The organism is Plantactinospora sp. B5E13 (assembly GCF_039871775.1).
Lineage (GTDB): Bacteria > Actinomycetota > Actinomycetes > Mycobacteriales > Micromonosporaceae > Plantactinospora.
This window is the reverse complement of the sequence record NZ_JBDPLT010000064.1, coordinates 1-42,755: the sequence shown is the minus strand read 5'-3', so window position 1 is coordinate 42,755 and position 42,755 is coordinate 1. Positions and strand designations below refer to the sequence as shown.

Genomic DNA, 42,755 nt, shown 5'->3' with positions numbered 1-42,755 from the left:
CAGGCGAGGCTCCCGGTCGGGGCATCGGATCTTGGTCGACTGCTGTCTTACCTGGAGCCTCGCCCTCATCGATCTCCGGGCCCGCCGCACCCACCCTGAGCTGCAAGATCAGCTTGGAAAAGACTCAGTGATCTGGAGGGGTAACTGGCCGCTCGACGACGATCCCACTGACGTGGGAGCGGCTGCTTTCCTGGCGGAGCTTGCCGACCACATGCGGGCGGCGGTCGCCGAGGTGGAGGCCGCCCGACGACGGTGAGGCCGCCGGGCGACACGTTACGTCGTACCCCTCAAGGAGGTGCCTGACGACGGCCCTGACCAGACGACCAGGCCGTCAGCCGCCCACCCGCTCGACGAGCGGGCGCCGGATCAGGAACTTGCCCGGCTCCCGTACCTGCTCGAACGCCGCGTTGTTGAGCAGGACGCAGCTTCCGGACGGGCTCGTCACCGTGACCGTGACGGTCTTGTTGTTGTCCAGGTTCGTGACCCTCAGTCGGGTGCCGATCGGGAACGTGCCGCTGGACGCGGCAGGCCCGGCTTCCTCGTTGAACAGGGTGACCGTCGAGCCCTTGCAGACGACTGCGCCGGCCCCGTCCGAGCCGCTGTCGTCGTTCGAATCGCCGCCGTTCGCGCCCTCGTCGGCCGACTCGGAGGGCGGGTCGGACGGTGCCTTCGGCGGCTGCGCGCCCGGACCGGACGCCGGCGCGGCGGGCGCGTCCGCCCGTACGTCGGCGGTGCAGCCGGCGACGGCCCGGCGCTGCTGGATGAGGTCGACCACGGCCCGTCGGTTGGCGATCCGCTCCTCGGAGAGCACGTCCGGGTTGGCCTGCTGGTCGGCGATGAAGTTCAGGTTGTTCCGGAGCGCGGTGTCCAGGCCGTTGCAGTTCTCACCCGCGTTGCCGAGCCCGGTCCCGACCACCAACGCGCCGCCGAGCAGGGCTGTCGCGGCCACGCCGAGGAAGATCTTCCGAGTCCGGCTGGTCGTCCTGCCTCGCCTGTACATAAACACTGCTCCCTCGGGTCGTCTGCTGCCTGTTGCGGCCGCCGATGGATACGTGGGTGAACTCCGGGCAGATTTGTGTAAATCCCTAAATGTTCCTTAACTGCCGTCTGTCCTCGAACCCTCTCCACCCAGCTTCCGGATGTGCCGACCTGCGACGGGGCCGCCGTCGCCGAGCGATCTACCACCAGAGCCACTGCGCGCACTGCCGGTGTTGTCGGGTTGTCGGGATCGACTCGACTGCGCCGCTGCTAGGCGATACGACAAACCGGCTGCGCCGAGGAGGTCCCGGCACTCCACCGGTCCGTCCGGGGCCCGGCCGCATCGGCGAGGGTCTGCTCGACGTGACCGGGCCTGCTACGTTGCCGAACGTGGATGCTGCCAAACAGGCGCCGACGTGGACGATCGCAGGAGTCGTGCTGCTGCTGACAGCGGCGACTGGTGGGTGTTCGTTCCCGTCGATCGAACCGGTGGACCCCATCAGCACCTCCACGTCGAGGCCGCCGGTCGACCTCAAGTCCTTCGACCCGCCGACCCGCTTCGATGCCGCGGCCGTCACGCCGCTGGAGGTCTCCACGGACGCGGCCGAGGTGCTGCTACACGGCACCACGGCGGTCGTTCCGATCCACGGCAGCAAACCGACGGCGTCCTCCGGAGAGGAGATCCGCCTGGTCGACCTCCGTACCAACACGGTTCGGGAGGTGATCAAGCCGACCCACCCGCTGCCGAAGATCGGTACGGTGATCGCGTCGCCGGCACTGACGTCCGTCGGAGGCCGGCCAACCGTGCTCGCGCCGTTCGTCGGCGAGTCACCGGGACAGGGCACGACGCCGGGCCGTCCGCTGGTCGAGGTCGTGGCGATCGACCCGGAGAGCGGAAAGGCTGACTGGCGCGCCGAGATACCGATCGAGGGGTGGCCCGAGAACGGCAGCTCGAACGGCGTTGAGGTCTCGTTCGTGGGTGTGGCCGACGGGGTGGGGATCGTTCGCATCGCGGACTCGTCACTGTCGGCGCGCGGCGGCGACACGTACGCGCTGGATCTGGGCAGCCGCAAGGTGCTGTGGAGCATGCGTGGGTTCGCGGGGCGGGCCGTGGCGGCCGGAGTGGTCGCGGGGCAGCAACCCGGCGCCGGGCAGACGCCGAAGGTCCAGGTCCGCGGGATCGACGCGCGGACCGGCCGGCAGCGATGGGCGTCGCCGCGTGTCGCGTTCTCGGTCGACGTATTCGCGGCGGGTCCGTCCAAGGCGGTGGTCCGGGGACGCGCCGACCAGGACGGGAAGCGCTACGTCGAGGTTGTGGAAATCGCGACGGGACGGGTGGTGACCGTCACCGAGGACAAGCCCGATGCGCGAGCCCCCAGCCCGTTGGACTGTGTGTACGACGAGCAGGCCATCGCGGTCTGTTCCGGCGGCGACTGGGTGGGCGCGCTTGACGCGCAGACCGGCTCCTGGCTGTGGTCGATCACGACGGGCGGCGGGCGTCTCGTTCCCATCGTGACCGGAACCTGGCACGGCGTCGTCTACGGAAGGACCGACAACGGACCCGTCGTCCTCGATGGCAGGACCGGTACGGACCGGGAGACCCAGCCGGGAGTCGCGCCGTCGGTGGTGAACGACTCCGTGGCGATCGGCCCGTGGCCCGGCGGCGCCCTGGGGTCGAGCAGCTACCCGGTGATCGGGTGACAGGCGTTCGGTAGAGCGGGTCCGGCCCCGCTCACCGGCTGCCCACCGCAGGCCGGGGTGGCGCTGCGACGAGGTGGCCGGGTCAGCGCCGCAGCTGCTGGACGATCGTGGGATCGGTGATCTGGGTGTCCTTCGCCAGCATGAGTGCCTTGCTGAGGATGACGGCGAGCACCCGGTCGCCCTCGAACGGAAGGAAGATCTCCCCGGTCGAGGCGCCGGCCGACTGCTTCGGCACGATGCAGAGGTACTGGTCGTTCGGGCTCATCAGGATGTTGCTCGAACCTAGATGGATCTTGTAGGTGCGGAGCTCGCCTCGGACGACGAGGAACCGGCCCTCGACCGTGGCCCGGTCGGCGATGGCCAGCCGGGGGACGAGACGTTCGAGCATCTCCTTGCGGGTCTGCGCGGTACCGCTGAGTTCGCCGAAACTGTACGACGCCCAGTACTCGCGGAACCGTCCGCCGGGACCGCCGTCCTGCCAGGTCGGGTCGTTGCCGACGCTGGCGACGCCGACGAACAGGTCGACGTCCCGGAGGACCTCGCTGAGCACCAGCGGTGGGATCTCGGCCAGCGGCAGCGGGTCGGTCGGCCGGGCATCCTGGTGCACCCACTGCTCGTAGCCGCCGCCACCGGCGTGCGCGTAGTTGTCGGGTGCCGTGATCGGATAGAACCGGACCTGGTCGGTGGCGATCCGCAGATACGCTCCCGACTCGGTGGCGTCGGCCTCCCAGTCGTCGCCGACACCCTCGATCCAGAACTCCGCCCGCAGCCCCCACTGCGTCAGCACGCGGGTGGCCGGCTCGTACTCGTCGTCGACCATCAGCCGCAGCTTGTTGCGCCAGCCCCGGACCGCCGCCAGCGCGTGGAACTGGTGCTGACGCAGAATGTGCGCCGCGTACCGGTTGGAATAGGTCCCGGTGTTCTCCTCGGCGGCGGTCAGCAGATAGACCTCGCGGTGCGCCTGCTTGAACGGCTGCGTCACGCGTCTGGCTTCCAGCCACGCACGCCAGGCAAGCACCTCGTCCACCGGACGGTCGATCGGGTGCCACAGCCGTACGGTCCCGCCGGTGACGATCTCCTTGTCCTCGCTGGTACGCAGAACGCCGTCCCCGTACGCGCACGGCACGTCGTCGACCAGCCAGATCAACCGGCGGGCCAGCGTGCCGACCAGGGGGTGGTCGAGGTAGCGGGTGCGCCAGGCCTCGAACGGCCAGACCCGTCGGGCGAGGAACTGGCGGTCGAGACGTTCCGCCTGGGCCGACAGCATCTTCTCGATGTCCTTGACGGCGGCTCTGAACTCGGCGAGCTGCTCGGCGAATCCGGACCGCACCGAGGCGGGAACCGACTTGACGATCTTCCCGGCGCCGTTGCGCCAGGTAACCGTAACCGTGCCCGAGGTGACGTCCAGGGTTGCCGAGGCCTCGCCGAAGTGGTCGACACGCCGGCCGACCTCGGTCAGCCCGTACGCCGGGACGGCCAGTTCCTCGATCTCGTCCCGGGTCAGGTGCAGCGCCGCCGCGCGGGCGTCGAGGGCCGCGTTCAGCTCCTTCAGGGTGCCCTTGAAGGTGACCCGGGCGGCGAGCCGGGCGATCTGGGCGAGCGCCTCCTCGGCCGGGATGCGCGACAGCGCGTACACGCCGGCGTTCGCGACCTTCGGGTTGCGCGGGCCGAGCCCGGCGATCTTGCGCAGCGACGTCTCGACAAGCGCCCCGAGCACCCGCGGGGTCTCGGGGTGGTCGGGCAGGAACGAGGTGAGCCAGACGAGTCCCCGCAGCGTCGTCGCGTTGTACTGGTCGTACGCCTCGTTGACGTCGTGTTCCCACTGGGTGCGGTTGAGGGTGACGGTGCGCGGACGCCCGACCAGGGCGAGCCAGGTCCGCAGCCGGTCGCCGGGATCGGTCAGCTCGTCGAGTAGTTTCCGGCCGGTCGTCTCCCACTTCCGCGACGGCTTGGCGCTCGTCGCGGTCGCCGCGTGCCGGAACAGCTCGTGCCATCGGCCGGCCTCGGCAGGGTCGAGCGACGCGGCGTCGGCCAGGGCACGGTCGGCCCACGCCTCGCCGGGGTTGAGCACCGGTACGTCGAGCTTGTCCAGCAACGGGGCGAGCGCATCCGCCGAGCCCCAGTAGCCGTGCGCGACGGTGCGGCGCATCATGGCGACAACCTCCAACGGCACCGGCCGGCCGGCGCCGAGCAGGAGTTCGACCATCCGCCGCAGCTCGTCGCCACCGAAATAGGTGGTGTGCCGGGCGGCGAAGGCGAGCGCCACCGCGGCCGAGTCCGGTGTCCTGATCTTGCTGTACGGCTGGACCAGGATCTGCAGCAGATCGTTGGTGACCCGGCGCTGCTCGGCGTCGGTGACCCGGCACGAGCGTTCGAGGATCGCCATCAGCAGTTCGGGCTTGCGCTCGGGCGCGACGAGCCGGAGGGCCTCGGTCACGTCCCGGCTCTCGTGGCGCCACTGTCCGGTATAGACGGACGTGTACGCCAGCACCTCGTCGGCGAGGGCCTCGACGTCGCCGACACGGGCGAGCGCCGCCATCCGCTCGGCGCGCTCGCGCTCAGGAGAGAGCGTAGGCATCATCGACCAACCAGCGGCACGAGCGTACGGACAGTGACCGGCGTGACCTCCGGAAGGACGCGGCGACGGACTGTCCCGCACCGCGGCGGCCGCTGCCCGAAGCTTTCCGCTGCCACGCCGCCGCACCGGGCCCACAGGTCGTCTCATCGACAAAGCTCGCCATCACCATGACGCCGCAGTCTAGGGCGGCCCCCCGACAGCGCATCGGCACCGAAGAACGCAGGGCAGTGCAACCACCTGGATCGGTCGGCGCGCTCCTCGGCGAGGTACCGTACCAGGAGCCCGTCCAGCGCCGCGGTGGCGAGGCGGTCGGCCTCGGCCCCGGTCAACGACTGGTGCCGGGTCGACAGCCGAAAGACGAGCGGGCCGGACAGTACGTCGGTCGCGGTCTCCGCGTCCACGCCCGGCCGGGCCTCGCCCCGTTCGACCGCCCCGCAGCCACAGGAGGGCGATCGCCGGTTCCGCCCGATCAGGCCGCGCCGGCGAGGGTGTCGAACTCGGCGTCGGTGAGGTCGATACCGGCCGCACCGACGTTCTCCTCCAGGTGGGCGACGGTGGACGTACCGGGAATCGGCAGCATCACCGGCGACCGTCGCAGCAGCCAGGCGAGCGCGAGCTGGGCGGCGGTGGCGTGGTGGGCGGCGGCGATCCGCTCCAGCGGTCCCCCCTCGCGGGCGAGTGGCCCACTGCCCAGCGGACCCCACGGGATGAAGGCGATGCCGTGCTGTTCGCTGTGGTCCAGCAGCGTGTCGTCGTCGCGTTCGGTCACGTTGTACCGGTTCTGCACCGACACGATCGGGGTGATCGTCGCAGCGGCCTGCACCTCGGCGACCGACACCTGGCTCAGACCGACGTGCCGGATCTTGCCCTCGTCCTGGAGGGCGCGCAGCTCGCCGAGCTGGTCCTCCAGCGGCACCTTCGGGTCGATCCGGTGGAGTTGGAGCAGGTCGATCCGGTCCAGCCCGAGGTGCCGCAGGTTGAGCTCGACCTGCTGGCGCAGGTACTCCGGCCGGCCCACCGGGGTCCAGACCCCGGGCCCCTGCCGGGTGAACCCGACCTTGGTGGCGATGACCAGCTCGGACGGGTACGGGTGCAGCGCCTTGTGGATCAACAGGTCGGCGGTGAACGGCCCGTACGCGTCGGCGGTGTCGATGAAGTTGACGCCGAGTTCCACGGCCCGGCGCAGGACCCGTACCGCCTCGTCTGAATCACGTGGGTCGCCCCAGATCCCCTCGCCGGTGAGGCGCATGGCACCGAATCCGAGCCGGGTCACCGGCAGGTCCCCGCCGAGCTGGAATGTGCCGCTGGGGGTTGCGGATACGTCTGCCATATCGTCTCCTGCGCAGGTGAACCGAACGATCAGTTCACACTATCGCCGGGACCAGCCATCCGGCCCGCGTTGGCCGACAGGCTAACGCGACCTCGGGCTGGGCGAGGAGGTCAGGCATGACCGAGCGGGCACCTACCCGGGTGGCGTTGTACACGTCCGCCCGGCGCAGGAGTCGGCGGGTGGCCGAGTTTCGCTGGCAGCCGGGCCAGGCGGTGTCGCTGGATATCCACGACCCGGAGTGGGGAACACTGGCGCGGGACTTCTACGACAACGGCGTTCCGGTCGGCTCGGGACGGGTACCGCCGCAGGCCGGCCCGGATTTCATGCGTGCCCTGCTGCAGCGCTTCCGGATGAGCTACTACAGGTTCGTGGACGAGAGCGACTGAGCTCGCAGGACCCGTCGGCGCGACCGCGCTGCCCCCGCCGGCGGTTGCCCTGGCTGGTTGACGGCCGCGCCCGCTTCTGGCGCCCGACGCCGCCTGGCCAGGGGGACGTGCCGGCGTTCGCACCGCCTGGTGGGCGGCGGTACTCAGGCGGCTGAGCCGCCGTGCTGGTCGAGTTCGTCGTGGAGGCCGTGCGGAGAGAACGAGGAGGTGGTACCCGTGACCGTATCGACATGGGTGCTCCCCTCTGGGGTCACGGTCGGGCGGTAGGTCGTCCGGGAGCGCCGTTCACGAGCACTCCCGAAAGGCACGACCATGCGATTCACCACCGAACAGCGCCTCGACGACGGCGTCCTCGAGCGTGGATTCACCCTCGGCGAGATTCCCGGCATCCTGTGGACGCCCGGCCTCGCATCCACACCGGCTCCGCTGATCCTGCTCGGCCACCCCGGCGGACTGCACAGGATGTACCCCCGACTGGTGGCCCGGGCCCGGCACTCCGCGGCGGAGGGCTTCGCCGTGGCCACAATCGAACTTCCCGGCAGCGGCGAACGGCCCCGTTCCGCCGTCGCCGAGCAGGCCCGCGCCGACCTGCACCGGGCGCTGGAGGCCGGCGATCCGGTTGACGACAGTGGGACGACGAGGGAAACGACCGGCAGATGGCTCTGGACCTGTTCGACGCCTTCGGCTCCAAGGAGAAGACGTTGCACGCGAACATGGGCGGGCACACCGGGGTCCCGCTGTTCGAGGGGGACGCCGGGAACCGGTTCTTCGCCCGGCACCTGAGGTGAGCCCGGGCGGCCAGGCCGGCAACAGACGGTAGATGCGGTCGGCCAGGAGGTCGCTCGCTCGTCCAGGGCAGGTTCCGGCCATCCTCGGCAAGGAGGGCCAGCGGATACACAGCCGCCCCGACCGTACCGGCCGGTCGGGGCGCGCTCGGCCACCAGCGCCTCCACCAGTCGCGCCCACGCTGTGCGGGGCTCGGCACCCACCTTTCCCGATCGCCGTTCTCCGGCGGCTGTTCATCTCTTCTGACGTCCAGAGCGGGTCCTCACGTGTTGAGGACACGCCCAACATCCGGAGGAGTTGTCCCAGAAGGCGACGTTTGCTACGTGAGTATCAGCTGTCCGAGTTCCTGGGTGCATCGGGTGAGCGCGACGTAGAGGCGGTTCCAGCCGCGCGGTTCGGCGGCGATGCCCTGGGGGTCGATGAGAAGCGTCGCGTCCCATTCCAGTCCCTTGGCCTGGGTCGCGGTGAGCACCGACACATCGTCCAGTACGGCTTGGAGTTCGGCGATGCGGCCGGCGGGGGCGATGACGCCGACGGTGCCACCCTGCCACCGTTGCTGCAGCTGTCGCACGGTTCGGGCGACGGTGTCGGCAAGCTCGACGGGCGTGACCGTGAGCTCCCAGGGGGCGATGGTGGAGGAGCGTACCGCCCGTGGCGGCGTGTTGTGGCTGCCAGCCGTTTTCAGGACGGGTCCGGTGAGGTCCATGACCTCACGCGGGGTCCGGTAGCAGATGGTGAGTTCCGCGGCGGTCCAGCGGTCTCCGAAAGCGGCCTGCACCGCCTGTGCCCAACTGGCGTGCCGGTGTGCCGCCTCCGCCTGGTCGATGTCGCCGACGGCCGTGATGGAGCGACTGGGACAGCGCCGTAGGACCATGTGCCACTGCATCTCGGACAACTCTTGCGCTTCGTCGATGACGACGTGGCCGTACACCCAGCCGCGTTGCCGGCGAGCGTGGTCGGCGACGAACTCGCCCTGTGGTTGCGGGGCGTCGACCTCGCCCAGTAGGTCGGCGAGGGCGTCGAGCAGCGGTATGTCGCTCGATGCCCACAGCGCGGGTTCGGCCGAGACGGCGGTGATCTCCTGCGGGGACAGCCGCGGGGCGAACCGGCCCAGCAGGGCGCGGTCGGTCAGGAGGTCACGCAGTACGGTTTCGGCGTCGAGGGTGGGCCACCATGCCTCGACGAACCGGGCGATGGTGGCGTTCCCGGCGATACGGTGACGAAGGTCTTCCACCTCCTCCTCGGAGAGCAATCCGTCGACGTCGATGCCGATGGGTGCCCTGTCAGGGTGGTGGTCTTGCCGCATGCTCCGGTCGACGCGGGCGAGGATGTCCTCGAAGCCCTCCTCCATCTCGTTCATCAGCGCCTCACGCTGCTCGACGACGGCCTCGGCAAGGAGGTGGTGCAGCTGCTCGGCGAACGCCGCGCGGGCGCGGTGGTACGGGCGTCCCTGCACCGCCGAGGCGAGAGCCTGTGCCACTGATGCGGCCGTGATGACGTAGAACTCGCCCTCCCAGCGCAGCTTCAGCGCGCGGGGCCGGGGGAGCAGCGACGTGACATAGTTTTCGAGCGCGGGTTGCCAGAGTGCACGGCCCTTGATTTCGGCGAGAACCCGGCTCTCGTCGCGGCCCACGCGGATCCCGGGCAGCAGGGTGTCGCAGGTCGCCGAGACGACGGCGGTCTCGCCGAGGGCGGGCAGCACCTGGGCGATGTACCGGAGGAACCGCGGCGAGGGGCCGAGGACCAGGACCGCCTGCTCGGCCATCTTCGGGTGGGCGAACAGCAGGTAGGCGACGCGGTGCAGGGCAACCACCGTCTTGCCGGTGCCGGGGCCGCCCTGAACGATCAGCGGGCCGGTCGCCTCGGCCCGGATGATGTCGTCCTGCTCGCGCTGCAGCGTGGAGATCGCCGTCGACATGTGGCCGGTGCGCCGCTGGTCGAGGGCGGCCAGCAAAGCGCCTTCACCGACCAGGTCCGTCGTCATGGTCCCGTCCAGTGGTTCGTCGTCCACGCCGACGACAGCCGATCCTGTCGTGCGTATGTGACGCCGCCGTGCCTGGCCTTGTGGGTCGACAGCCGTCGCGGTGTAGAACGGCCGGGCTGCGGGAGCGCGCCAGTCCACCAGCAGTGGCTCACTGTCCTCGCCCTCGTTGCGGAGACCGACACGGCCTATGTGTCGCACGGTGCCATCAAGGCCGTCGAGGCGGCCGAAGACCAGCCCCTCCCGTGCGCGCCGTAGCTCTTCGTACTGCTGGCGGAGCATGCGCTGCCGGGCCCGTTCCAACGCGTTCAGGGCGTCTGACGAAAGCTCGGCCTGAAGGTGGTCGGCAAGCCGGTCGCGCCGAGCCGTGGCCAGGTCGAGAAAGCCCTGTTCCTCGGCGACCGCGGATCGGTGTGCGACGTCCTCCGTGGTACGGGTTGGCGGTTCGCCGTTTCGTGTTACTTGGTCGATGCCGGCAGTGCCGTTGTTCAGAGCAGAATCCCGGCGCATCCGCAATTCCTTGTATTGGTGCTTTCCCCCGGCCCGGATGAGCCGCAGGTATTCGGTGGCAAGCATAGAGTTGGTTTCTCCCCGTCGGCCAGGAACTTCGCCTGCCGAGATGGGAGTCTCAATGCCTTGCAGATTTGGGTCGCTTGTGGCCTCACTAAACCTGGATTCGCCTATTGACGGTCGGCCCTCATCTGATCTGAATGCTGACGGTGGCACTGCTCGGCGGCGGACTCGATCACCGTCCTGGAGTGGCTGTCCCAGGCGTGCGCTGCCGCGAGACCCGTCACCCTGCTGCGCCGGCCGCCCCGGGGCGTACTGCCGGCTTCCTGGCCGCCCGCCGACGGGACCTGACCGGCGACTGGTCGTCGGCCGGGTCGGAGGACCGGGCCGAGGTGCTGGCCGCGTTGAAGCCCTTGGTGTCGGCGAGGTCCACCCACGCACCATGCGGCCCCGCGTCCAGACCTTGCTTGATAGAGGAACACGGGCAGCATGTCCGGCTGATCGTGCTCGCGGGCCGCTGCCACACCGGCCAGTTGATAGACGACGTGCGTAGCGACGCCCAGTTGTGACGTGACGATGAGGGACGGCCGGGCAAGACGTCGCTGTCGGCTCGGCCGGCTTCAGCTCATGGCGCGAGAAGTTGTCGGCTCCGCCTGAAAAGCTGGATCTGGCACACATTCTCGTCCCAGGTGCCGCAGCACGAAGGTGACATGGCCGCACAGCTGTCGCTGAGCACCGACAACCTGGCGGGCGTGCTTGCCGCGGTCGGTATTCCCCAGGCGAACCTCGTCCGGCTCAACGTCTACACCACCGACGTCGACGGGCTGCTCCCGCACTACGGCCTGCTCGTGTCGGTCGACCCCGGCACGAGCAGCAGGGAGAGGGGCGCACATGCGGACATCGCAAACCCGACCTCGAACAAGTTCTACACCAGGATCAGGGCGAGGGTGCCCACCGTGGCCATGAGTAGGCACGTACCGGGGTGCATGCCGATCGACACCCGAAGGTCCTGCTTGCGCCAGACGAGCCAGACCGCCGGGAACAAGAAGATGATCTTCGACAGTACGCTCCACGGCGACCAGAAGTGGTACACGGAGAACAGGACAGTGTTGAGCACGGGCGCCCCCCAGCGCAGGTGGGCAATTCGGGGCAGCAGAAACCCGCGGAAGTAGTACTCCTCGATCAGCGGCAGGGTGAACCCGGTCAGCGGAAGGCAGATCAGCATCGTGGTGACCAGCATCGGCCGGGGGTACCCGTCGATGTAGGTGGTGGCGCTGCCGCCCGCGCCCTCGAAGGGGATCCAGGTGAAGAAGTTGTCGAAGATGAGACTGTCCAGCGGGGTGAGCGACAGGGACACCACCGTCATCCAAACGATCAGCCCGGCGATGAGGGCAATGATCTTCCCGCGGGAGATCGGCCTGTCCAGGTAGGCCAGGACTCCGCGCAGTGATAGGCGGCCGGTGCGCTTTCGGCCCAGCCACAACAGGCCGAACTGTATCGGCACGAGCACGACGACCAAGGCGATCGCCCATGCCAGGAAGATCGGGTAGCCGATCGCCTTGACGAACGGTTCGGCCAGGAGCGCGTAAGCGCCGACGATCAGTGCTCCGGGCGCGAGGTGCAACGCGACGGACAGCGGAAGCGAGTGACGGTCGGCGACCAGGAGTTCGACGAAGCGGTTCGGTCGGACACGTTCCGGCGCGGCGGTGAGGGTCGACATGCTCTGCATGGCCAGAGAATTGCCGCGCCTCCTGTCACCGCCCTGTCCTGCCGCTGACACGGCGACGCGACGATCCTGCCAGGTCACCCGGCGCAGGTGAAGGGCCACGGACGGTCCGTGGCAGGATCTGCCAGGTGCAGATCAGGATGTTGGGACCGTTCGAGGTACGCGTGAACGGTGACGTCCCGGTCAATGTGACGGGTGCGCGGTTGCGTGGATTGTTGGTCGCGCTCGCGCTCAGCCCGGGTCGCGTGGTTTCCAAGGCGGCGCTCGTCGACTGGGTCTGGGGTGAGCAGCCACCCTCTGACGCGGCGAACGCCCTGCAACGTCTGGTTTCCCGGCTGCGGAAGGTGCTGCCGGAGGGGTTGATCGAGGGGCAGCCGGACGGCTACCGGTTGACCGTTGAGCCGGACGCCGTCGACGCCGTACGGTTCGAACGCCTCCTCAACCGGGCCCACGACGGCGAGGATCCGCAGTCGGTTGGACGGCTGCGTGAGGCGCTCGCCCTGTGGCGCGGTGCGGCCATGCAGGACGTCGGGTTGACCGACAGCGCGGCGTTCGATGCGGCGGTCACCCGGCTCGACCGGCTACGCCTGGCCGCCTTGGAGGACCGGTTCGACCTGGAGGTCAGCCTCGGCCACGGCGCGGAGGTGGTTACCGAGCTGACCGACCTGGTGGCCGCGAACCCGGTGCGGGAACGCCTGGTCGCCGCGCTGATGCGTGCCCTCGCCGGGACGGGTCGTGACACCGAGGCGCTGCTGGTCTACGAGCGCGCGAGAGAGGCATTGGCGGACGCCTTGGGCGTCGATCCCGCACCGGAGCTCTCGACACTGCACGTCGCCGTGCTCCGGGGTGAGGTGGTTCGGCGCGAGGAACGGAAGACCAATCTGCGGGCCGAGCTGACCAGCTTCATCGGCCAGGACGAAGCTGTCGCGGCGGTCGGCGCACTCGCCGGCGAACACCGGCTCACCACCCTGATCGGGCCGGGCGGATCGGGGAAGACCAGGCTAGCCACGGAAACCGCGCGCCGGCTGCTGGACGACCTACCGGACGGCGCCTGGCTGGTGGACCTCGCCGCCGTCGGCGCCGACGGTGACGTGGCCCAGGCGACCCTCGCGGCGCTCGGCCTCCGGGACGCCTTGCTCGGCGAGGCACCGAACACGGAACTGACCGACCGGCTCGTCACGGCGATCCGGAGCCGGGCGATGTTGCTGATCCTGGACAACTGCGAGCACATGATCGAGTCGGCGGCGACGTTCGCCCACCGGCTGCTCGGGGAGTGCCGGCGGTTGCGGATCCTGGCGACAAGCAGGGAACCGCTCGGCATCATCGGCGAGGCGCTGTGGCCGGTCGCGCCGCTGGCCCTGCCGGCCCGGGAGGCCAGCCCCACCGAAATCGAGTCCTCTCCCGCCGTGCGGTTGCTGCGCGAGCGGGCGAACGCGGTGCGCAGAGATCTCGCGGTCGACGCCCACACGTCGTCGACGTTGGCGCGCGTCTGCCGTGCGCTGGACGGGATGCCGCTGGCGATCGAACTGGCCGCGGCCAGGTTGCGCACCATGTCCGTCGACCAGCTCGCCAGCCGGCTCGACGACCGGTTCCGGCTGCTGACCGGCGGCAGCCGTACCGCGTTGCCCCGGCACCGAACGCTGCGCGCGATGGTCGACTGGAGCTGGGAACTGCTGACCGACGCCGAACGGACGGTCCTGCGCAGGCTGTCGGTGTTCGCCGGCGGGGCGAGCCTGGAAGCCGCGGAACGGGTCTGCGCGGACGACACGATCCAGCAGGAGGAGGTGCTCGAAATACTCACGGCATTGACCGAGAGGTCACTGCTGATCGCGGACGGTGACAGCGCGTTGCGCTACCGCCTGCTCGCCACGATCAAGGAGTACGCCGGGCACCGGCTTGCCGAGGCGGGGGAATCGGACCTGGCGCGTCACGCGCATCTGGCCTACTTCACCGACCTCGCCGAGACTGCCGAGCCGCAGCTTCGCCGAGCCGACCAGTTGGCTTGGCTCGCCAGGCTCGACGCCGAGCACGACAACATCGCCGCCGCGATGCGCGGTGCGCTCGCGGCGGGTGAGGCGCATGCGGCGATGCGGCTGGCCGCCGGCGCCGGCTGGTACTGGTGGCTCGGCGGTTACCGGACCGAGGGCATGGAGCTGATGACGGCGGCCATCGAAACGCCCGGCGAGGTGCCCGACGGCATCCGGGCCACGGTGTACGCGCTCGTGGTGCTGTTCGTAAACTCCGGGCTGGGCGACGAACACCACGCCGCCGAGTGGATCCACAAGGCATACCGGTTCAGCCGGCACGGTCGACGCGGCCACCCGTGCCTGTCGCTCGTCGTTCCGCTGGAACGAATGTTGCGGGCGCCGGACGCGATCCTGGCGGCATGGGAACCGCTGCTGGACGACGAGGACCCCTGGGTACGCGCGTTGGCCCGGCTTCAGTTGGGCAAGATGCGGATCATGCTCGGCCAGGACGGGCCGGATGTGGTCGGGTATCTCGAGCAGGCACTCGCCGAGTTTCGGGCCCTCGGTGAACGGTTCGGCATCTCGTTCGCCCTGACCGAGCTGGCGGAGCTACTCGCCGTGCGCGGCGATATCGCCACCGCGTGCGCGTACTACGAACAGGCAATCGCGGTCGTCACCGAGGTCGGCACCGCCGAGGAGATCATCCGGGTCCGATCCCGACAGGCTCGGCTCTACTGGTTGCTGGGCGACGAGGCTTCCAGCGCGGCGGCAATAGCCGAGTCACAACGGCTCGCCCAACGGGTCACGTGGCCGGGCGCGCTCGCCGAACTGGCGCTGTCGAAAGCGGAGCTGGCGCGCTGGGGCGGCCACGCCGAGGAGGCGTACGAGCAGCTCGGAGTCATGACGGCGCTGCTTGGCGACGAGGCGCAGCAGGCGGGTGTCCGGGCAGGAACCCACGACCTGCTGGGCTACCTGGCCACCGACGTCGGCGAGGCCCGTACGCATCGCGCGGCGGCGTGTGAGGCGGCGCTCGAGGTTGGCTACGCATCGACGATCGCACAGGTGCTCGTCGGGGTCGCGGATCTGGCGCTGCGTCGCGACCAACCCGAGCAGGCCGCGCGGCTGCTCGGGGCAAGTGCCGCCGTGCGTGGTCAGCCGGATCGTTCCCACCCCGACGCGGCCCGGATCGAGCGGACGGTGCGAAGCCTCCTCGGCGAAGCGACGTTCGCCGAGGAGGCTCGAAAGGGCTCTGAGACGGATTGGAGCCAATTGGCCGCGGTCACGCTCGCTTCGTGAACGTGGACCGCGCCCACAGGTATCCGACGAGGGCGATGCCGACACACCAGGCGATGGCGGTGATCGCCGTGCCGGTGGACGGTGCGCCGTTGAGGAGGCCGCGCAGGGTTTCGATGATCGGGGTGAAGGGCTGGTACTCCGCGAACTGCCGGAGTCCGACTCCCATCTTCTCCGCGGGGACGATCGCGCTGCTGAAGAACGGCAGCATGATCAGCGGTACGGCGGCCAGGCCCGCCGTTTCCGGAGATTTCGCCGACAGCCCGAGGGCGACGGTGAGCCAGCTCGCCGCGAAGCTGAGCAGCAGAATGACGCCGATCGCGCCGAGCCAGTCGAGGAGACCCGCCGACGGGTTGAAGCCGAGCAGGAAGGCCACCCCGAGGAGGGCCGCGATGGCGACCATGTTGGTCAGCACAGTGGCGACGACATGGCCGGTCAGCACGGCATCACGAGAGACGTGCATGACCTTGAACCGGTTGATGATGCCCTTCGTCATGTCGGAGTTCACTGCGGTCGCGGTCGTCCCCAGCCCATAGCAGACGGCCAGCAGCATGAGCCCCGGTGTCGCGTAGTCGATGTAGTCGACACCGACGCTGAACGCGTCTCCGAACATGTAGACGAACATCAGCATGAGCACGATCGGCATCAGGACCGCGTTGAACACCGACGTCGGATTCCGGGCGATGTGCAGGAAGTTGCGACGCAACATGACGATCGAGTGGGATTTGCTGCTCACTGCGCGGCCACCTCCGTGGTACGGCCCGTCAGGGCAAGGAAGACGTCATCGAGGTCGGGGGTCTGTACGGAGAGCTCTTCGGCGCTGATCGCGTACTCGTCGAGCCGGTCCAGCAGAGCCCGCAGCGACTTCGTCCCGCCGTCGCCGGGAACCCGCAAGGCCAGTGCCTCGTCGTCCCGCGTGGAGTCGCTGAGGACGCGCGCGGCAGCGTCGAGTTCGGCGACGGTGGCGAACCGGAGCCGGACGTGCGTCCCGGGGATCTGGCGCTTGAGGTCGTCGGGGGTGCCCTGGGCGACCAGCCGGCCCTGATCGAGTACCGCGATCCGGTCGGCGAGCTGATCGGCTTCCTCGAGGTACTGGGTGGTGAGGAAGATGGTCACACCATCCGCCACCAGGTCACGGATGATCGACCACATCGTGCGGCGGCTGCGCGGGTCCAGCCCCGTCGTCGGCTCGTCGAGGAAGATGATCCGCGGGTCGCCGACGAGCGTCATCGCCAGATCCAGCTTCCGGCGCATGCCTCCCGAGTAGGTCGACGCCGGCTTGTCCGCCGACTCGGTCAGTTCGAACCGCCCCAGCAGTTGACCGATGACCTGTTTGCCGTCCTTCGTGCGCAGACCGCTGAGGTCCACCATCAGCTGCAGGTTCTCCCGCCCGGTCAGCAACTCGTCCACCGCCGCGAACTGACCGGTGACCCCGATCGCCGACCGCACCGCCTTCGCCTCGGTCGCGACGTCGTGCCCGGCGACGCGCACCGAGCCACCGTCGGCCCGCACCAACGTGGTCAACACGTTCACCGTCGTCGTCTTGCCCGCCCCGTTCGGACCCAGCAGGGAGAAGATGGTGCCCGCGCGGACGTCCAGGTCGATGCCGTCGAGCACGACCTTGTCCTTGTACGCCTTCCGCAGCCCGGAGGCCGCGATCGCTGAACTTGTCATGCGACCACCATGGGCAGCTGGCCTGTCACCCCCCTGACACTGCCCTGACACGGCCACCGACACGGCGTTCCACCGGCACGCGGCCAACCACCGGTGACGTACCCGAATTCGTATGCTGCTGGTCCTGGGCTGGGCGAACAGGGGTACGGGCGACGTGGGTGACCGCGGGTCAGTTCCTGCGGCCCAGGGAATCCCAGGTCGCGAGGCTGCGCCCCCTCGCGCCCTCGTGGCTCAGGGGATAGGGCACCGGTCCCGGTCCCAGCCCTGGTCTGGGCAGGGCAGGGCAGCGTACCCGGACCCGGTGGGTGCGCGGATCGGGCGTGGGTCAGGACGGATCGGCCAGGCCGGCCTGGTAACCGGCGACCGCGTCGTCAGGGTGGAGTACCGGTCCGATCGCCATGAGGATCGGTTCGGTGGCACTTCGCCAATAGTCGGGCGAAGCTCGGCAACTGGGTTTCGGCGAACCGGCAACTGGACGTGACGAACGTCGTCAACCCGATCGACCAGCAGTCGGTGGCGCTACTTCAGGACCCGGGGGCGGTGTTCCGGTTCGACGCGTCCGACCTCATGCCGTCGGAGGTTGGCGCGGGAACGTTCTGGAGCGGCATGACGGCGTGGATCAACGGACAGGACACCGGAACGACCCTGGCCGACATCGAGGCATCATGGCCGACCAGTTGATGGACCGTCAACCCGCCCGGCGGCTTGGCGGCGGATCGAGGCTGGTCTCCGTTGCCGGAAACCAGCCCGTTCCGCGTTCTGGTGCGGGACTGTAAAAACAACGGCCCTGTCTCACTTTCGGTGGTGACGGAGGGTGCTGTTATCCGAGGAGGATGCGGTGGCGGAGCAGGGTGAAGCCTGCTCGTCCGTGCATTTGACGTGCGATTCGTTTGGTCTTGGTGTTGACGCCTTCGGTGGGGCCGTTGCTGTAGGGGAGCGTGAGCGCGGCGTTCACGGCGTTGCGGTCGCGTTCCAGACCGCGGGTGAAGGCGTGCAGGTGAGGTAGATCGCCCGCGCGGACCTGCAGGATCCAGTGCGAAAGCCGGTCCGTGTTTCCGGGCTGAGGCGTCAGGAGCTCGGCGAAGCGTCCGACAGCGGCGGCGAGTTGGGTCATCTCTGGGCAGGCTGCGGTGAGCCGTGCCAGTAGATCTTGGTGCTCGGTCTGAGGTTGTCGGGTCTGGTGAGGATCATCCGGGCGAGGCGGCGTGGGGAGATGTGGCTGCGGTCGGCGTCCGCGCGGCCTTGGTTGATGTACTTGTGCAGGAGGTTGAGGCAGCCGGTGAAGCCGAGGGTCTTGATCTCTTCGAAGAGGTGCTTGACGCCGACGCCGGGGTCCTCGGCTCGACGTTTGCGTAGGTGTTCGCGATAGGGGTCGACGAGGCTGGCACGGTATTTGGGGACGCGGAGCATCCGCTCGGGCCGGTCGGCTCGCGCGTAGCGCTTGACGGTGTTCAGGGCCAACTGCAGGCGGCGGGCGCACTCCAGCAGGCCCACGCCTTGGTCGAGCAGGTCATGGACCTGGTGCCAGCGTTGCTGGGTCGTCTGCGCGCGGGGGCCGTCGTAGATGGGTGCGTCCAGGACAGGGGCCCAACAGGTGCTGTGCGCCTTCACCTCGCTGAGGGCGGCTTCACAGAGGTTGTGCCATAGGTGCCACCGGTCTGCGACCTGCACCGCGTCGGGCAGGGCACGGCGGATGGCCTCGGCGTAGGTCGTCGAGCCGTCGCGGCATACGACCCCGACGCCCCGATGTGCGCGCAACCACGCTTCGAGGGTGTCGGCAGTGCGGTCGGGTAGCACGTCGATCCGCTCATGGGTCTCGGCGTCGATCACCACGGTGGCGTAGCGGTGCCGCCGGCGCAGAGCGAAATCGTCTACGCCGATCACCCGAGGCGTCCGCTCATTGGGCAGCGGAATGCGGGGGGTGGAGTACGGGTCCGATCGCCATGAGGATCGGTTCGTTGGCGCGCCAGTCCACGCCGAGTTCGACCTTGGAAGCCCGCACACCGTCGGTGACGGCCAGCCGGGCGAAGGTGTCGTACTGGCGCTCGGTTTCGACGGTCAGGCCGTCGTCTCGGTAGGCGTTCACGACGGCGGCGATCGCGGCGGTGAACTCTTGGCGGCGGTCCCAGGCGGTGAACAGGTCAACGTCCTCGCTGGGTCGTTCGACAAGTCCGGCGGCCTGAACCGCGTAGCCGCCGGCCAGTGCGAAGCCGTATCGGTCGGCCGCCGCGAGCCCGTTACGGGCGAGGCGTTCGTGGAAGGGGTCCACCGCTATGCCGCGTCGCTGCGGGTGGCGGCGAGTTCGGGGAAGGCTTCCTCCCAGTGCTGGCGGAGTTGGGGTGGCAGCCAGAGGGTGGGCCAGAGTCGCCGGAGGAGGTCAGCGTCGAGCCAGGTGTTCAGGTCCTCGGCCGTGCTGGCTTCGGTGAGTACCACCTTGTACATGCTGGCCAGGCGTGCGGGCCGGTTCAGGTCGTACTCGGCATGCCCGGACCAGTCGAGATGACGCGGAAGCGTCACCGTGCCGTCAGTCGGGCCGTGCAGCGCGGCAAGGGTTTCGGCCACCACGTAGGGCTTCCGGTCACCGTAGGGTCGGTAGTCCGCCGGCGGTTGGGGGGATGTGCGGCGCCGGCTGAGGTTTGTCGCGCGCCGGACCTCCGGTCGCAGTGCCTGGCGGATCGTCTCCCGGCTGTATCCGGTGACCCGTTGCAGATCGACCGGTCGCCAGCCGGCGGCGTGAAACGCCCGTAGCTGCTCGTCCCGTTCGGTCAACGCCTGCGCCCGCGTCGCCTCGTACCGGGAGATGACCGCCTGCAGCTCATCCTCGGAGAACCGACTCATGCCCGTCAGCTTACAACGCTAGGCCAAGCGTGCTTGGCTTCGCTGTCGTCCGGATGCGGGTCATCACCGCGACGGCTGCCTTGATGGCAAGCAGCAGTTCCGGAGCGAGTCGAACCTCGTCGATGACCGGTCAACTCAACAAGTGCCAGTGCACGTTCGATCTGCGAGGAGGCGCCCTTTCAATTTGCGGCGACACCCGTGTTCGATACGCGGGCCTGCGGCGTTCGACCTACGGCATCCAGCAAGTTGGTCAACTCCTGCCAGCCGTTACCCGGCTCCGGTCACGCGTAGGTCGGCGATCAGCAGGTCGAGCAGCCGTTCCTCCATCACCGCTCGGCCCGTGCGCCGCATCGCCTCGCCCAGCGACTCGTCCCACGGCGTCCGGGTGGGCGTGCCGAGCAGGGCCGTGCCGGTGCCCGCCGCCGGCAGGTAGTCAGCCGCGGTCATCCGCCACGGGACCGCGCCCGGATACAGCTGGAGAGCCGCCGCCGTCAGTCGTACGCCGGTCCAGTCGAAGTCGTTGCGCCACCGGATCACCGCTCCCCGAGCGGCACGCAGCAGCGTGTGAACGGCGACCGACGGCACCCCTTCGGTGCAGATCAGCGGCGGGGCCTGGGCCCCGAGCGCGGTGGTGGCCGCGCGCAGCACGGCGGGGTTCTCGCAGACGTATACCTCGTGGCAGTTCAGTGTGAGCGGTGCCAGGCGCAGTTGGTGCAGGGTGACCCGCATTGGCACACCTGCCTGTGCGGCTTCCGTCAGCCACCGCCCGACCAGCCCGCCGGTGGCCGGTGCGTTGAGCACCAGCACCTGGCTGGCGAGGTCGTCCGGGACCAGACCGACCGATTCCCACAACGCCCGTTCCTGCTCGCCGTCGACCGGAAGCGCCGTCTGCTGCCAGGCGGCGACGGCACGGAGGACGAGCCCGCGCAGTGGCCCGTCGGTGAGGGCCTTCGTGTCGTCCAGTACCCGGTCGGCGAAGACCGGAATCGGTTCGTCGGCCGCGGGCAGCGCGTCCAGGACGCGGACCACATCCTCGAACGGCAGTCCGGCGCGGACGACGCGGGTCAAGGCGCCGTCGCGGCGCAAACCGTCGAGCCATTCGGCGTACCAGGGGCTGCTCGCGTGCCGGCCGTCGTTGGCCACAGCGAGGACGGCGTCGCGGGCCACCGTCTCGCGTGTCCGGTCGGACGGCAGGTTGCGCAGCGGGGCCGTTGCGGTGAGCACCTCGACCAGGCCGGTCGCGTGTGCCGCGCGCAGGTGCTCGTCCACGTCGGTCAGGCGGACACTGAGGCGGGCCGCCGCTGCGGAGCGGTGGGTGCCGGTGATGCCGATGACCACCAGGCGCTCGTCGTCGGTGGGAGTGGAGAGCGTCACGGTGGTGTCGAGCCGGCCACCGGTGCGTTCCAGGCTGCGCCGGGCGGCCGCCAGCAACCGCCGCCAGCCGGGCTGATCCACGAGATCCGCCGGACCGCTCGGCCGATCCCACCCGGTCGGCATGAGCGACGGGTGTGCGGCGGCCCGGTCCGACGGCGGTTCGCCGCGATCGTCGGTCATTCGTGGGTGAGGTCGAGCAGCACGCCGGCCCGCTCGGGTTCGTCGCGAACACCGGGGGCGCGGCGGGTCTCCGGGGAGCCGAGGGCGCGGGCCAGGGTTCCGTCGAAGTCGGCGATGTTGGTCGACCCGTCCCAGACCAGCAGCACGGTCGACACGGCGTGTTCCACGGCGGAGTGCGACAGGTCGTAGTGGGCGGCGCCGCTGACCGCCGGGTGGGTGGCCCAGAGGTCGTAGCCGGTCATGAACAGGTCCAGGTCGAACTGTTTCGCCAGCGCCATCAGCTCACCCCGTCCGGTGTCGTCCACGCCGGCGAATGCCTCGTCGAGGCCGAGCAGCCGGGGTGCGTCGGGTCGGGCCGAGCCGAACAGCGCGTTGGCGGCGGCGAACAGCGGCAGGTGTAGGGAGACCGACTGCTCGCCGCCGGAGAGTTGGCTGTGTCGGGCCCGGGTCAGTGCCTCGGTGCCGCCGCCGGGCCGGTGCAGGGTGAACGCGAACGCGCGCCACTGCCGGTAGTCGAGGACGTCGCCGAGCAGTTCCCGGTAGGGCCGTTCGGGCGCGGCGGCCCGCGCCGTCTTGATCCGGGCGGCGAAGTGCCGACGCATGGCGGTGAGCTGGGCCGGCCCGAGCCGGGCCGGGTCGCGTTCGAGCAGTTTGCAGACGTCGCGTTGCTCGGCGTCGAGGTCGTCGGCGAGCCGCCAGCCGACGCCCACGGTGAGCCCCGAAGACATCCGGCGGGCACGCATCTGGCCGTCCATCGCCGCCACCAGGTCGCGGGCCTCGATGGTCCGGTGGTGGATCTGCCGGGCGAGTTGCCCGAGCAGGGCGTCCTCCAGCACCCGCTGCTCGGAGTCGGTCAGCAGTTGCTCCTGGCCACGACGCTCGCGGGCGATCCGGTCGGCGAAGTGGGCGACGGGAGTGAGGCCCTGCTCGTCGGCGACCCGGACCACGATCACCCCGTCGTCGGTGGCCCACTCGGGCCGGTGGTCGAGGCCCGCGGCGGGTAGCTGCGCCTGCAGCTCGGTCAGCGCGGTGGTGAGCCGGGTGGCGCTCTGCTTCAGCGACGTCTCGGTGGGGCTCAGCTCCCGGGTGGCGGCGAGAATCGCCTCGTGCAGGGCTGCCACCTGCGGATGCAGCTCGTCGTCCGGGGTCAGCGCCGGCCAGCGCAGGTCGGCGGGGCAGCGCAACAGGCCCAGCAGGTCCGGTTGGGCGTACGGGCGCAGCCGCTGGGCGTCGTGCTGCGCCTCGGCGACGGCGGCGACCAGGGCCTGCTCGCCCAGCTCCACCCGGGTCAGCGCGGCGACCCGCCGTTCCCGGGCGGCGCCGAGTTGGGTGCGGGCCTGCTCGACGGCCTGCTCCGCCCCGATGATGGCGTCGGCGGTCCGGGCCACGTCGGCCAGCACCTGCTCCGCGTCGGCGCCCACGCTGTCGCGCAACGTGCGGTACGCCTCCGCCTTCTCCTGGTGCCGCGCGCGAGCGGTGCGTGCGGTCTCCGCCGCGGCGGAGAACCGGTCGACTGCCTCGTCGTGGCGCTGCCGGGCCTGGTCCTCCTGCTCGGCGGCACGCACGGCGGCGGTTCGCGTGCCCTCCAGGCGTACCCCTCGTTTCTCGAAGCGGCTCACCGCTTCGGCGGTGTCGTCGAGCCGGTCGACCGGCAGCGACCGCTCCGCCGCGCTCCGGCGCAGTGCGGCCGCGGCGGCGGCCCGCTCGGCCAGGGCCTGGTCGAGGCGGGCGGCGGCGGCCTCGCTGGCCTCCTGCCGGGCGCGTAGCGTCGCGGCGTCCCGGTCCAGCTCGCGCAGCGCCGTGTGGACCGGCGCGGATGCCGGCAGGTGCGCGGCGGCCGCGTCCACCGCCGCCAGCAGCGCCTCGACGGACGCGCGGTCGCGGTCCACCGCGTCGAGGTCGGCGTCGATGACAGCGAGCAGCCGGTCGCACTCGGCGACCCGGGCGGCGCGGCGGGCGGCCCGGGCGGTCGCGCCGATGTACTCGCAGGAGGTCTTGGCGAACCGGCCGGCGGCGATGCCCTGGGCGTACCGGCCGTCGACGCCGATGGTGACCGGCGAGGTGTCGGGCGTGGTCACGTCGGCCAGCGCCACCGAGGTGAGCACCTCGGTGATCCGCGCGGCGGGCACGTCGTCCTGTTCTTCGGGGGCCAGCACGTCGGCGAGGGTGACCCCGGTGGGCCGCCGGTGCGGCGGCAGCGGCAGCAGGTAGCCGTCGAGGTCGTCGCCGGCCAGCGCGGCCGTCGCGGTCCCGGGGTCGGGGTGCAGCCAGGCGTCCAGCAGCCCGGCCGCGTGCAGCGCCGCCTCGACCGCCGCTGCGTCCGCGCCGCTCACCCCGTCGGCGAAACGGACCAGCCGCCACAGCGGTGCGCCGGGCCGGCCGGCGCGTGGTGCGGGCCGGGTCACCGGGGCGGGTGGCGCGTCGTCGTGCTCGGCGGCGATCCGGTCCCGTTCGGCGGCCACCTCGGCCCGCCGGTCGGCCAGCGCCGCCCGCTGGGCCGCCAGCGCCGCGAGCCGGTCCCGCCGCTGGGTCACCACGGTGGCCGTCGCGTCGGCGTACACCTCGCGCAGGGTGCGCGCGCCCGGCTCGCCGGTGGTGTCCACGGCGGCGCTCAGCCCGGCGGCGAGGTCCGGGCGCGCGACGTCGGCCAGCAGCCCGGCGTTGCCCTGCGCCCACTGCTCGATCTGGGCGCGCAGATGAGCGCGGGCCTGCGTGACGGCGTCCTCGGCGCGCCGCTCGGCCTGCTCGGCGTCGGCGGCGGCAGCCGTGGCGCCGGCCGCGTCGGCGGCGGCCCGGGCGTGGTCCCGGTCGGCCTGGTCGTGCCGCGTCACCTGCGCGCGGACGGCGCGCACGTCGTCGCGGCGGGCGGCGGCCCGCGCGGTGATCCGGGCCGCCAGGTCGTCCGCGGCGACGTCGTCGACGCTCCAGGCGATTCCGGCCGCCTCCGCGTCGAGCAGGAGATCGGCGGCGAGCCGGTCGGCCGCCGTCCGCGTGTCCCGGGCCGCGACCGTCGCCCGTTCCGATTCGGTACGCCGCCGCGCCACCGCGCTCTCCTCGGCGACGACCGCCTCGTCGGCCCGTCCGGCCGCCTCGGCCAGGTCGTGCACGTGCCGTTGCAGGTCGGCGAGTTGCTCGTGGGACTGGTATGCCGCCGAGGCCTTCAGGCTGTCCAGGTGGGCGCGCAGCCGTCCGGGTTCGCCCTCCACGGCCCGCAGCCGCTCACCCGCCGCGGACTCCGCCTCGGCCGCCGCGCCGGCCGCGTGACGGGCGTCGTCGAGTGCGTTGGACCGCGTGGCGACCGCGTCGCGGCGGGCGGTCAGGGCGTCGGCGGCGGCCCGCGCGTGGGTCCGCAGATAGGTGGAGTAGACCGTCAGGAACGCGGCGGTGGCGCCGTCCGCCGCCACCAGCCCTTCGAGGGTACGGGCGACCGCCTCCATGTCGTCGAAGGAGCGAGCGGCCTCCACCAGCAGGTGGTCCTCGACCGGGCGCAGCCCCCGTTGCAGCGTGCGGGACAGCTCGACCGGGTTGAGGTCCTTTGCCAGTTGCGGCTTGCGCAGGGTCAGTACCAGGTCCAGCAGTTGCTCGAAGCGGGCCGGGCCGAGGCCGAACAGCCGGGCGTCGACGAGCTGCCGGTAGTCCTCGGCCGAGTCCCGCACCGCCTCGGCGCCCAGCCGGTCGATCAGATCGCGGCGGGTCAGTGGCCGGTCGTCGGCGTCCAGCAGGGAGAAGTCCACCCCGACCCGGCCGTCGACCACGAAGTGCCAGCGGGTGACCCGGTCGACGTGCCGGTGTGCCCGCAACCCGATGCCGACGGTCACGTACTGGTCGCCGTCGCCGAACTCCATCCACACGTACGCGTGGGTGACCTCCTGCCCCCGGTAGAGCAGGTTCGACTTCATAGTCCGGTCCTCGCTGGCGAACGGGTTGAGCCGGCGCGGTTCGATCCGCCCGTCGAGGACGAACGGGAACAGCACCTCCAGCGCCTTGGTCTTGCCGGATCCGTTGGGCCCGCGCAGCACCAGCCACCCGTCGACGAAGCTGAACTCCTCGTCCCGGTAGTCCCACAGGTTGATGATCCCGGCCCGGGTGGGGGCGAACCGGCGGACGGCGCGTTGTTCGATCACGATCGACTTCCCTCAGAACAAGGTCTCGGTGGTGGCACGGCGCTTGACCATGGCGATGGTGTGGCGGTAGCGGCCCACCAGCGGCCGGACGAGCACCCCGCCCGGCACGGCGGTGACCGCGCCGAACCGTTCCAGCAGCGCGACCGCCTCGGCGCGCAGCCGCTCCGGGTCGGCGTGCCACTGGGCTCCGAACGCGGTCCCGTACCGCTGCAGGATCTCCCCGACGGCGGTATGCAGGAACCTGTCGGTGACGAACGGCAACCGGCCTGCCCCCTCGGCCTCGTCGTTGTCACTCCGGTCCTCGGCGGTCCACGGCTCGTCCGGACCGGCGTCGTCGAGGCGTACCAGGGTGGCCGTGGGCAGGCCGGCGTCGATCTGGCTCGCCAGCGCCTGCTGCCGGGCGTGCCCGTCGGGCGGGGTCAGCCGCTTGACCCGGCGGCCGTCGGGATCCGCCACCCGGTCGGCCATCTCCACCGCCAGCAGCACCGCGGCCTGCGCCACCGAGCCGATGCCCGGGAACCGCTCCGCGGTGAACCCGCTGGTGTCCACCAGCAGGACGCCCTCGGCCCGCCGTTCCACCCGCAGACCGGTCAGCCGGGCCAGGTCGGTGGCGAGCGCGGAGCCGCGCAGATGGTTGGCGACCGCCGGGTCGATGTCGGTGTGGTAGACGACCGGTGACTCCACCACCGCCCGCCGGGCCGCCTGGGCCGCCTGCCGGCGCTCGGCGTTGCCGCTGCTGCTCATCGCCCGGTCCAGCAGGGCCGACACCGAGTCGATGTGCTGCAGCACCCGGGTTGGCCGGAACAGCGCGAACACCACGTCCCGCGCCACGTCGTACAGCGCCTCCCCGGCGCCCGGGTCACTGGCCCAGGCGGCGCTGGAGCCGTCGGCCAGCCGCAGCACGCCCCGCTCCTCCAGCCAGCCGACCGCGTCCACGAACGCCCGCCGGTCCGGGCCGTGATCCGGATCCAACCCCAGACCGGTGATCCGGTTCGCGTCGCCGGCCACCGAGTCGGCCAACTCGCTGAGGGTGATCTGGATCCCGGCGCGGCCCAGCACCGCCAGGCACAACGACAGGTACGCGTAGCGCTGCCGGTCGAACGGCCGCCCGGTGCGCGACACCGCCGGTTGGGTGCCGTCGAGCTGGTCCTTCGCCCGTACCAGCCGGGCTGTGGAACCGTGCAGCTCCAGCCGGTATCCGAACGCCTCGGCGAGATCCCGGCGCAGGGTGGCGGAGAACCGCCGTACGCGGGGTAGTGCCCGCTCGTTGGGCCAGGTCGCCGTGATCAGCGGGTGGCGCAGGACCAGCCGGACCGCCCGCTGGTAGTCCGCCAGCTCCAACTCGGGGACGTCGGCGGCGAACCGGTGGGCCGCCGGCCGCGGCGCCCCTGCCTCCGCGGTCACGCCGGCACCAGCTCGGGTCGGCGGACCGCGGTGTGCTGCGCGGCGGTGACCGTCAACGCGTACCCGTCCAGATGCAGCCGGCCCTCGGCGGTGCGCACCGTGGTGAACCGGCCCGGCGTCGGGGTGAGGGTCAGTCGCACGCCGTGCGCGGCGGACGCCAGCGGCACCCCGGCCCGGCCGCCCACCCGGGCGGCTAGGGCGATGTCGAGCAGGCGCAGCAGGACCTGGGTCTGCGACCGGTCCAACAGGTGATCGTCCACGCCCTCGGTGGCCAGCGCCGTCGCCGCGTCGGCCAACCGGTGCTCCCGGGTGAGTTGCTCGCCGCGCAGCCGGTGCCGCCGGTCGTCGACCCGGTCCAGCCTGGCCGGCCGCCCCCGGCCCTGCCCCGGTGCCCGGCCGGTGGTCACCAGGGTGCGGGACAACTCCACTGCCGGCGCCTCCCACCACGACAGCCGGCTGGCGATCCCCTCCGGATCCGGGTGCGCCACCCCGACGTGGCGCGGAGCGCCGAGGCCGAACACGACGTCGAACAGGGCGTGCGCGGCCTCCTGGGTGCCGGCGTGGGTAAACCACGCGGCCAGGTGCCGCAACTGCGACTCCCGGCTCACCCCGCCGCGACGCGCCTCGGTGACCCGACGCAGCAGGGCCAGCACGTCACCGATCGCGGCGATGGTGGCGTCCGACAACCGGTCCGCCTCGCTGGGCTGCTCCGGGCCTGGCGGCGCCAGCCAGGACCGCAGCCCCGCCCAGCGCCGCCGCCAGTCCTCCAGCCGCTGCACCGGGGTGTGGAACAGCCGCTCGTCGGCCTCGGCGGCGGCCTCGATCAGCCGGTCCAGGCCGGTGGCCTCGACCTCGTGCACCGCCGCGCGTAGCCGGGGTGTGTACCGCTGTAACTCGTCGTGGAAGTCCCGCAGGTGCGCCAGCAGCGCGTCCTTGTGGGCGAGGAACACCTCCGGCCGCACGTCGTTGGTTCGGCCCAGGTCGCCCAGCATGTGGTAGAAGCGGGCGGCCCGCTCGGCGATGTCGGCCAGCGCCCGGTCCAACCGGTTGAACTTCCGGTAGACCTCTTCGGCGTCCCCGGCCTCGTTGGCTGCGGCGAGCGCGTTCAGGTCCGCCAGCAGGTCGGCGAAGACCAGCCGGGACAGCGTCGAGTCGTCCATGCTCGCCGACAGCACGGCCTCCACCGCCCGGTGCGCCCGGTAGCCCGCCTCGGTGAACTGGTACACCGAGTGCCGGTTGCGGTACTCCGCCAGCGTCGTGGCCCGGGAACCGTCCTGTCCCCGGTCGAGCACACCCCACTCCACCAGGGCGTCGAGCAGCCGCGGCAACTCCAGCCCGGCCGGGTCCGGGCAGTCGGCGTCCGCCTCGTGCAGCGTCGCCAGCGCCGCGGCCACGTCGGAGGTGTGCAGCACCACGTGGTAGCTGGACCGTGCTGAGTCGAACGCCCGCAGCAGCCATAGATAGGCGAACCGGTTCTCCGCCGTCACGTAACCGAACAGCCGCATCCGGTCGTCCAGCCCGAAATCGTCCAAACCGAACGTGGGCCTGGATGGCTGAGCGGTCATCGTTCTCCTCCACAGGACGCGAACGGCTACCCACCCTACCCACCCGGCTCCGGAGAGCGGCGAGACGCGCGAGGCGCCAAGGGTCTCCGAGGTGATCGTGGAACCTGCGTCCAGAGCTGTTGCGCCTGGGTAGGCGCCCTGGCCTGCAGCCCTGGCCGGCGCGACCGGTAGGCCCGAGATCGGACAGGCTGGCCACGTACGCGAGCTGTCCGGCTGTACCTTCGGATCTTCAAGTGGGCCTGTTCTTGCGCCGCACGGCGTACAGGTCGACCCGGAACCGGTCGGCGAACAACGCCAGCTTGTCCCGGGTCGGCGAGGCCATGGTGACCAGGCCCGGCGGCTCCACCGGTGCGAAACTGCTCCGGTGCCGCGGTGGTGTCCTGGCCGCGCAGGTCCAGCGGACGTGCCAGTCGGGCGTCATGCGCCCGTAACCGCTCCACCTCCCGCCGAAGATCGACGAACTCGGCCACCGAACTCATGCCGACCATCCTCGCGCATCGGGCTTCGAGCACCCCGACACCGGTCCGCTATCCATCCGCCGATGGCATCGAAGGGCAACGCCGCGCTGGAGGCGATGTTTGAGGAAGCCACGGTCGACGCGTACGGCGACGACGAGCAGCCCACCGGCCTGTTCACCATGATCGAGGAGCATCTGGCGGTGCCGTTCACCACCACCACCGTCCTCGGCGTCGAGGTCACCGTGCGGAAGATCGACCTGACCGCGGACAGCGTCGTCGCGGTCTGCGCCCGAGGCCGCCACCGGCAGAGGATCGACCTGCTCGACCTGCCGCTACCCACCCCGGCGCCGGACGGCGCCGCGTGGATCGACGCCTACCGACACTGGGCCGGAAGGTAGTCCGCAGTGAGCGAATACCAGTACTACGAATTCAGCGCCGTCGACCGGCCCCTCACCGGCCGGGAACGGGCCGAGCTTCGGTCGCTGTCGACCCGGGCCGACATCACCGCCACCAGCTTCGTCAACACCTACGAGTGGGGCAACTTCAAGGGCGACCCGCGCACGCTGATGTAACGGTACTTCGACGCGCACCTGTACCTGGCCAACTGGGGCACCCGCCAGCTCATGCTGCGGCTACCGAAACACGTGCTCGACCCCGCCACCGCCGCCCAGTACTGCCAAGGCGACAGCGCCTGCGCCTGGGCTGCCGGCGAGCACGTCATCATCGACCTCCACGACGAGGACGAGGACGGCACCGACGAATGGGACCTCGACGGCCACGGCCTGCTCACCTCCATCATCCCGGTCCGGGCCGGCCTCGCCGCCGGCGACCTGCGCCTGCTCTACCTCGCCTGACTCCGCTGCGTACAGTCCGAGGACATCGCCGACGACGAGCCCGAACCACCCGTCCCAGCCCGACTGGGCACCCTCGACGCGCCCCTCACCGCCGTCGCCGAGTTCCTACGCATCGACCCCGACCTGATCGCGGCCGCGGCGGCCGAGTCGCCGCCGGCCGCCTCCGGTGAACCGACCGCCGCGCAACTACGCACGTGGGTCGTAGGGCTGCCCGCCTGGGACAAGGACGCCATCCTGACCGACCTGATCACCGGCGACGGCCACCTGCGCAGCCGACTGCTGCGCCGCTACCGCGACGCGCACCCCACCGGTACGCCCACCCCGGCAGCCGCCCGCACCGCCGGGGAACTGCTCGCCACCGCCGCGGACCTGCGCGCCGAACGGGAACGACGGGACGCCGAGCAACGCGAACGCGACCGGATTCGCCGCGAACGGTCCGCTGCGGCAGCACGGCAAGGACACCTTGACACCCTCGCAGTCGACCAACCCGCCGCCTGGCAGCGGGTCGCCGAACTCATCGCCACGAAGAAACCCCGCGAGTACGACACCGCCGTTCAACTCCTCGTCGACCTGCGCGACCTCGCTGAACGAGACGGAGACAGCACATCGTTCCGAAATCGCCTGGCCGAGCTACGGACGGTGCACGCCCGCAAGCCCAGCCTGCTCGAACGCCTCAACCGCACAGGTCTCGAAACCTGACGCATGGTTCCCCGCTGACCGTCGCCAAGGTGCGACGAGGATCGTGGAGGGCCGGTGCGGCGTGCCAGCGTGACGCCCCAGACAGTCGACGCCGGCGGCGGTGCGCTCCAGGCGTCCGTCGGGACCCGCAACCGGACATCGAACTGCGTCGTTTGGCGGGGTGGATCCGGAGGGTCGGGTGACTGTCTGGGTGTGTGCTGCCGATGTCATGGCCAGCTTGGAGTAGGACGCCCCGGCCCTCGCTGATGACCGCTGTATCAGCACTGGATGGAGACTTGCGACCGATCGCCCTTTCCGAAGTTGTGACTACTGAACCGCGGCGGGGTCCACGCCCCTTGATCAGACAACCGAAGAGGGTGATGCCCGGTGGGCAGCCTGTGGGCCGGCGTCGACGTCGGCAAGACCCACCACCACGTTTGCGTCGTCAACGACGACGGCACCGTCGTTCTGTCCGAGAAGATCCCCAACGACCAGCAGGCCATCTCCGGCATCGCCGGACGGCTCGGTAAGCGCCGCAAGCCGATCCGCTGGGCCGTCGACCTGCGGGGTGGACCTGCCTCGCTGCTGTTGGCGGTCCTGCTCGACCGGGGTGCGGACGTGCGCTACGTCAGCGGCACCGTCACCTCGCGGATGGCGGAGGCGTTCCACGGCGAACGCAAGACCGACGCTCACGACGCCTACGTCATCGCCCAGACCCTGCGCATGCGCGCCGATCTACCGACCCTCACCCTCGCGGACGGGGTGCAGCAGCAGTTGAAGCTGCTCGTCTCCCGCCGCCTCGACCTGGTCGCCGACCGGGTCCGCCTCACCGCCCGCATCCAGGACCTGCTGACCATGATCAGCCCCGCCCTGGAGAAGACGCTGAACCTGCGCAGCAAGGGCGCGCTTCGGCTCCTCGTCCAGTGGCAGACCCCCGGCGGGCTGCGCCGTGCCGGCGAAGCTTGCATCCTGGCCTACCTGCGCCAGCACGGCGTCCGGGCCGCCAAAGCGCTGACCGCCAAAGTCCTCACTGCCGCGCGGACGCAGACCGTCGCCGTCGCGGGGGAGGCCACTGCGGCCGGGATCCTGGCGCAGATGGCGACCGATCTGGAAGCGGTCAACGACCGCATCGTCGCCATCGAGAAAACCATCACCGCGGTGGTCGCCGAGCACGAACTGGGAGAGATCGTCACCAGCCTGCCGGGCATCGGCACCACCCTCGCCGCCGAGTTCCTCGCCCACGCCGGCACCCTCACCACCTACCCCAGCGCCGCAGCGCTCGCCGCCCACGCCGGGCTCGCCCCGATCTCCCGCGACTCCGGACGCCGGCAAGGTCATCAGATCCGGCCGCACCGATACCACCGGGGTCTACGCCGGGTGTTCAGCATGTCCAGCTTCACCGCCCTGACCCACTGCCCACGATCACGCGCCTACTACGACAAGAAACGAGCCGAAGGAAAACCCACCGCCAAGCCACCGCAGCCCTGTCCAGACAACGCCTCAACGTCCTCTGGGCCTGCATCCGCGACAAGACCCCCTACCAGCCCAAACAACCAAGATCAGCAGAGGCGGCGCTGTGCGAACTCGCGTAGAGACTCCCCTCGTCGAATAGCCGGCAATTCTGGCGGCGATGTTCTCCGGATAAAGAGTTGGGCGACGCCTGACACAGTGTTGGCCTAGGTGCCGATGGTGGCTGCGGTGACATCGGCGCCCGCAGTTGCGAGCTTGGCCCGTTGAACTCCAGAGACTCTCTGCCGTGTTCCGAAGCCGTCGTGGTTCAGCGGGCAGTGCGGTATGGCGGGTGTCTGGCGGCATCGGGCCAAGACCAAAGTTCGCGTCTCGGACCGCACTTGGGTCGAGTGGTTTTGCGGTGTCCGTGAAGAAGCCATGCAGGGTGATCGAGTCAGAGGGTGTACTGGCGGGCTATGGGCAATGTCCGCACTGTCTCGGGGGCAGGCAGTCGGTCGTGCTCGTGTCACCGGTTCCCCGTAAGCGTCATCCCTGGGATGAGCCGTTCGAACCCGAGGTGGGCATCTTTGCGGTCTTGCGTCCGTGGGCGTCAAGTCGCTCAACCAACAGGTCGAACGACGTGGCCTGCTCGAAGGCGTCGCCGTTGCGTAACCGTTCGGCGAGGAGGTCCTCCAGTCGCTGGCTGGACGCGTTCTGCTCGGCGATGAGGTCGCGAACGACGCTGGCGAGGCTTTCGTTGGTCATCTGGGCTGCGCCGCCGGCGACGGGGTTGCCGACGAGTTTTTCGAGGATGGCCAACCATTGCCGACTCAGCCGATCGACGTACTGTGCGCGCTTGACATCCACGTCGTACTCGCAATCGAGCTTGATCAACTGTTCCCAGTATGGCTTGACTGCCTGCTTCACGCCGTCATCGAGTTCTACCCAGACGTACGGCTGGCAGGCAACCGGCACTCCATTGCGCTCGTACCGCCACGGCCCGGTTTCGACGATTGCTCGCTGCAGTTCTAATTCGAGTTCTCGTGCCCTGTGAGCGACGATGTTGCGGGCCCGGGCGGCGGCCAGACGGGTTAGTGCTCGGATGGCGTATGGCATGAAATACTGTGTGGAACCGCTGAGTGTCTCTCTGGGTATGCCTTCAGACGACCAGATAAATGTGGCGTGGACGCGGAACGTGAACACGTAGCCGCGCGCGGGCACGATGATCGGTGTCTGAAGGTCCCGGCGTTCGGTCAGACGGCCCGGCGCGGGCGGTGGCGGAGACGGTAGGGGCACGGGGGCGGGTTCGGGCCCGTGCAGCGCCGCAACGAACCGGTGCCACAGCGTCAGTAGCCACGATCCAAGGCGGCGCCACTTGCCGGAAGAACCCGCAGTGCTGGTCGTGTCAATCATGCCATTACTCCCTGTGAGCTCCTCATTGCTGCATCGAGCCATTCCGGTAGCCCATCCTCGAACTGTGACAGCCGGGCGAGGTAGAACGTCATCCGGCGACGCAGGGTCGGTTGGGCGGTGAGCTCGGTAACCATCCCGCCGATCGCTTTGCGTAGGGTCTCGTCGGTATCAGCCTTGGCCAGCCAGTATCCGAAGATGGTCCATGCCCGTGGCGACAGGTCGTTCATCAGCAACGCGAGTTCCCAGAGGCGTACGAGATCTCCGGTGGCGACCTGCTGCTCCACGAACCTGAGCATCAGATCAGGAGTGCCGCCAGGAGAGTCCTCGACCGGAAGCGTGGCCAGACTCAGCAGCGCTCCTGCGGCATGTAGCTGCAGCTGCCGGTCGTCCGACCACCTTGCTAGCTCGAAGATGATTTGATCCGCCCTGAACGGCGTGTAGAGCTGGCACACGCCCTCGGCGACGATGTACGTGTGCTGCTGCATCGGGTCCTGGGCGATGCGGCGTAGGTCGGCCAGGCTCCAACTGAGATCCGGTTGTTGCAGCCCACTGGCATACACACGGGCGGCTGCATCTCTCTGGAAGTTTCGGTGGCCACCGGCCCAGTCCCGGACCTGCCGACGGACCAGATGGCCAACCAGGCCACCCATGTCGGCCGCGACCATCGCCCAGGCGGCTGCCTGGCGAAGCCGAGGTTTGGGTGAAGCCGCCCAGTCATCGATGAGGTCGACGCACACCCGGGCGAAGTCATGGTGCGCGAGTAACCCGGCGGCCTCGGCAGCCGCTCGCCGCATTGGGTCATCGTTCCTTGAGGCCAGGGTGTCCAGCCACTTGAGCAGGGCAGGCCGGGTGCTGTCGAACTCGTGCCATGCCTCATCGATGATGACACCGCGCATGGCGCCGTCGTGCAACCAGGCTGAGCGCGACGAACCGCCGCGTGATCGCGTGGCTTCTCGGCCCTCCCGCCAGTCCACGTCGAGCGGTCCGAGCAGTTCCGACACCGGGTGCTGCAATGCCAGCCGGCCCCAGTCCACCCGCTTGGCCTGCCCGTCTATTTCCTCAAGCAACAGGCCAGCCGCCTCGAAGACGTAGTGCAACGGCTGTCGGGCGAAGACGGCGTACGCGATCCGGAACGCCCGCTCGTGTTGGTCGATCCGTCGAGGCCGGCGGCTGGCGCTGTCAGCGTCGAGGGAAGCGTCGGAGCGCAGGATCTCTGCCGCGCGGGCCCTGCGCTGCGGTTGGGACCTACCGAGGGTCTCTGCCACCGTGCCGTCATCGGCCGGATGACCTCCCCCGATGGCCTCGGCGATTGGCACCACCTCACGAGGTCCATAAGACCCGTGCAACGCACGGATCAGGCCGCTGTGACGCAGGTACCCGTGAATGACCTCGGCACTTTCCGCGTCGGTCAAACTCAGCTTGTCGCGGAGGTGATGGCCGAGGTGAGCGCGGAAGACGGCCAGCGGCTCGGGGCGTCGGTGCTGCACCTCGGCGCTGTGCCGAACACCCGCACGGGAGTCGTCATGTCTGATTAACAGCAGGCTTGCGGACCGTCGTCGAAAGAGATCCGCCAACAGGCGCATCACCTGGCTATGTCTGTCGCCCGGCAGCCGGAGCACGTAGCCATGGTCCTCCTTGATGCTGTCGCCGGCCCGATTTAGAACTTCCGGCTCAACGCCTCCCGGAAGCAGCACCTCGTGCACGCGATCCGGGCCATGGCGCCGAGCCAGCGCCACGCACGCAGTGCTGAACCGCCCCGTGTGCGGCCGACCCGCCAGACAAACGGTGGACCGCCGGCCTAGCTTCTCCGCGAGTTCCTCGTCCGCAGCCGTCTCTGCGTATACCGGGAGTAGGTCGGGCACGCCCACCAGCTCTCTGATGACGGGTTTTGCCGGCGGCTGACCCTCGTAGTTCACGATGTGAATTTTGTTGTGATCGCCAAGAGCGTTCACGCCGTGCACCTTGACCCGCGAGTAGGCGGCTGAGACCTGGGCGCCGTACAGTTCCTCACCCACCTGCGGATCCATGCGCAGGGAACCCGGCTCGATCTCGTCCTGCGGCTCAACTTCCGACTTCGGTACGGCCTCCTCCTCTTGACGGACCGGCTCGTCTGTCCGCAATTCCAGGGCGGCTGCGTCGCCGTACCCGGCTTCGCCTGCGGTCGTTTCGGCCGGCGTTGCCTCACCGTCCGGATTTTTACTGGTCATCGATGCGATCCCCACGAATCGATGTCCTCTGGACGGCCGGACACGGTGATCGAATTGCCGTTGCCGAACGCACCTACTCCCCGCGACTGGATGTCGCGGAAAACGTGCCCGCTTGCTGAGGGTTGGGGACGAGGCCCGCGCCCCTGACGCTCGACGCTCTCACCGCCGCTGCCGTCGTTCGGCTGGTCCCGGATGGAACCGGGAGGACCCGGAGGCATGTCGGCTGCGGGGATGCATTCGCCCGGGACGTAGATCCAGGCTGCGGCTTCGAAATTCTTCTCAGGAAGCCGGGCCGTGACCTGCTGGAAGTGTTCGGGCCGAAGATCCTGGTACTGCCGGACGATGTCGCAGTAGAGCCGGTCCGACACGATCAGCGCGACCGCAGCGCCCGGGAACTGCCGTAACGCGCTCCTGAGCTGGGGCGAGTCGATCAGTCGGCAGACTGTCACGACAGCCTCGCCTGGATAGCCGTTCGCCCCGTCGAGATGGACCGGCCCTTCGTGAACACCGACGCGCAGGCGGATTCGCGCCTCATGGTTGAGACCACGGTTGTGTTCGCGCAGCAACCGGTCCAGGACCGGCGTGAGTCGCGTTACGACTGCCCGCTCACTGGTTCCCGGCGGAAGGATGGCGAGCTCCCCGTCTCCCCCCTGCTGGATCAACCAGTCGGCGCGATCGAAGCCCAACTCACCACACGCCGTCGTCATGACCTTTTGGAAGGCCAGCTGCGCTCGATGCTGTAGGACGTTGTCCCGACCGCTGTAGGACTCCATGTCCACGGCGACCAAGACACGCCGGTCCGGGTCCGTGACGTAAACCATGCCTGATACCCCCTGTCGGGCGTCGAGTCTTCGAGACTCATCTCTACAGACGAAGCGAGCTGGAGATCCCATACAAATACGGGATCAACATCGACAGTCCCATGGGCGACAAGCAGTACTTTGAATCCATGTCACCCGCTGGTCTCGCCTTGACTCGAGGCATGGGAAGATTCCAAAGACCGAACAGCCGCGGCGACCAGGAGGCGTGGCGCGATCTTCAGGTCGGCCTAGCCACAGCAGCCTCAATGCAAGCCTCGATCAGACACGCGGACGCCAAGGCGCTGGCGCTCTTGACAGCCGAGGGAGGCGTGGCAGCGACAGCTGGCAACCAAGTCCTGCCGACGATGCTGGACAGCAACCTGGTCGTTGCCACCCTCACAGTGCTTCTTGCGACCACGATGGTGATAGCCATGACGGCGAGCACCTGGCAGCTCGCGCTGGCGCTCCAGCCCCGCTTGGCAGGCGCAGGCAGAGTCAACCGATTCGGCTTCCCGAATCTGGTCGCGGCCGCCCGACGGCCCTCGATCGTTGCAGCCAGACGCTACAGAGACGAGGCATGGGACTTCGTGGTGGCACTGGCCAGCATCGCGATGGCGAAGCATCTGCGGATTCGGCAGTGTATGCCCTGGTTTCTGATGTCGCTGGGTTCCGCCGTCGGCTTGGTGATCCTAAGAACCGTCGGGGGCGTAACCGCGTGAATGGCTACTGCAGGGTGTAGCGACCTTGAGGCTGAACGTGAACGATGATCTCCTGGGACATGAGGAGGTGCGGATGGAGGAAGCGCTTCGGCCGCCCGGGACGTTCCTCGGCCGCCTTCAGCCGTTGACCCGAGAACGGCTCTTGGCCGTGGGGGTCAGGCGTTCGGTCAAAGAGGCCCAGGTTGTAATCCGTGAGGGTGCGCTGGAGTCCTACGTAGTCCTCCTCGACGAGGCCCTCGTCAAGGTCACCGTCGCGCTGTCCGACGGCCGGCACGCCCTACTGGCGATCCGCGTATCCGGAGACATCGTCGGAGAGATCTCCGCACTCAACGGGACGCCGAGGACGGCGACGGTCACCGCTTGCCGCCCGTCAGTCATCCACATCATTCACCGACAGGCATTCAGAGCCTTCCTCCGCGACTACCCAGAGGCCGCCCTGGAAGTGGCTGGGATCGTTGCGGACCGTCTTCGGTGGGCCAACCGACGTCGGACCGACTTCACGTCCTATCCCGTGCGAATTCGGCTGGCCCGAGTCCTGTGGGAACTCGCAGTCGCCTACGGGCGGCGGACCCCTCGTGGCGTCGTCGTCGACATCCGCCTAACCCAAGACGAACTCGCTACCCTCTGTGGCGCTGCGGAGATCAGCCTGCAGAAAGCCCTCGGAGGGCTTCGAGCAGACGGCATCATCGAGACCGGCTACCGCGAGATCGTCGTGCGAGATGGCGAGGCGCTGCGTTCAATCGCCGACCTCGACTAAGGGCCCGACGGGGTCGGCGAGCTGGCGGATGTCGTCGTAGCGGGCGCGGCGCCGGCATGGTCATGGACGTACCCGATGCGGCGAATCTGATCGGGGACTGGTACGCGGACGGCACCTTCACCACCGCGGCAGCCGACATCGACGGCACCCGGAATAACATCGACACCTCCGGCGCAATGGTCAGGCCCGGCAGGGCTTCGCCGACCTGGTTGCCGGACTGAACTACCGCAACGGTGAGGCCGGCGCCGGTAAAACCCGCCCAGATCGACGTACGGGCAATCGCGCACCCGGACGGCAGTACCGCCTGCCTTGTCTCGGCACCAGAGTGATGAACATGCCCTGGTGATCCGACAGCCCCTCCTCAACGACATGGGCACCAACGTCGTTGTCAGCTACAGTGCCGAGGAGGCTGGGTTGAGCATGAATGCGCAGTATTCGTTGACTAGAAACGGTAGGAAGTGCATGGGGTCCGACAGTTTCGATAATCGAGATCAGGCGAACTGACAAAGTGTCGATCATGAGATGGGGTGGGTATTTCGACGAGCTGCCGAGGCCAGATTGGGCAAGGTGGGCATCTTTGCTGAGCGAAGCGGTGTCGGTAATGGGGTAATTCGCGTCAGGGCAGACGCTCCCGCCGTGCTCGGTTCTGTCGATAATCCGACTGCCCCGCCCGCCCGCCGCACATATATCCGGCTTGCTTGGCAGGCGGGCCAGCCTGTCGCACGGCCGACCGGGCCAGCGTGAACATTTGGGGTCTTCACCGACTTCTCTCCGTCCGGCAGACTCCCAGTCATGTCTCTCGATCAAGTAGCGCCGTCGTTCTCGGCAGTCCGCTTGGCGTTGGCGGCGGGTGATGACGCTTCGGGAATCATGGCGGCCGTTGAGTTGGGAAACAAGGCTCGCGCGACCTTGGGTCACATGCCGTACGCCGGTTACCGAGACGCGGCGAAGAAGGGGACTCTGCTGCTGGCGTACGCAGATGAGCAGATCGTCGGGTATGCACTCTATGGCCTGACCCGCCGGCGTGTGAGGTTGACGCATCTCTGCGTCGATCCACAGTGGCACGGCCACGGCATCGCGCGCCTGCTGGTCGACTGGATCAGCGATCAACACTCCGACTATCCCGGGATATTGGCCAAGTGTCGCGACAGCTACGACCTTGGCGACATGTGGATCAAGCTCCGGTTCACTCCATTATCCCAGCGGCCAGGACGCAGCAGAGCCGGTCACCTGTTGACAAGTTGGTGGCGTGATCACGGGCAGCCGAACCTGTTCACCCGCGACGACGACAACCTACTGGCGCGCGCCGCAGTCGACCTGAACGTCCTCCGAGACTTGGCCGACGAGGAGCGAGCAGACGCTGTCGAATCCAGAGCGCTGATAGGGGACCAGTTCGCGGACCGTCTGGAGCTCGTGCGCACGGGCGCACTCGATTCGGAAGTCAACAGTATGGAAGGGCCCTTGCGTGTCCAGTGCATCACTGCCGCCCAATCGTTCACCCCACCACCCCGGGTGGACCACGCACAGCTGAAGCAGGTGCGAACCGACCTGCTGGCTGCGGTGCACCTCGTTGATCCCGGATATCCCCAGACGGATCAGGACCGGTACGACCTCGAGCACGTCTGCGAGGCAATTGCGCTGGGCCTCAAGCTGTTCGTCACCCGAGACGAGCACCTCACCGGCATCCTCGGCCCTCCCGCACAGCGCCACCACGGACTCCGAATCCTGCGTCCGCTGGAGGTCATCATCCATATCGACGAGTTGGCCCGCGCGGAGGCGTACCAGCCGGCTGCCCTGCTCGGCACCCGCTACCGGCGTCAACTGCTCGGCATCGACGCCGGAGACGATCTGGCCGGACTGGTCAACTCGGCGGCGGGTGAGCGACGACGGGACCTACGCAACGCCAACCGGGAGCTGACTCTGGCAGGCTGCGACCGCGCTGGGATCTATGATCCCGACGGACGGCTGGTAGCCACCCTCGCGGCCCGGCCCGAGAACGGCGCTCTGACCGTACCCTTGGCGCGGGTAGCCAACATCGGCTTGGCCGACACGCTCGCCCGCCAACTGCTGTTTCAGCTTCGGCAACAGGCACGTGAGTCCGGAAGCCCAATCCTTAGAATCACAGACCGATACGTGTCTCCAGCCCTGCGGCTCGCGGCGTTGCAGGACGGCTTCAACCAACACGACGAACAGTTCTACGCGTTCGTGATCGACGTCTGCGGACCAGCCAAGCAGGTCGAGCACCAGGCTGTCGCCGCAGCGCGGCGGGTCGGCGTGCCCGAGCCGGCACCGTTAAGATCAGACATGCCCGCTGTCGCCGCCGCCGAATTGGAGCGGATCTGGTGGCCGGTCAAGATCACTGACAGCGCTCTGCCGACCTATCTCCTCCCAATCCGGCAGGCGTACTCGGCCGACCTGCTCGGCGTCCCCGGCGGCCTACTCCCTCGCCACGACAACCTTGGCCTAGCCCGCGAACATGTTTACTATCGCAGTCCGCGCGGCACCCGGCCACGTCACCCCGCTCGGCTTTTGTGGTACATGAGCCGCAGTGGACCTGCCACCGCCTACCCCGCTGCTGTCATCGCCTGCTCACAACTGGACCTGGCAGAGATCGGGACGCCAGAGGACTTCCAGGCCCGGTTCCAGTACCTCGGCGTCTGGGACGAACACCAGCTTCACAGCGTTGCTCACAACGGGCAGGTGCAAGCGTTGCGCTTCACCAACACCGAGCTGCTGACCCACATACCCTCGCAACGGCTGGCGGTACTGGCTTCCGCCCATCAGCAGCGAGGGGTACCACCTCTCGGACCGCTACGAATACCGCCCGGGCTGTTTGCCGCGCTCTACCAGGAAGGCCGCCGACAGTGAGCACATCCAGGACCCTGCTGCTGTCCCTCCGCCCCCGGTTCGCCGACGCCATCTTGTCCGGCACGAAGACGGTGGAGCTGCGACGACGGCCCGTCAACACCCAACCAGAAACCCCGATCATCCTCTACGCCAGCAGCCCCACCATGGCCATCGTGGGCACCGCCCGCTTACGCGACGTCCAGACGCTCGATCCGACGGAGGCCTGGCGGCAGTACCAACACTGCCTCGGCCTCAGCCGCCCCGAGTTTGACGCCTACCTTCATGGCAGCGATCGAGCCCATCTGCTCCGGCTACACCGCGTGTGCACCCTCGATGAGCCGCTACCCCTACGCCGACTCCGCGAAGAAGGTCGATTCCAACCCCCGCAAAGCTTCCGCTACCTCGCCGAATCGGACCCACACACCCTACGCACCCTGATCCCCACAACCACTGCTAGACGGTTGAACGTTCTACCCCCGTCAATAGGCCACCGCGGCGGTACCCCACGCCCGAGGTAATTGCCCCGAGCGGGTGACTGGCCGCGGCACCCAGCAGATCGCGTTGATAATTTTCTGCTGGCCCCGCACGGGCTACCACGAACGGGCTGCGCTGGCAGCAACGGCGCCAACACAGCCCACACGTGATTCGTCATATCGCCTCGTGCTGCGGAGGGTCTAACGAGCAAACCTCATGATCCGCGAGCAGAACTTAGCCGCCTCGGACGGATGCGGTGGAACCAGTCGCACGGTCAATCCAACATGGCGACTTTGCTTGGCATCCGTCGATAGATGTTTTGGATACTGCGCCATTGCGTCGAGACGCTAGCGGGCTCGACCGAACTCAGTGACTGGCTGCCCGCTGAACCTCCTGGGAGAATTCGCAATGACCGAAGCTTCGATTGAGACGGGTGACAACGACGACGATGCCGCTCGTGAGGCTGTGGAGCGGGAGCGGGCCGATCTGCGGGAGTTCATCAAGGGGCTGAGCCCGGACGACGTCAAGTCAGGCGACTGGTTCACGAAACTGGTCGCGCAGGCCCTGAACTCCTACACCAACAAGGTCGACTGGCAGTACTTCCAAGAGAAGTACAAGGGCGTGCCTGCGGACGGCATCGTCGGACAGCGGATCACAACGGCGTCGCGGTACGCCGCGATCGAAGGCGGACTCTCCGCCGGGGCATACTCGGCGGCCGTTGCCGCCACGATCGGCAGCGCTGGTGGGGCCTCACCGCTGGCTCTCCCGGCCGCTGCCGCAACCCTCATGGTCGACCTTACCTACATCACCCAGCTCCAGCTGCGCTTGGCCTACGACATTTCCGTGCTCTATCGGGTACCGCTCGACCTATCCGACCCGGATGACATGTGGAAGCTCATTCGCGTCGCCTTCACGATCAAGAGCGGGGAACTGGTGCGGGAAGGCCTCACCAAGTCGGTCCCTTTTGTGGTGCGCCCGTTACTCAAACGCTTCTACTCCAGAGGCGTCCTTACCGCCGCGAAAGGGCTCCCTATCGTCGGGAAGTACCTCCTGCAGCGCAACGTCATCAAGGTCGGGATCCCCCTAGTCGGTATTCCCCTCACCGTCGTGCTGAACCGCTACACGACGCTGCTCGCGGGCCGGCACGCGCGCGCCGTCTTCCGCAACGAGGCGCGGGTGATTGAGCTCGCCGAGAGGCTGAGCGGCCGAAGTCAGTGCCCGCAGCTGATGCTGTGGGTCGCGTGGCTTGTCATCACAGCGGACAACAAGATCAGCGAGGATGAAACGCTGCTGATGAAGCACCTGGTGAGGATCGTCCACGATCAGCACCAATTGGTCGATGATCAACTAGCCAACGTTGTCGACATCGACCCCGGCGATGTATGGAAGCGTCTGGACGCCGAGTCCGGGGACCTGACCGAACTCCCCGAGGTCGCCGACCGGGTGGCCACCGTAGATGGCGACATCACCGCACGTGAGAGAGAAGTCATTGCTGAGCTTCAGGACCGCTGCCGTTGAGCTTGACGTCGCGGGTGTTACTCGGTGATCTTAGCGGTCTGATCTTGGCGCGAGGGCCTGCTGAGCCTCGATCCACCGATGAAGATCGGCCCGGCAGGACCCCGGAGATAGAAAGTGCCCTCTGAACTGGAAGGATAGGAGTGCTTCAGGCTTCTATCGCTCGGTTCGAGAGGGCACCTCGCAGGT

General features: G+C 69.1%; 31 protein-coding genes and 5 pseudogenes. 16 read left to right on the top strand and 20 right to left on the bottom strand.

Annotated elements, in window-relative coordinates; translation table 11 throughout:
• A pseudogene (locus ABGB05_RS33890) lies at positions 1–256 on the top strand (hypothetical protein); the annotation flags it as partial.
• Between the two features lie 75 nt (positions 257–331).
• Here the strand turns inward: ABGB05_RS33890 and ABGB05_RS33885 are convergent.
• A complete protein-coding gene (locus ABGB05_RS33885; RefSeq protein ID WP_347658049.1) occupies positions 332–949 on the bottom strand; it encodes a hypothetical protein in 618 nt (205 codons plus the stop codon).
• 788 nt (positions 950–1,737) lie between these two features.
• On the opposite strand from ABGB05_RS33885, the gene ABGB05_RS33880 reads away from it, so the two are divergent.
• Complete coding sequence (locus ABGB05_RS33880) at positions 1,738–2,679, top strand: hypothetical protein (RefSeq protein WP_347658048.1); 942 nt, start codon at positions 1,738–1,740, stop codon at positions 2,677–2,679.
• 82 nt (positions 2,680–2,761) lie between these two features.
• On the opposite strand, the gene ABGB05_RS33875 is transcribed toward ABGB05_RS33880, so the two are convergent.
• Entirely contained in the window at positions 2,762–5,260 is a 2,499-nt protein-coding gene (locus ABGB05_RS33875) for a DUF4132 domain-containing protein (RefSeq protein WP_347658047.1), read from the bottom strand.
• 466 nt (positions 5,261–5,726) lie between these two features.
• The gene (locus ABGB05_RS33870; RefSeq protein WP_347658046.1) at positions 5,727–6,587 is read right to left on the bottom strand and encodes an aldo/keto reductase; all 861 of its coding nucleotides are present in this window, start codon (positions 6,585–6,587) and stop codon (positions 5,727–5,729) included.
• 116 nt (positions 6,588–6,703) lie between these two features.
• On the opposite strand from ABGB05_RS33870, the gene ABGB05_RS33865 reads away from it, so the two are divergent.
• Complete coding sequence (locus tag ABGB05_RS33865) at positions 6,704–6,973, top strand: hypothetical protein (RefSeq protein WP_347658045.1); 270 nt, start codon at positions 6,704–6,706, stop codon at positions 6,971–6,973.
• A 312-nt stretch (positions 6,974–7,285) separates the two neighbouring features.
• Positions 7,286–7,761, top strand: a pseudogene (locus ABGB05_RS33860) (hypothetical protein).
• Positions 7,762–8,078: 317 nt separating this feature from the next.
• Here the strand turns inward: ABGB05_RS33860 and ABGB05_RS33855 are convergent.
• From ABGB05_RS33855 to ABGB05_RS33845, 3 genes are all read right to left on the bottom strand, one after another.
• Entirely contained in the window at positions 8,079–10,316 is a 2,238-nt protein-coding gene (locus ABGB05_RS33855; protein ID WP_347658044.1) for a UvrD-helicase domain-containing protein, read from the bottom strand.
• 217 nt (positions 10,317–10,533) lie between these two features.
• Entirely contained in the window at positions 10,534–10,683 is a 150-nt protein-coding gene (locus ABGB05_RS33850) for a hypothetical protein (RefSeq protein ID WP_347658043.1), read from the bottom strand.
• A gap of 492 nt (positions 10,684–11,175) precedes the next feature.
• On the bottom strand, positions 11,176–12,078 hold the full coding sequence (locus ABGB05_RS33845; RefSeq protein WP_347658042.1) for a CPBP family intramembrane glutamic endopeptidase: 903 nt from the start codon (positions 12,076–12,078) through the stop codon (positions 11,176–11,178).
• 26 nt (positions 12,079–12,104) lie between these two features.
• On the opposite strand from ABGB05_RS33845, the gene ABGB05_RS33840 reads away from it, so the two are divergent.
• On the top strand, positions 12,105–15,239 hold the full coding sequence (locus ABGB05_RS33840; RefSeq protein WP_347658041.1) for a BTAD domain-containing putative transcriptional regulator: 3,135 nt from the start codon (positions 12,105–12,107) through the stop codon (positions 15,237–15,239).
• On the opposite strand, the gene ABGB05_RS33835 is transcribed toward ABGB05_RS33840, so the two are convergent.
• Complete coding sequence (locus ABGB05_RS33835; RefSeq protein WP_347658051.1) at positions 15,223–15,945, bottom strand: ABC transporter permease; 723 nt, start codon at positions 15,943–15,945, stop codon at positions 15,223–15,225. The genes ABGB05_RS33840 and ABGB05_RS33835 overlap by 17 nt on opposite strands.
• A 23-nt stretch (positions 15,946–15,968) precedes the next feature.
• The gene (locus ABGB05_RS33830) at positions 15,969–16,910 is read right to left on the bottom strand and encodes an ATP-binding cassette domain-containing protein (RefSeq protein WP_347658040.1); all 942 of its coding nucleotides are present in this window, start codon (positions 16,908–16,910) and stop codon (positions 15,969–15,971) included.
• A 420-nt stretch (positions 16,911–17,330) separates the two neighbouring features.
• Between ABGB05_RS33830 and ABGB05_RS33825 the strand changes: the two are divergent.
• A pseudogene (locus tag ABGB05_RS33825) lies at positions 17,331–17,591 on the top strand (carbohydrate ABC transporter substrate-binding protein); the annotation flags it as partial.
• Between the two features lie 139 nt (positions 17,592–17,730).
• On the opposite strand, the pseudogene ABGB05_RS33820 reads toward ABGB05_RS33825, so the two are convergent.
• The 8 genes and pseudogenes from ABGB05_RS33820 to ABGB05_RS33785 all read right to left on the bottom strand — a co-directional run.
• Positions 17,731–18,800, bottom strand: a pseudogene (locus tag ABGB05_RS33820) (ISL3 family transposase); the annotation flags it as partial.
• 28 nt (positions 18,801–18,828) lie between these two features.
• A pseudogene (locus ABGB05_RS33815) lies at positions 18,829–19,179 on the bottom strand (nucleotidyl transferase AbiEii/AbiGii toxin family protein); the annotation flags it as partial.
• Positions 19,180–19,181: 2 nt separating this feature from the next.
• Positions 19,182–19,748, bottom strand: a complete 567-nt coding sequence (locus ABGB05_RS33810; protein WP_347658039.1) for a hypothetical protein — start codon at positions 19,746–19,748, stop codon at positions 19,182–19,184.
• Between the two features lie 267 nt (positions 19,749–20,015).
• A complete protein-coding gene (locus tag ABGB05_RS33805) occupies positions 20,016–21,302 on the bottom strand; it encodes a TIGR02679 family protein (RefSeq protein ID WP_347658038.1) in 1,287 nt (428 codons plus the stop codon).
• Positions 21,299–25,426: a TIGR02680 family protein gene (locus ABGB05_RS33800; protein ID WP_347658037.1), complete on the bottom strand. Its 4,128-nt coding sequence runs from the start codon at positions 25,424–25,426 to the stop codon at positions 21,299–21,301. Before ABGB05_RS33800 ends, ABGB05_RS33805 begins: the two co-directional genes overlap by 4 nt.
• Before the next feature lie 12 nt (positions 25,427–25,438).
• Entirely contained in the window at positions 25,439–26,830 is a 1,392-nt protein-coding gene (locus tag ABGB05_RS33795; RefSeq protein ID WP_347658036.1) for a TIGR02678 family protein, read from the bottom strand.
• Entirely contained in the window at positions 26,827–28,395 is a 1,569-nt protein-coding gene (locus ABGB05_RS33790) for a TIGR02677 family protein (protein ID WP_347658035.1), read from the bottom strand. The genes ABGB05_RS33795 and ABGB05_RS33790 overlap by 4 nt, the downstream gene beginning before the upstream one ends.
• A 229-nt stretch (positions 28,396–28,624) precedes the next feature.
• On the bottom strand, positions 28,625–28,816 hold the full coding sequence (locus ABGB05_RS33785; protein ID WP_347658034.1) for a hypothetical protein: 192 nt from the start codon (positions 28,814–28,816) through the stop codon (positions 28,625–28,627).
• Between the two features lie 120 nt (positions 28,817–28,936).
• On the opposite strand from ABGB05_RS33785, the gene ABGB05_RS33780 reads away from it, so the two are divergent.
• From ABGB05_RS33780 to ABGB05_RS33770, 3 genes are read left to right on the top strand one after another with little or no spacing between them, the layout of a single operon-like run.
• Positions 28,937–29,251, top strand: coding sequence for a hypothetical protein (locus ABGB05_RS33780; RefSeq protein WP_347658033.1), 315 nt, complete (start codon positions 28,937–28,939; stop codon positions 29,249–29,251).
• A 6-nt stretch (positions 29,252–29,257) separates the two neighbouring features.
• Entirely contained in the window at positions 29,258–29,425 is a 168-nt protein-coding gene (locus ABGB05_RS33775) for a hypothetical protein (protein WP_347658032.1), read from the top strand.
• Positions 29,426–29,476: 51 nt separating this feature from the next.
• Positions 29,477–29,707, top strand: coding sequence for a hypothetical protein (locus ABGB05_RS33770; RefSeq protein ID WP_347658031.1), 231 nt, complete (start codon positions 29,477–29,479; stop codon positions 29,705–29,707).
• A 186-nt stretch (positions 29,708–29,893) separates the two neighbouring features.
• On the opposite strand, the gene ABGB05_RS33765 is transcribed toward ABGB05_RS33770, so the two are convergent.
• Entirely contained in the window at positions 29,894–30,265 is a 372-nt protein-coding gene (locus tag ABGB05_RS33765) for a hypothetical protein (RefSeq protein WP_347658030.1), read from the bottom strand.
• A 507-nt stretch (positions 30,266–30,772) separates the two neighbouring features.
• On the opposite strand from ABGB05_RS33765, the gene ABGB05_RS33760 reads away from it, so the two are divergent.
• Positions 30,773–32,065, top strand: a complete 1,293-nt coding sequence (locus tag ABGB05_RS33760; protein WP_347658028.1) for an IS110 family transposase — start codon at positions 30,773–30,775, stop codon at positions 32,063–32,065.
• Positions 32,066–32,380: 315 nt separating this feature from the next.
• Here the strand turns inward: ABGB05_RS33760 and ABGB05_RS33755 are convergent, their stop codons facing one another.
• Genes ABGB05_RS33755 through ABGB05_RS33745 form a run of 3 tightly spaced genes read right to left on the bottom strand, consistent with a single transcriptional unit; the run spans position 32,381 to position 36,275 of the window.
• Complete coding sequence (locus ABGB05_RS33755) at positions 32,381–33,247, bottom strand: hypothetical protein (RefSeq protein ID WP_347658027.1); 867 nt, start codon at positions 33,245–33,247, stop codon at positions 32,381–32,383.
• Positions 33,244–35,454: a hypothetical protein gene (locus tag ABGB05_RS33750; protein ID WP_347658025.1), complete on the bottom strand. Its 2,211-nt coding sequence runs from the start codon at positions 35,452–35,454 to the stop codon at positions 33,244–33,246. The genes ABGB05_RS33755 and ABGB05_RS33750 overlap by 4 nt, the downstream gene beginning before the upstream one ends.
• Positions 35,451–36,275: a hypothetical protein gene (locus ABGB05_RS33745; RefSeq protein ID WP_347658024.1), complete on the bottom strand. Its 825-nt coding sequence runs from the start codon at positions 36,273–36,275 to the stop codon at positions 35,451–35,453. The genes ABGB05_RS33750 and ABGB05_RS33745 overlap by 4 nt, the downstream gene beginning before the upstream one ends.
• A gap of 101 nt (positions 36,276–36,376) precedes the next feature.
• On the opposite strand from ABGB05_RS33745, the gene ABGB05_RS33740 reads away from it, so the two are divergent.
• The 6 genes from ABGB05_RS33740 to ABGB05_RS33715 all read left to right on the top strand — a co-directional run bounded on the left by ABGB05_RS33740 (position 36,377) and on the right by ABGB05_RS33715 (position 42,569).
• Complete coding sequence (locus ABGB05_RS33740; RefSeq protein ID WP_347658023.1) at positions 36,377–36,973, top strand: hypothetical protein; 597 nt, start codon at positions 36,377–36,379, stop codon at positions 36,971–36,973.
• 73 nt (positions 36,974–37,046) lie between these two features.
• Complete coding sequence (locus tag ABGB05_RS33735) at positions 37,047–37,730, top strand: Crp/Fnr family transcriptional regulator (RefSeq protein ID WP_347658050.1); 684 nt, start codon at positions 37,047–37,049, stop codon at positions 37,728–37,730.
• Between the two features lie 56 nt (positions 37,731–37,786).
• Positions 37,787–37,951 (top strand): hypothetical protein, encoded by a 165-nt coding sequence (locus tag ABGB05_RS33730; protein WP_347658022.1) that lies wholly within the window; start codon positions 37,787–37,789, stop codon positions 37,949–37,951.
• 571 nt (positions 37,952–38,522) lie between these two features.
• Positions 38,523–40,598 carry a GNAT family N-acetyltransferase gene (locus ABGB05_RS33725; protein ID WP_347658021.1) on the top strand — a complete coding sequence of 692 codons (2,076 nt, stop codon included), beginning with the start codon at positions 38,523–38,525 and terminating at the stop codon, positions 40,596–40,598.
• A complete protein-coding gene (locus ABGB05_RS33720) occupies positions 40,595–41,095 on the top strand; it encodes an ASCH domain-containing protein (RefSeq protein WP_347658020.1) in 501 nt (166 codons plus the stop codon). Before ABGB05_RS33725 ends, ABGB05_RS33720 begins: the two co-directional genes overlap by 4 nt.
• Before the next feature lie 364 nt (positions 41,096–41,459).
• Complete coding sequence (locus ABGB05_RS33715) at positions 41,460–42,569, top strand: hypothetical protein (RefSeq protein WP_347658019.1); 1,110 nt, start codon at positions 41,460–41,462, stop codon at positions 42,567–42,569.
• Positions 42,570–42,755: the final 186 nt, after the last annotated feature.

Bases quoted from the DNA above. Each gene is read 5' to 3' on its own strand.
- ABGB05_RS33740 (WP_347658023.1), top strand. From the start codon at position 36,377: ATGGGCGACAAGCAGTACTTTGAATCCATGTCACCCGCTGGTCTCGCC.
- ABGB05_RS33785 (WP_347658034.1), bottom strand. From the start codon at position 28,816: ATGACGCCCGACTGGCACGTCCGCTGGACCTGCGCGGCCAGGACACCA.
- ABGB05_RS33865 (WP_347658045.1), top strand. From the start codon at position 6,704: ATGACCGAGCGGGCACCTACCCGGGTGGCGTTGTACACGTCCGCCCGG.
- ABGB05_RS33835 (WP_347658051.1), bottom strand. From the start codon at position 15,945: ATGTTGCGTCGCAACTTCCTGCACATCGCCCGGAATCCGACGTCGGTG.
- ABGB05_RS33805 (WP_347658038.1), bottom strand. From the start codon at position 21,302: ATGACCGACGATCGCGGCGAACCGCCGTCGGACCGGGCCGCCGCACAC.
- ABGB05_RS33750 (WP_347658025.1), bottom strand. From the start codon at position 35,454: ATGACCAGTAAAAATCCGGACGGTGAGGCAACGCCGGCCGAAACGACC.
- ABGB05_RS33715 (WP_347658019.1), top strand. From the start codon at position 41,460: ATGACCGAAGCTTCGATTGAGACGGGTGACAACGACGACGATGCCGCT.
- ABGB05_RS33730 (WP_347658022.1), top strand. From the start codon at position 37,787: ATGGTCATGGACGTACCCGATGCGGCGAATCTGATCGGGGACTGGTAC.
- ABGB05_RS33725 (WP_347658021.1), top strand. From the start codon at position 38,523: ATGTCTCTCGATCAAGTAGCGCCGTCGTTCTCGGCAGTCCGCTTGGCG.
- ABGB05_RS33855 (WP_347658044.1), bottom strand. From the start codon at position 10,316: ATGCTTGCCACCGAATACCTGCGGCTCATCCGGGCCGGGGGAAAGCAC.
- ABGB05_RS33875 (WP_347658047.1), bottom strand. From the start codon at position 5,260: ATGATGCCTACGCTCTCTCCTGAGCGCGAGCGCGCCGAGCGGATGGCG.
- ABGB05_RS33770 (WP_347658031.1), top strand. From the start codon at position 29,477: ATGCTGCGGCTACCGAAACACGTGCTCGACCCCGCCACCGCCGCCCAG.
- ABGB05_RS33830 (WP_347658040.1), bottom strand. From the start codon at position 16,910: ATGACAAGTTCAGCGATCGCGGCCTCCGGGCTGCGGAAGGCGTACAAG.
- ABGB05_RS33735 (WP_347658050.1), top strand. From the start codon at position 37,047: ATGGAGGAAGCGCTTCGGCCGCCCGGGACGTTCCTCGGCCGCCTTCAG.
- ABGB05_RS33780 (WP_347658033.1), top strand. From the start codon at position 28,937: ATGGCATCGAAGGGCAACGCCGCGCTGGAGGCGATGTTTGAGGAAGCC.
- ABGB05_RS33870 (WP_347658046.1), bottom strand. From the start codon at position 6,587: ATGGCAGACGTATCCGCAACCCCCAGCGGCACATTCCAGCTCGGCGGG.
- ABGB05_RS33755 (WP_347658027.1), bottom strand. From the start codon at position 33,247: ATGATTGACACGACCAGCACTGCGGGTTCTTCCGGCAAGTGGCGCCGC.
- ABGB05_RS33790 (WP_347658035.1), bottom strand. From the start codon at position 28,395: ATGACCGCTCAGCCATCCAGGCCCACGTTCGGTTTGGACGATTTCGGG.
- ABGB05_RS33810 (WP_347658039.1), bottom strand. From the start codon at position 19,748: ATGAGTCGGTTCTCCGAGGATGAGCTGCAGGCGGTCATCTCCCGGTAC.
- ABGB05_RS33745 (WP_347658024.1), bottom strand. From the start codon at position 36,275: ATGGTTTACGTCACGGACCCGGACCGGCGTGTCTTGGTCGCCGTGGAC.